This is a genomic window from Mycobacterium sp. URHB0021 (assembly GCF_054057895.1).
The window spans coordinates 7,261,162-7,316,604 of sequence record NZ_JBSRZT010000002.1 but is presented as its reverse complement, the minus strand read 5'-3'; the positions used below and the strand labels follow the sequence as shown (position 1 = coordinate 7,316,604).

Sequence of the window (55,443 nt, the reverse complement as noted above, 5' to 3'; positions counted from 1 at the left end):
CGCGCGGGGCCGCCGTGGAGTCCAGCGTCCGCGCGACATGTGAACGCAGTTCGTCCAGCGTGGGGGTCGCACGGCCGGGGGGCACCACCACGGCTGCGACCACCCGGTGCCCGAGTCGATCGTCGGGCACGCCGAACACCGCGCAGTCGGCGACCGCGGGGTGGGTCGCCAGCGCCGCCTCGACAAGTTGCGGCAACACCGTCAGCCCGCCGGTGCTGATCGCATCGTCGACACGTCCCAGAATCGTCAATATTCCCGAGTCATCCACGGCGCCAAGGTCGTCCGTGCGGAACCAGCCCGGCTCGGCGAACGGATCCGGGACTGCGGGGTTGCGGTAGCCCATGGCAAGAGTCGCGCCACCGAGCACCACCCTTCCATCGTCGATCCGGACCCGCACCCCATCCAGGGCGAGGCCGTCGTAGACGCAACCGCCGGCCGTCTCGCTCATGCCGTACGTACGGACAACCGAAATGCCTGCCGCCGCGGCCCTTTCGGAAAGGCCGGCAGGCATCGGGCCGCCTCCGATCAGCACCGCATCCAGTGACGCGAGGGCGGCCGTCGCGGCCGGATCGGTCAACGCCTTGACGAGCTGTACCGCGACGAGTGAGGCATAGCGGCGTCCGTGCCCCATCGACGCGATGGCCGAGGACAATTCGGCCGTGTCGAAGCCAGCCGGCACCGCGACCGGTGCGGTGCCTGCGACAACGCTGCGGACCAGAACCTGCAAACCCGCCACGTGATGTGCGGCGAGTGCCAGCAGCCACTGCCCGGGACCACCCAGCCGTCGGTGCGTTGCCTCTGCACTCGCCGTCAACGCCCGCCCGGTGAGCATGGCTCCCTTCGGAATGCCGGTGCTTCCGGATGTCGACACGACGACCGCAACCTCGGGCTCGATTTCTTCACCGGCGCGCAACGACGTTGTCAACACAGAGGTTTCGCCAGGGTCATCAACTGGGACCGGAAGAATCGAGGCGCGCCCGGCCAGCATGTCCTGCACAACGGGCAGCACCGTCGGTGCCGAAGCGCCGGACGGGACCGCGACGGCGCGCAGGACAGTTATTCGGTCTCCTCGCAGTCGCGCGGATCGTCGAGCGGCCAGCCGTTGGTGGCCAGATGGTTTCGCACCCGCTCGACGTCGTCAGGGTCCGGAAGTGCATCGGTGATCTGGGTGATCAGGACACCGATGTCGACCTCGTCGAACTCGCCGCGAGTGGTAAGTTCACCGACGACCTCCTTGACCTCGTCGTCGGTGAGCCGGCGCTTCAGGAGCGCGAACAGCGGGACCCTGTCGGGCCCCGGCACACCCTCGGGATAACCGTCCGTGATCCACGCGACGATTTTGGCCAAAAAGTTATTCACAATATGTCAGCTTCCCCGGCGTCCGCTGCCGAAACCTTTTGACCGATGTTACTTTGCCGTGGCGCCCAGGATGTACAGGCCGGTGTGCTGGCCGATGAAGTCGCGGGCGATGAACAGTACGCCGACGACGACGGCCACCAGCACGACAGCGAAGATGACCCAGCTGAGCGCGACCAGCGCCGGATTCTTGCCGCTGACCGTGCCACCGTGGTCGGCGACACCGACACCTTCGGCGTTGAGTCGCACGCCCAGTGAGAACAGGGCGGGCAGACCGGCGCCTACGATCAGGCCGGCGACGATGATCTGCAGTACGGCGGTGTAGTTGAACCAGCCATTCATGATGTGGTGCCTCTCGTCGTCAGGTCGGGACTCAGACCGTCGAGGTGGACTGGGGCCTCGCGGGGGCGGGTGCCTTCTCGCTCGTTCCCGCGGTCAGGTCGCCTTCCCATTCGGCGTTGACGTTGCTGTGGTCGATGGGCGCCTTGCGCGACTGCAGGTAGATGAGGCCCGAAACGACGACCAGCAGACCGAAACCTACTGCGGCACCGGCGAATCCACCGATGAGGTGGGTGATCCAGTAGGTGATCGCGCCGACGATCGCTGCGGACGGAAGCGTGATCAGCCAGGCGGCCGCCATCCGGCCCGCAACGCCCCAGCGCACCACGGCGCCGGGTTTTCCGACGCCACTGCCCAGGATCGAGCCGGTGGCCACATGCGTGGTCGACAACGAGTAGCCGAAGTGGCTGGAGAGCAGGATGACCGCCGCGGACGACGTCTCTGCCGCCATCCCCTGCGGCGACTTGATCTCGACCAAACCCTTGCCGAGCGTCCGGATCACGCGCCAGCCACCGAGGTAGGTGCCGAGCGCGATCGCCGCGGCGCAGGAGAAGATCACCCACAACGGCGGGAGGGCATCGGTCTTGTCGGCGGCCCCGTAGGAGATCAGGGCGAGGAAGATGACGCCCATGGTCTTCTGGGCATCGTTGGTTCCGTGCGCGAGTGAGACCAGCGACGCCGATCCGATCTGCCCGTAGCGGAAGCCCCTGTCGGTCCTGGCTTCCGGAACGCCGCGAACGAATCGGTACACGACCCAGGTGCCGACCACCGCCACGAAGCCGGCGACGAACGGGGCAATGGCGGCCGGGATGAGGACCGTGGACACCAGCCCCTTCCAAATGACTCCGTGGCCGCCGACGGCTGCCAGCACCGCCCCGACGATGCCCCCGATCAGCGCATGCGACGAACTGGACGGTATGCCGAGAAGCCAGGTGAGCAGGTTCCACACGATCCCGCCGACCAGTCCGGCGAAGACGATCTCGAGGGTGACGAGGCCGGACTGGACCAGCCCCTTGGCGATGGTCGCGGCGACGGCGGTCGACAGGAAAGCGCCGACGAGATTCAGCGACGCCGAGAGGGCAACGGCGACTTTCGGTTTCAGTGCACCACTGGCAATCGAGGTGGCCATCGCGTTACCGGTGTCGTGGAAGCCATTCGTGAAATCGAAGGCGAGTGCAGTGACCACGACGATGATCAGGAGGAACAACTGAAGGTTCACGGCAGAATTCTCGCTTTCGGAGCCGCACTATGTCGAACGGCATGGTTACGAACGCCCTGATTAACGCCATTTGTCCGGCAAATATTCGCCTGTCGTTCACCAATTCCGATGGCGGTGCCATCCGAACGGCTCACCCGCGGGTGTCGTGGCGCAGCGGATGGTCCTCGGGCACCTGCACGAAGATGAGTAGTACGCCGTCGGGATCGGTCACGTGCATCTCGTGAAGCCCCCACGGCTCCTGGCGCGCTTCCCGATTGATCACCACGCCGCGCTGCGCCAGTTCCTGTTCGGTGGCATAAATATCGCGCACCTGGAGCCACATCGTGCCGCCGGCGTTGGGAGTGCCGTGTCCCGCGACCTCGATCAGCGACTGGCCGGCATAGAAAACCGTGCCCGCGCCGTAATCGCGGGCAATGGCGAGACCGAGGTCGTCACGGTAGAACGCCAGCGATCGTTGATAGTCCTCCGGCCGGATGAGCATCCGGCTGGCGAGGATCTCCATGGACTGTGTCTATCACGCCTGGAGCCGGATACGGGCGCAACACGGTGGCGGGAACCGATCAGCCGATCCGTCGGCCGATGCCTGCCCGATACGGCTCGCGCAGCGCACGCGGAGCAACTTCCCGCTCGGGGTCCGGGGCAGCGCCTCGGCGAAGTCCACCGACTTGGGCAGCTTGAACCCGCCGAGCCGGGCGCGGGCGTACGCGATCAGCTCGTCCTCGCGTGGCGTAGCGACCGAGGCGGTAGGACGACCGCCTTCAGCGCTTCGCCCCAGCATTCGTCGGGGACGCCGATGACGGCGACATCGGAAACCGCGGGATGGGTCATCAGGACCGCGGCGAGCGCGTCCACACCTCGCCGACCGATCCGATGGGGACATCGGCGCCGCCGTCGTCGGTGATCCGCAAATCCACCCAGGGGTAGGGCTTGCCGCAGGACCTCAGCAACTGGGGCCGGTGCTGCCGGTCGTGCTCGTCGAGTTGGGTGATGGATCCGGTGGTTTCGGTCAGGCCGTATACCTGCTGGAACTCGCAGCCGAACCGCTCGAGCCCCTTGACCAGCACGTCGTCGGTGATGGGGGAGGCGCGGTACACGATGGCCCCCGCGCACGAGAAGCCGGTGTCGTCGACACCGGGCCCGGTGAGCAATGACTGGATCACCGCGGGGACCAGAAGGATGTTGGTAATGCGATGTCGCGCAACGGCATTGAGAATCGTCGACGGGTCGACGTCGCGCAGCACGATGGTGGTGGTGCCCTCGGACAGGCCGACCAGCGCCCAACCCGAACCGGCCATGTGGAACATCGGCATCACGGCGCGCCGACGACGACCACTCGCGCCTGTGCGTCATCGATGATGTGCTGCATCTCGGGTGCGGCCAGCCGCCAATTCACCGGGACCCCGACCGCGCCCAAACGTGCCTAGGCTGCAGACGGTTTCGAAGAACTCGGCGCCGTTCTTCTCGACGAAGGCCACCCGGTCGCCGAAGCCGACGCCGACCGCCCCCAACGCTTGAGCGACCCGACTGGAGCGGGCGTCGAGTTCGGCACAGGTGATGGCGCGCTCACCGGCCACCAACGCGATGGCGTCGGACCGCTCCGCCCGTGCACCCGCATGATGTCGGCGATCGTGGCGATATCGGGATGCGGCATCTTCGGGGGTCAGTCTTTCGGCTGGACGCGCTGTCGTTTCATCACCGCGTCCACCGCGGCCGGCGCGATGCTGTTGAGCGCGTGGGCCGTCAGTGCCATCCGGGGGGCGATGCGGACCGGTCGGACGCGCGCCGCGGTGATCATCCAGTCGGCCGCTTCGCCGGCGTCCAGCCCGGGCAGACCGTCGTACGCCCGCGTCGGCGCGATCATCGGTGTCCTCACCAGTGGGTAGAACAGCGTGGTGGAGTGCACACCGTCGGCGGCCCATTCCGTTTCGATGACCCGGCTGACCGCGCTGAGCGCCGCCTTGGACGCGTTGTAGACCGCGAACAGCGGCGATGATTCGCTCAGTACACCCCAGGTGGACACGTTGATGATGTGGCCGTCGCCGCGCTCGCGCATGCCGGGGGCGAGGCCGCGGATGAGCCGCAGCGGTGAGTAGTAGTTGAGTGCCATGGTCCGTTCGACGTCGTGCCAGCGTTCCAGCGATTCGGCCAGCGGGCGGCGGATCGACCGGCCGGCGTTGTTGATCAGGATGTCGATGCCGCCGAGTTCGGTTTCCACCGTGGCGACCAGGTCGTCGATGGCATCGAGGTCGGACAGGTCGCAGGCGTGCGCGTGCGCGGTGCCGCCCGCCGCGGTGACCCGGTCGACGAGCTTGCCGAGCAATTCCCCGCGGCGCGCAGCCACCACCACGGTGGCTCCGCGGCGGGCGAACTTCTCGGCGGCGGCCTCCCCGATACCGGAGGAGGCTCCGGTGAGCAGAATCCGCTTCCCGGCCAGGTCAACGTGATCGCGGCCGGGCCCGAGAACCATCAGTTGCGGGGTCACCGGCGGCCGCATGCTGGCCAGCAACACCTGATCGGCCAGCCGGCGAAGCGGATTCTTCCTCACGAGCCATGAGTTTAGGTTGCCTAGTTTTGTTTCGTGGTCAGCCGCTCGCTCAGCTCCCACAGACGCTGTGCCGATTCAGCGTCGACGGCATACGGGGTGACACCCCCGGTGGTGCGCAGCGGGCCCGCCACGATGTCCATGTCGATCGGGGTAGCCCCCGCTTCGAGGGGAGCGATGTCATTGTTCTGCAGGTAGACGCCGCCGATCTCGGCCAGCAGTGGGCTGGTGGCGGCGAACACGCTCGTCGACGCCCCCTGATGGGGTGTCTTCATATCGTTGTCCGGGTCGATGATCGGCTGCCCTCCGTCGTCGATGAGACCCATCGCCCGCCTGTCGTCCGGTGTCAGCCACGGCGCGAGGCTGGTGCTGGCGATGCCGCCGGGATGCAGCGAGTATCCGCGAATGCCGTCGTCGACCCAGCGCCGGTCGAGCTCGACGGCGAACAACACGTTGGCGGTCTTCGACTGGCCGTAGCCGACCATCCCGTCGTATTCACGTTCGAAATGTGGGTCATCCCAGCGGATATCGGAAAGGTGGTGGCCCCAGGACGACACCTCGACGACCCGCGCCCCGGCGGCCTTGCGCAATGACGGCAGCAGGGCGTTGGTCAGCTGGAAGTGGCAGAGGTGGTTGGTCGCGAATTGCCGCTCGTAGCCACGCGCGTCGCGGACCAGTTCACCGCCCATGATGCCCGCGTTGTTGATCAGGATGTGCAGCGCACGTCCCGAGTTCCGATATCCGGCGGCAAAGGCATCAACCGACGCCGGGTCGACGAGATCGAGCCGGCCGACCTCGACACGGTCAATGCCCGCCAGCGCGGCCGACGCGCGGTCGGGATCACGGCTGCCGACCACGACGGAGGCGCCCGCGCTGCTCAATGCCCGCGTGGTTTCCCGGCCGAGTCCGACGTGTCCAGCGGTGACGACAACGTTGCGGCCACGCAGGTCGATGTCTTTGAGGACCTCTTCGGCGGTCGATGCGGCGGTGAATCCTGTTCCGAGTGGTTGCTGTTTCTGTGTCATGCCTTCAACAACAACGCGAAGGCGGACTCGGCATGGTTGTGCATCCGGATTTCTTGCGTGATAGTCCAGATATGCCGACCGATCAGCTTTCTGAGGTGTTGGAGCTCGTCGAGGCGCGTAGTGCGATCTCCGGCGGGTTCGCGGTCGGCGGGAACTGGACGACGCGGTTCGAACTGGAGATGCCACTGAAGTTCATGGCGATGGTGCGGGGCGGCGCTGTGCTGCACACCAACGGCATTGTCGGCCCGATCGAGGTGGGCATCGGCGATGTGGTGGTCCTGAACAGCCGGCGATGGGTGACGTTGTCGGGCGGCAATGGGGAGGGACTGGCCACGGAATTCGCGATGACCGATCCGAATACGTTCCTGACCGTCGACGACAGGGACACCGACGTTCTCATCGGTGGCCACATCGATGTCAACGGGGCCGGCGCGGAGTTGCTGGTCGCCGTGCTGCCGGCGGTGGTGCACGTCCGCGGCGTAGCGCAGGATGCGGCCGAACTGCACGGGCTCATCGATCGGCTGTATCACGAGGTCATCGGAGATCGGATCGGCGCCGGCTTTGCAATCAACCAGTATTCGCAGCTCCTGGTGCTTGCCGTGCTGCGCGCCTATATCGCAGAGGCCGACGAACTGCCCGTGGGCTGGCTCCGGGTGCTGGCCGACGAACGACTGCGCCCCGCGGTGCGGCTCATGCACGCCGAGCCCGGAAAGCCCTGGCGGCTCAAGGAGTTGGCGCGTGCCGCGGCGATGTCGCGCACATCGTTCGCCGAACGGTTCCGCGTCGTCGCCGGCGTTCCGCCGTTGGCATACCTGAACACGTGGCGCATGCAGCTGGGCGCAGCGCGCCCTTCGCAATGGTGAGACCAGAGTGGGCCCGCTGGCCTACGAGCTGGGCTATACCTCCGAGAGCGCGTTTTCCAACGCCTTCAAGCGCGAAGTCGGCATGTCGCCGCTGCGGTACCGTGCCAGCATCCGCGATGACTCGACGTCGGCGGCGCGGGCGATATCGTGATGACTGTCAACGGCATGTGCGAGCGGCGCCGAGCGGCTGACCGGTCCTGAGCAGCTGGCCCCGTTGGCCGATGCCATCCTCGAAAAAGCCTGCTAAACCGGGCTTTCAGCACAAACGATGACAGATTCGTCGCAGCGACGACGGCAGGGACAGCCACATCGCGCATGTGTTGGCGTTCAGTGGGCGCAGGTCTCATAGGTGTTGATCAGAGCCTGTTCCGCCGGAATCGGCAGGTAGACCAACGGGTCGTGCTTCGTACAGCCGCCGACGGTCACCGACACCGGACCCCTGGCATTGCCCTGCCCGCCGATGTGCCCGGAGATCTGATCACTCGCGCTGTACAGGACGGGCCCGGGCAGGACGGCGGCGATCGGCAGGTGGCGCTGCGCGAGCGCGAGTGCGACGGCGACGTCTCTGGATTGCGTGGTCTCCTCGGAGATCCACACCGGGGGCGTCACCGGCCCGTTGATCCGCAGCCTGTCGATGTGTGGGATGGTCTGGTCGGCGTTGAGCTTGTCCCATACGTCGATCTCCGCGGTGGTGGGCAGCCGCCGCGAGGTTGCGATCTGTGCGGGGTGGTCCTTGCCGGCGCTGATGCTCCAGTCGACGCCGGCGAGCTCCGGATACCCCGCGGCGAGGCGGCGAGCGGTGGCGGCGACGCCGGCGTAGTCGGCGCCGCCGGCCAGGGTAATCGTCGCGGCGTTCGAGTGACCCCACTCCTGGATCGGCATCCGGTTGTCGGGATGGGCGACGGTGGCCTTCAATCTGATTGTGGCTCCCGGGAATTCGTCCCGTAGCGCCACCCAGTCCCTGGCCTGCACCACGATCTGATCGCCGTTGGTCAGCGGCAGCGTCCCGCTGTCGACGGTGAAGACGTTCCACGCGTGGCGCACGTCCAGTTCGGCTCGGTAGCCCGCGTAGTTCCCGGTGCGGAGTTCGCGCAGATACCGGCCGGTGATCGCCGCGAGCTGGTCGGCGGTGACATCGTCGGCGACGTCCACGTAGGCCCTGAAGTACACCCTGGCCTGGGCTCGGTTGTCGGCGTAGTCGTCGGTCGCGGCGGTCACGCCGGGCATGGTGCGGAGCTGGTTCGTGAAGGCCTGGGCGTCGGCCCGCCGATCGGGCGGGTTGGCGTCGCACGAGGCCGACATCAGCACGACCAACGTCAGGAAGCCGGCGACGACTCCATCGATCAACCGTCGCGGCGAGCGTTTACCCACGAATCCAGAGTTTAGGTGTCCTACTTCTCGGGGCCCGGCGCGACCGGTTCTGCAAAGCGGACTATAGTTCTGCGAGTACGTGGAGGGGAGTATTCCTCGCGCGGCACCGTCGTCATCACGGAAGGCCCCATGGCCGGCCCGGCGGTGTCGGTCCCGGCCAAGGCCGCGGGCGGAAGAGACCTCCGGACCGTTGCGTCATGCCGTCCGGAGGTCGACCGTGGTTTCTGTTGTCTCGCCCCTCGTGTGGATCATCACCGTCGCGGCGTTGCTGGCCATCATGGTCCTCGACCTGACGGTGATCGCCCGCCGGCAACGCACCGTGACCACCAAAGACGCGGTCCGCTGGGTGCTGATCTACGTGGCGCTCGCCGCCGCCTTCGCGGCCGGCCTGTTCATCTTCATGCCCGGGTCGGGCGGCCAGGAGTTCGTCGCAGGTTACATCACCGAATACAGCCTGAGCGTGGACAACCTGTTCGTGTTCATGATCATCATGACCCGCTTCTCGGTGCCCGCGCTGGCCCAGGACAAGGTGCTCTACATCGGCATCGTGCTGTCGCTGGTGTTCCGCGCCGTGTTCATCTTCGCCGGCGCCGCCGCCATCGCCGCGGCGAGCTGGGTCTTCTACATCCTGGGCGGATTCCTGGTCTACACCGCGATCCAGCTGGCCCTCGAGGACGCCGACGACGAGCCCGACTTCCACAACAACGCCGCGCTGCGGTTCCTTCACCGGATCCTGCCGATCAGCACCGACTACGACGGGCGCCGGCTGGTCACCCGCACCGGCAAGCGCCGTATGCTCACCCCGCTGGTCATCGTCATCGCCGCGATCAGCATGGCCAACGTCGTGTTCGCCCTCGATTCGATCCCGGCGATCTTCGGCCTCACCAACGACGCCTACATCATCTTCACCGCCAACGCGCTGGCGCTGATGGGCCTGCGGCAGCTCTACTTCCTCATCGAGGGTCTGCTCGAAAAGGTCGTCTACCTCAACAAGGGACTGGCCGTGATCCTGGGCTTCATCGGCGTGAAGCTGATCATCGAGGCGCTGCACGGCTCCCACATCGACGGTGTCGGCTCATTCCACCTACCCGAGATCGGCACCGTGACATCGCTGCTGTTCATCGTCGCCACGCTGTCCATCACGACGGTGCTCAGCCTCGTCAAGACCAGCCGCGACTCGCGCCGCGCCGCCGAATCGGAGTGACCGCTAGAAGTATCGCGGGAAAGGCGTCCAGTCCGGTTCGCGCTTCTCCAGAAACGCGTCGCGGCCCTCGACCGCCTCATCGGTCATGTATGCCAGTCGCGTCGCCTCGCCGGCGAAAAGCTGCTGGCCCACCAGCCCGTCGTCACTGAGGTTGAACGCGTACTTCAGCATCCGGACTGCCTGCGGCGACTTGCCGTTGATCGTCGTCGCCCAGTCCAGTGCGACGGCCTCCAGTTCAGCGTGGTCGACAACCTCGTTGACCGCGCCCATCGCGTGCATCTGCTCGGCGGTGTAGGGCCTGCCGAGGAAGAAGATCTCCCGGGCGAACTTCTGCCCGACCTGCTTGGCCAGATACGCGCTGCCGTAACCGCCGTCGAAGCTGCCGACGTCGGCATCCGTCTGCTTGAAGCGGGCGTGCTCGCGGCTGGCCAACGTGAGGTCGCACACCACGTGCAGGCTGTGCCCGCCACCGGCCGCCCATCCGTTCACCAGGCAGATGACGACCTTCGGCATGAACCGGATCAGGCGCTGCACCTCGAGGATGTGCAGCCGTCCCGCCCGGGCGGCATCGACGGTGTCGCCGGTCTCGCCAGATGCGTACTGATAGCCGGTGCGGCCGCGGATGCGCTGGTCACCACCCGAACAGAACGCCCATCCGCCGTCCTTGGGCGATGGCCCGTTGCCGGTCAGCAGCACCACGCCGACGTCCGGCGACATCCGCGCATGGTCGAGCACCCGGTACAGCTCGTCGACGGTGTGCGGCCGGAACGCGTTGCGCACCTCGGGCCGGTCGAACGCCACCCGCACCGTCGGCTGCGGCTTCCCGTCGATCACGTGCCGGTGATAGGTGATGTCGGTCAGGCCGTGAGAACCAGCCGAGAACCCGCCGACGGGCTGCCAGTGCTCGGGGTGAAACGGGTTGCCGCTCATGCGGTGGCCTGATCGAGCCGAAACACCGGGCAGCGTCCGGCGAGCGCCTCGAACTGGTCGGGATCCGGCCCGGTGACCAGGCCGGCGTTCTTGATGAAGCCGACCCCGGTCGGCACCTCGACGGGGAACACCCGCAGCAGCGGGCGCGCCTCCTCGACCGACATCTCCACCATCCGGACGCGCTCGGCGCAGCGCCCCTGACGCAGGGTGGCCTCGCCAGCGGCCCGGGCGTTGGCTGCCCAGTCCGAGCCGGGCACTCCGCCGACGATGTAGCGCTTACCGTCGACGGTCATCGGGGTGACCGGTGTGGAACGCGGCTTGCCGGTTTTGCGGCCGGGAACAGTCAGCACCACGGGGCCCTTGCCGCCGAAACCGACACCGAGCTTCTGCAGTCCGATCATCAACCTGTTCACGTACTTCAGCCACCACGGCAGCCGGATCCGCTCGTCGTTGGACATACGGCGACGCTACGTGACCGTGTCGATCCGGAAGACGGGGAGGCGACCCGCCACACTCTCGAGTTCGTCGGGGGACCCGTCGGCGAGGACCCCGACCCGCTTCATCAGGTCGACACCGGTCGGCACCTTCGTCGCGAACTCCCGTAGCACCGGCCGGGCCTCGTCCGGCGCCAGTTCGACCATTCGCACCCGCTCGGAGCGTCTCCCCTGCCTCAGCGCGGCATCGTCGGCGGCCCGGACGTTGCGGGCCCAGTCCGCGCCCGGATAGCAGCTGACGACGTAGCGGTTGCCGTCGATGTGCATCGGTGTGATCGGGGTGGACCGCGGCTTGCCCGACCTGCGGCCCGTGACGGTGAGAATCACCGGCGCCTCCGCCCCGGGAACGGGCAGGCCGAGCCGCAACATGATCATCAGCACTCTGTTCAACGGCTTGAGCAATCGCGGCGGAGGGACCCTCTCGTCGGTCATGGCCTTGACAGTAATGTTCAGAGCGCGAAACCGTACTGGCTTAGCGCTTTTCGCAGACCGTCGGTGCGCTGCGCCGTGGGGAGCGGGTCGACGAGGACGAATCCGCAGCCGACGGCGCGGGCGCCACCGTCGGCCTCGTCGCTGTCGCCGACCATCACCGCGTCCGCGGCGTCGACGCCCAGCCGTGACAGCGCGGTCTCGAAGATCGCCGCATTGGGTTTGATCGCACCGACTTCGTAGGAGAGCACGAATTCGTCGACGTCGCCGGCGGCCTCCAGAGCCGCGAATGCCGGCCGCACATCGAAGGCGATGTTGGAGACGACCGCGGTCTTGATGCCCTGCCCGTGCAAACCCTTCAGTACCCCGGCGGTATCCGGATAGGCCGTCCAGCTGGCCGGGTTGATCACCCGGTCATACAGCGACTCGGCGTGGTGCTCGGCCAGCCCCGATTCCCGCAACACATGCAGATACGCCTCACGGTGCAGGTGCGGTGCGAGGTCGCGGTTGACCCACGCGTGGTAGGCCTCCTCGGTCATCTCGACGGACCGGCCGGTGGGGGCGGTAAGCCTGCGCATCAGCTCGGCCTGGACATGCCCGTCGACCTGACGTTCGTCGACCTCGATGCCGTGGAACCAGCTTTCGTCCTCCTCGAGGCGGAACAACGTGCCGGAGTAGTCGAACATCACGGCCTGTACCTGCGGCATACGCCCATGTTGCCAGGTGTGACAGGTGTGAAATAGCGCTGTTCGGGCTAAATAACTGCCATGCCAAACCTCGAGCAGGTCGTCGTGGTGGTTCCCGCACACAACGAAGCGAAGGATCTGCCGCGTTGCCTGCGCGCGCTGGCCACCGCCGGCCTCTGCACGCCCATGCCGGTGCTGACGGTTGTGGTGCTGGATTCCTGCGACGACGGCAGTGACCGGCTTGTCGGACAGTTCGGTCCCGATGTGCATTTCGTGTCGATCGATTCCGGCAATGTCGGCGCGGCCCGCGCGGCCGGGTTCGAGTACGCGAAATCCGTATGCGCGACGGTGGCGCCGGAGGGCACCTGGTATGCGACCACCGACGCCGACAGTGTGGTCAACGCGCAGTGGTTGATCCAGATGACCGCGGCCGACGCCGACATGGTGCTCGGTGTGGTGCGGATCCCGGTGTGGCGGCATTTCCCCGTCGAGGTGGCCCGGCGCCACCTCCGGGCATATCAGTCGAAAGGGCCGGGGCACAACCACATTCACCGCGCGAACATGGGGTTCCGCGCCGACGCGTACTGGAGTGTCGGCGGCTTCCGTGCGCTGGAGACGGGTGAGGACGTCGAATTGGTCGACCGTTTCGAGGCCGCGGGCATGCGCATTCACCGGGCTGCGGAGCTGTCCGTGGCGACCTCGGACCGCCGCGACGGACGTGCGCCCGGCGGCTTCGCCAAGCACTTGCGCAGACTGTCGGGGTCGGCGCGGTGTCGAAAGGCCGGCACCGGGGCATGAACGCAGGACTTATCGGCCGGTGGCTCGCATCGGGAGCACTGGACCTGCCGATGCCGGGCTCGGGTGACACCGCCCAGCGGTGGCTGCGGTTGGCCGAACTCACGGCAACAGACGTCGTTGCGGGTCGGCTCGCCGAGGCGCACACCGACGCCGTCGCCATCCTCGCCGAACTCGGCGGGCCTCGGCCGGGACCCGGCCAGTTATGGGGCGTGTGGGCCGCCGAGTCGCACGACGCCGCCTTGTCCGCCCGCGACGACCGCGACGCCGTGACCCTCGACGGCACCAAGGTGTGGTGTTCCGGCGCGACACTCTGCACGCACGCCCTGATCACCGCGCGGCTCGGCTCCGGTGACCGGGGTCTGTTCGCGATGACGCTCGACCAGCCGGCCGTCCGGCCGCTTCGGCGTACCTGGTGCAATCCGGGGATGGCCGAATCCGATACGCGCTCCGTGCAATTCAGCGGTGCGACGGCTTCCGCCGTCGGCAAGGCCGGCGAATACCTGTCGCGGCCCGGCTTCTGGCACGGCGGCATCGGTGTCAGCGCCTGCTGGCTCGGCGGAGCCCGAGCGGTGGCGGCGCCCTTGTACGCCAGCGCCGCCAAGGGTTCTGCCGACCCTCATACGTTGGCTCACCTGGGCGCGGTGGACGCAGCGCTGGCCGCCGGGCAGGCCCTGCTGATGGCGGCGGCCGCCGACGTCGATGCGGATCCGTTGAACCGCAAGGGCGAGGCCGAACTGATCGCCCGACGGACCAGGGCCGTCGTCGAGACCGCCGTTGAGGAGTCGATCCATCGCACGGCCCGGGCGCTCGGTCCCGCGCCGTTGAGTCAGGACGCCCAGCACGCGCGACGGGTCGCGGACCTGACGATCTATGTCCGGCAGAGCCATGCGGAGCGCGACCTCGAGCAGCTGGGCCGGCTGGCCGGGGGGCGACGATGACTGCCGTGCCGATCCATGCGTCGGTCGGCAACGGTGCCCGGTTCGCCGCGCGCCCGCTGTCCGGCGGTGGCACGCCACCCCAGGTCTGGCTGGCCGCCGACCGCAGCCTCCCGGACCTCGACCTGACCCCGTGCCGGGAGATCGTCGTGGTGGGTGCCCACCCCGACGACGAGACGCTCGGTTTCGGCGCGACGACGGCGCTGCTCGCCGGACTCGGTGTCCGGGTTCAGGTCGTCTCGGCGACCGACGGGGGAGCATCATATCCAGGCCTCAGCTTGCTGCAGCGGTATCGCCTGGAGCAGGTGCGCCGGGCGGAATTGCACCGGGCGGCAGGCATATTGGGGACCGCCACACCGATCTGTCTGGGCCTGCCGGACGGTGAGATCGCCGATCACCAGGAGCGGTTGGCCGACCTGCTCGGCGAGATGCTCGCGGCCCGACCCCCCGGAAGCTGGTGCGCCGCCACCTGGCGGGGTGACGGACACCCCGACCACGAGGCCGTCGGGCGTGCTGCAGCGACCGCGGTGGAGCGCACCGGCGCCGTGCTGGTGGAGTACCCCGTCTGGATGTGGCACTGGGCCGTGCCGGGTGACCCCGACGTGCCGTGGTCCCTGGCGTACGCGGTGCCCTTGACGCGCGCCGCCATCGAACGCAAAAACCTTGCGGCGCAGTGCTTTCGAAGTCAGATAGAGCCAGTCGGTCCGGACGGGGCGCCAGTCCTGCCGCCGCCCGTCGTTCGCCGCCTGCTCGTGGTCGGAGAGGTGGTGTTCCGCTGACCCCGCGACTGTCGGACGGCTACTTCGAGCGCATCTACGCCGAGGCGGCCGATCCCTGGCAGCTCCAGTCGCGCTGGTACGAGCGGCGAAAATATGCGATCACGCTGGCGCTTCTGCCGTATCCGCGGTACCGGCACGCGTTCGAGCCGGGGTGTTCGATTGGTGTGTTGACCGAGCAGCTCGCCGGACGATGCGATCACGTGACGGCGACCGACATCTCCACCGCCGCCTTGGACGCGACACATCGCCGCCTGATCGATGCCGGTTGTCGGGAGCGGGTGACGTTGTTGCGCAGTTCACTCGACGCGCCATGGCCGGCAGCCGGCTTCGATCTGGTGGTGTTGTCGGAGATCTGCTACTACCTGCAGCCCGCGACGCTGCGGACCGTGCTGGATCGCGAGGTTCCCCGGCTGTCGCGGAGCGCGACGGTGGTCGCGGCCCACTGGCGCCACGAGGTGCCCGACTATCCGATGACGGGTGATCGCGCCAACGACGTCATCGGTGCCACCCCGGGACTCCACCACATCGGGGGTTACGTCGACTCCGACGTGGTGATCGAGGTGTTCGACACCGGATCGCCGACGTCGGTGGCGGCCCGCACCGGAGTGCCCGGCGCCTAAGCCCGACGGGCGCGAGCAGCTTTGTCCGCCAGTACTTCTCGCTCGCGCTCGTTATCGGTCATCGACAGCGCGCGGTCGAACTCCTCAGCGGCCTCCTGCCCGCGGCCCAGCCGGGCGAGCAGTTCGCCGCGCACGCTGGGCATCAGATACGAACCGTCGAGGCCGCCGATGCCGTCGACGATCCGCAGACCCTCCGCCGGTCCCGAGTCCATCGCCACCGCGACCGCCCGGTTGAGTTCGACCACCGGCGAGGGCGCCACCTGGAGCAGCCCGTCGTAGAGCAACACGATGCGCGCCCAGTCAGTGTCGGCCGCCGTCGGCGCGACCGCGTGGCATTCGGCCAGCGCCGCCTGTAGCGCGTATGGGCCCCAGCCGGTGCCCTTGTGCTGCACCGCTTTCGCGGCGCGTTCCAGGGATGCGACGCCGCGCCTGATCTGCGCGCGGTCCCACGTCGTCCTGTTCTGGTCCTCGAGCAGTATCGGCCTGCCGTCGGCGCCGGTGCGGGCGGCGAACCGCGACGACTGGAACTCCATCAACGCCACCAGACCGTGCACCTCGGGTTCGTCGGGTACCAGGGCCGCGAGCACCCGGCCGAGCCGCAGCGCCTCGTGGCACAGCTCGTCCCGGATCCACTTCTGCCCGAACGACGCCGAGTAACCCTCGTTGTAGATCAGGTAGATCACGCTGAGGACCGCCGAGAGCCGCTGCGGAAACTCCGTGCGGTCCGGCACGTCGAACGGCACATCGGCGTCGGCCAGCGTCTTCTTGGCCCGGGTGATCCGCGCCGCGACCGTCGGCGTCGACGTCAGGAACGCCCGCGCGATCTCGTCGGTGGTCAGGCCGCCGACCACGCGCAGCGTCAACGCGATCTGGCCCTCGCGCGACAGCACCGGGTGTGCCGCGATGAACACCAGCCGCAGCACGTCGTCGTCGATGCGGTCGGGATCCCACGCCTCGTCAACCTTGTGCTCGAGGTCGCGGGCCAACGCTGCGTATTTGGTGTCGAGGTTGTCCTGCCTGCGCCAATGGTCGATGGCCTTGCGTTTGGCGACGGTCGTCAACCAGGCGCCGGCGTTGCGCGGGATCCCCGACGACGGCCATTGCGTCAGCGCGTCGACCAACGCCTCCTGCGCCAGGTCCTCGGCCAGCCCGATATCACCGACCGCGCGGCTCAGGGTGGCGATGATCTTCGCGGCCTCCATTCGCCACACCGCATCGACGGTCTGCTGGATATCGACGGCCGGTGCCACGCCACCCATTGTCCCCAACCTGTCCCCAAACCCCGCGAGCGTGCGTGTCTGTAGGCGACACGCCGACGTTCTCGCGACACTGCGCACGCTCGCGCCAAGGGTCGGCTCAGCCGACCCAGGCCGGATTGTCGGCTCAGCCGACCCAGGCCGGATTGTCGGCTCAGCCGACCCAGGCCGGATTGTCGGCTCAGCCGACGGATCGGCCCGTGCCGTCCCAGAACTGCGCCCGCACCGACTTCTTGTCCGGCTTGCCCAGTGCGGTCACCCGCAGCGAGTCGACGACGATGACCTGCTTGGGCGACTGCACCGAACCCTTGCGTTCCTTGACCGCGGCCTGGATCTCGGCGGTCATCGTGGCGACGGACTGCGCGTCGGATTGGGCGTCGGGCCGCAGCACCACCACGGCGGTGACGGCCTCACCCCACTTCTCGTCGGGGATCCCGATGACGCACACCTGCGCGATCGAAGGGTGCTCGGCCACAACGTCTTCCACCTCGCGAGGGAAGACGTTGAAACCGCCCGTCACGATCATGTCCTTGGTCCGGTCGACGATGTACCAGAAGCCGTCCTCGTCTTCACGGGCCAGATCGCCGGTGTGCATCCAGCCGTCATGGAAGGTCTTGCACGTCTCCTCCGGCAGGTTCCAGTAGCCGCCACACAGCAGCGGCCCCGACACGCAGACCTCACCCACCTCGCCCTGCGGCACCGGTTTGCCGTCCTCACCGAGTAGCGCGGTGCGGGCGAACAGCGTCGGCCGTCCGCACGACGTCAGCCGCTTCTCGTCGTGGTCACCCTTGGCGAGGTATGTGATCACCATCGGCGCCTCGGACTGCCCGTAGTACTGCGCGAAGATCGGACCGAACCGATTGATCGCCTCCTTCAGTCGCACCGGGTTCATCGCGGACGCGCCGTAGTACACGGTCTCCAGCGACGACAGGTCTCGGGTGTGTGAATCGGGATGGTCCATCAACGCGTAGATCATCGACGGCACCAGCATGGTCGCCGAGATCTTCTGCTCCTCGATCACGCGCAGCACCTCGGCGGGATCGAATTTCGTCAGCACGATGAGCTCGCCACCCTTGACGATGACCGGCGTGAAGAACGCCGCGCCCGCGTGCGAGAGCGGCGTGCACATCAGGAAGCGCGGATTCTGCGGCCACTCCCACTCAGCGAGCTGAACAGTCGTCATGGTGGTGATCGACTGCGTCGTGCCCATCACACCCTTGGGCCGTCCGGTGGTGCCGCCGGTGTAGGTCATGCCGCCGATGTGATCCGGCGGGAGGTCGGCGGCCACCAGCGGCGTCGGCGAGTACTTCGCCGCCTCGGCGGTGAGGTCGACGGCCGCGTGCCCGGCCAGCGCCTCGGGCACTGGGCCGATGGTCAGGATCTGCTTGAGCGACGGCACCTTCGCGAGCAGGCCCAGCGCCCGTTCGACGAACATCGGGTTCGGGTCGATGATCAACGACGTCACCTCGGCGTCGGTGAGGACGAAGGCGTGGTCGTCCAGCGAGCCGAGAGGGTGTAGTGCGGTGCGGCGGTAGCCCTGCGTCTGGCTGGCGCCGATGATCATCAGCACCTCGGGCCGGTTGAGCGACAGCAGGCCGCAGATGCTGCCGGTGCCCGCGCCGAGCGCCTCGAACGCCTGAATGTACTGGCTGATGCGCTCGGCCAGCTGCCCCCCGGTCAGCGTGGTGTTGCCGAGGAACAGCACGGGCTTGTCCCTGTGCCGCTTCAACGCGGTGACGGTGATGTGCCCGGAGTGGATGGGATGGCGCAGCAGTTCGCCCGATGAGAGCTCGCGCGAAGAGGCGACGGCAGAGGTCATGGCTTCAGATTAGAACGTGTTACAGAATTCGTGGCAAGGGCGGTCGGATTCGGCTTCACTCGATGAGGTGAGCGAGCAGCGACTGCGCGACGCCATCCTGGTGTTGGCGCGCGAGCGCGGACCATCGAAGACCATCTGCCCATCCGACGCCGCCCGCGCAGTGGGCGGCGAGCGGTGGCGCGACCTGATGGACGACGCCCGTGACATTGCGCGGAAACTCGCCAGGGAGGGCGAGGTCGAGATCAGCCAGAAGGGCGAGGTCGTCGACCCGGACGCCACCTGGCGCGGACCCATTCGGATCCGCGCCAAGTAGCCGGGGTCAGCGACCCGCGAACTTCTCCGCATCGGCCCGCGCTTGCGCCGCGATCTTCTCGGCGAGCTCGGCCCGCCACTGGATCTCCTTCTCGATCCACGGATTGTCCTGGGGGAATTCCTCGGTCTCGGACACCCGGCGCACCTCGAGCTTGACGCCCCTGCCCAGCGGCACCTTCCTGGCCCACTGCTTGGCCTCTTCCTTCGACGACACGTCGAGGATCCAGAACCCGTTGAACAGCTCCTTGGCTTCGGTGTACGGACCGTCGGTGACCACGGGCGGATCCGCGTTGAAGTCGACGACGAAGCCCTCCTCCGGACCGGTCAGGCCCTCGCCGGCGAGCATGACACCGGCCTTGATGAGTTCCTCGTTGAATCGGCCCATCGACTCGATGATTTCGTTGAAGTCGATGTTCGCCTCTTGCATGGCGATCTCGGCCTCGGGGGTGGAACGCATGATCAGCATGTAGCGCGACATTGTTGTCTCCTTCTGTGTGTGGTGAAGGGGCTCGTCCATTCTTGTTCAGGACTGCCCTCGCAATGACGTCGAACGGCAACCTCTCGAAATCGACACGGTCGGAGGAATTTCTCGAAGAACTTTTCCCGAGCTGACACCATGGCCGCATGCCCGCCGCTGACCTGGTCGTTTCCGGAACCGTCCTCACTGTCGATGAGCTCCAGCCCACCGCCGAGGCACTTGCCGTGTCCGGCGGCCGCATCGTCGCGGTGGGCACACGCTCCGAGATCGAAAATTGGATCGGCCCGCAGACCCAGACACTCGACGTCGGCGACGGCTGCGTGATGCCCGGCTTCGTCGAGGCGCACGGTCATCCGCTGATGGAGGCGATCGTGTTGTCCGACCGGATGGTCGACATCCGGCCCGTCACGTTGCCCGACGCCGACGACGTGCTTGCCGCGATCCGCAGCGAGGTGGCCGAGCGGGGCGCCGACGGCGCCTACCTGAACGGCTGGGACCCGCTGTTGCAGAAGGGTCTTCCCGATCCGACCCTCGATTGGCTGAACGGCCTCGCTCCCGCGACACCGTTGGTGATCATCCACAACTCCGGGCACAAGGCCTACTTCAACTCGGCGGCGGCCTCGCGCAGCGGCCTGACGCGGGACACCCCCGACCCGAAGGGATCCAGCTACGGCCGAGACGCCGACGGCGACCTCGACGGCACCGCCGAGGAGATCGGCACGGTGTTCTCGGTGCTCGGCGCTGCCATTCAGCCCAGCGCCTATCCGGAGATGCTGCGCGCCGAACTCGCGCGGCTGAACCGGGGCGGGCTGACGATGTGCTCCGAGATGGCGTTCGATCCGATCTTCCGCCCGGTCGTCGAGCAGATGCACGACGAGCTCACCGTGCGGCTGCGTCCGTACGAGATCTCCAATGCCTCGATGAGCACTGACATGGCGCCCGACAACGGCGACGACCTGCTCCGGCAGCCGGGCATCAAGATCTGGGTCGACGGGTCACCCTGGATCGGCAACATCGACCTGTCGTTTCCCTACCTGGACACCGACGCCACCCGCACGATCGGAATTCCACCGGGGTCGTGCGGCTGCGCGAACTACACCCGTGAGCAGCTCACCGAGATCGTCGAGGCCTACTTCCCCCGAGGCTGGCAGATGGCCTGCCACGTTCAGGGCGACGCCGGCGTCGACACGATCCTCGACGTCTACCAGGAAACGCTGCGCAAGCACCCGAGGTCCGATCACCGGCTGCGGCTCGAGCACGTCGGTGCCATCCGCCCCGAGCAGCTGCAGCGCGCCCACGACCTCGGCGTCACCTGCAGCATCTTCGTCGACCAGATCCACTACTGGGGCGACGTGATCGTCGACGGCCTGTTCGGGCCCGAGCGCGGCGCGCGGTGGATGCCATGCGGATCGGCCGTCGCGACCGGCATGCGCATCTCGCTGCACAACGACCCGCCCGTCACACCGGAGGAGCCGCTGCGCAACATCAGCGTCGCGGTCACCCGCACGGCACCGAGCGGGCGGGTGCTGGCGCCCGAGGAGCGGCTGACGGTCGAGCAGGCCATCCGGGCGCAGACCATCGACGCGGCGTGGCAGCTGTTCGCCGACGACGTGACCGGCTCGCTCGAGGTGGGCAAGTACGCCGACATGGTGGTTCTGTCGGCCGATCCGCGCGCCGTGCCGCCCGAGGCGATCGCCGATCTGGAGGTGCGCGCGACGTTCCTGGCGGGGCGGCAGGTTTACCCGAACGACGTCTGATGCGCCCGCGGCCATGGCACGCTTCTGATCATGCCTGCGCTGGCTGACCCCCAATTTCTCGACGAACGTCTGGCCTACTGGGCCGAAACCAAGCCCGACGGCGAGGCGATGACCTATCTCGACCGGACCTGGACATGGTCGCAGTGGAACGACCGGGTCCGGCGGCTGGCCGGCGCGCTCACCGAACGCGGCATCAAGCGCGGCGACGTCATCGCGTTCCTCGACAAGAACCACCCGGCGTGCCTGGAGTCGACGTTTGCCGCCGCATCGCTGGGGGCGGCCAACGCGATCATCAACTTCCGGCTCGCCGCCGACGAACTCGACTATGTGCTCAACGATTCCGGCGCCAAGGTGCTGATCGTCGGGGCCGACCTCAAGCCGTCGGTCGACAAGATCCGCGACAAGCTGCCGAAGGTCGAGAAGGTCATCGAGGTCACTCCCGGCGGCCAGGATGGTGACGAATACGAGGGGATGCTCGCGTCCGCCACGCCGGTGGACCGCTCGGCCGCCGTCGAACCGGACGACGTCTGCATCATCATGTACTCGTCGGGCACCACCGGCCGTCCGAAGGGCGTGGCGCTGACCCAGGCCAACCTGATCGCGCACACCGTAAACGGCCAAGAGGGATTCGAGTTCGACGACGGCGACAAGAACATGGTGGCGATGCCCCTGTTCCACGTCGGCGGCACGTCCTACGCCCAGCTCGGCATTCACAACGGCATCCCGAGCGTGATGACGCGGGACGTCGACGGGGCCGCGCTCGCCGGCGCGATCCTTCACGGCGCCAACCGCACCTTCCTGGTGCCCGCCGTGCTGGCGAAGGTGCTGCAGTCGGGCGAGGACGCGGTGAAGTTGTTCAGCGCCCTCAAGACCTATTCCTACGGTGCGTCCCCGATGCCGCTGCCGCTGCTGCGCGCCGCCCTCAAGGCCTGGCCGAATACGGATTTCATCCAGGCGTACGGGCTCACCGAATTGTGCGGTGTGATCAGCCACCTGATGCCGGACGATCATCGCTCCGACAACGTGGAGCGGCTGTCCAGCGCGGGAACGCTGGTGCCCAACGCCGAGGTGAAGGTCGTCGACCCGGACAGCCTGGCAGAGGTGCCGGCCGGCACCCAGGGGGAATTATGGTTCCGGTCAAAGCAATTGATGAAGGGCTACCACAACAAGCCCGATGCGACGGCCGAGGCGATCACCGAGGACGGGTGGTTCCGCACCGGCGACATCGGCCGCGTCGACGACGACGGCTACATCTTCGTCGAGGACCGGCTCAAGGACATGATCATCTCCGGCGGGGAGAACATCTACTCGATCGAGGTCGAGCGGGTACTGGCCGAACATCCCGCGATCGCCGAGGTCGCCGTGATCGGCGTGCCCGACGAGAAGTGGGGCGAATCGGTGAAAGCGGTTGTCGCCCTGGAAGGTGAAGCCACCGAGAAGGAGATCATCGCGTTCGCCCGCGAGCGGCTGGCCGCATACAAGTGCCCGAAGACGGTCGACGTGATGGACGCCTTGCCCCGCAACCCCGCCGGCAAGATCCTCAAGAAGGATCTCCGCAAGCCGCACTGGGAGAGTGCCGGCCGGTCGGTCTAGGTCGGATCCACGACGGGTATCGCGATCTCGTTACGGCGCCGGAACGGCACCGTCCACGGCGGGTCGTAGAACCATGCCACGGCGTCGCCGACCGGCTCGATGCCGTTGTCGAGCAACGTCCTGATCAGTTCGTCGGTGCGTGCGGCCACGGCCTTCGGACCACGGTCGCCGCTGAACCGCAGCACCGCGACGGTTTCGCCCGGAGCCGTCACCAGCGTCACATCCTCGCTGTCAGGTGCGGGCAGGGTGTCCATGGTCCACTTCGACGGCATGAAGAACCGAATCGTCCACCGGCCGTCGCTACCTCGGGCCTGGGCGACCGGCGCGGTCATGGATATGGTGTCGTCACGCTCGTTGGCGCCGAAGATGTAGTCGGCCAGCCGGCGGAACCCGACGCCGCGGGCACGGTCCTCGTTGTCGTTCACCGTGGTTTCGGCGGCGATCCTGGGCCCGTACCGACGGATCTCCACGCTGTCCGTCAGCGGCCGGCGGAGGCAGTGCGGTTCTTCGGTGCCGATGCGGATGCCGGCGATGGACAGCGCCGACTCGAGGATCTGTCCCGGAATCTTGATGATTTGCATGGGTATTCCTCAGGGGCGGTTGAGCGCCCAGATGTGGGTGGACAGGGCCGTCGCGAACGCGCACCACGCCGGATAGGCGGCCAGGGGCGCCGCCTTGCTGCCCCGCACAGCGACGGCCCGCCGGGTCAGATCCGCGCTGCTGGCGGTCAGCACACCGGCGGCAACCGCGGATACCCCGAGCTGGCGTCGACTGAAGAACAGCCACGACCAACTGGCGTTGAGAACCAGATTCGTGGCGAGCGCGACGAGGTAGACGCGACGCTCCCGGAGCTGCCCGTGCCGCTCGAGGTCATCTAGCGTGGACGCGGAGACGGCCGCGATATCCGCGTACAGGATCGGCCAGACGATCGGAAAGGCTTGCCGCGGTGGCTGATACGGCGGCTTCTTCAGCTTCAGGTACCACGACGACTGCGCCGGCCGGCTGGCCAGTCCGCCGACGACCGCAGTGGCGGTGACGGCCAGCGCGGCAGGAACCAAGGTACGAATCTGCACATCTTGCTCCTACCCGATTGATAGTTAAGATTCTTAAACAATAGCCCGTTCGGCACGAACCTAAACACCGCAGGGAAAAGTGCGCGTCGTGACGACGAAGGTCACCACCCCATCGACCCCGGAACTCCCTTGAACGGTCCGGCGATCCAGCTGGTCACCCACCCGCCGTAGAAGCCGCCGGGCTGTGGCAGCACTTCCTCGCCGTTGACCGTGCACCGGTCGACCAGCGCCGCCATCACGGCGACGGCACCGGCGATCTGGGTGAACCCCGGAGTCGGCGTCCGATACGTCCACGCCGCGTGACGGGCGACCTTGGCCCGGCTCACCGCGTCGTAGTAACTGGCCTGCCCCTTCCACTCGCACCACGACGAACCCGAGGCCGGGCGCAGGCTGCCGTCGGTGAAGCTGGTCAGCGGCAGGTAGTAGGTGGGCGGGTGGCTGGTTTCGAGCACTCGCCAGCCGTGCCTGCTCGAGGCGATGGTCTCGCCGCCGAGTTCGACGGTGATGGAGCCGCTGAACTCTTCCAGCCGCGGCGGCCGCGGGTAGTCCCACACCGATTCCTGCCCCGGGCCCGGGGTCTGGGGAGTCGGTCGGGCAGCCATGAACGACACTCTAGGTGTGCCGCGGCTGACCGACATTCTGAATCGCCTGCACGTCGTGGCATTGCCGATGCGGGTTCGGTTCCGCGGCATCACGGTTCGCGAGGTGGCGCTCATCGACGGCCCCGTTGGCTGGGGCGAGTTCGGAGCCTTCCTCGAATACGGGCCGGCGGAGGCCGCGCATTGGCTGGCCTCGGCCGTCGAAGCCGCCTATGAACCGCCGCCGGAGGTTGGTCGCGACCGCATCCCGATCAACGCCACCGTCCCCGCCGTGACGGCCGACGAGGTTCCCGAGGTGCTTGCCCGCTTCCCTGGAGCGCGCACCGCGAAGGTCAAGGTCGCCGAGCCGGGGCAGTCGCTGCGCGATGACGTCGCGCGGGTCAACGCCGTTCGCGCACTTGTGCCGACGGTGCGGGTGGACGCCAACGGCGGCTGGACCGTTGACGACGCCGTTGTGGCCGCCGGGGCGCTGACCGCCGACGGTGCGCTGGAGTACCTCGAGCAGCCCTGCGCCACGGTGCCCGAACTGGCCGAGCTTCGGCGCCGGGTCGACGTGCCGGTCGCCGCCGACGAGAGTATCCGCAAGGCCGGCGATCCGCTGCGCGTCGTTCGCGAGGGCGCCGCCGATATCGCCGTGCTCAAGGTCGCCCCGTTGGGCGGCGTGGGCAAGTTGCTGGACATCGCCGAGCAGATCGACATCCCGATCGTGGTGTCGAGCGCCTTGGATTCGGCCGTGGGCATCGGGCGGGGGCTGCTCGCCGCCGCGGCGCTGCCGCACCTACAGCACGCGTGCGGCCTCGGAACGGGCCGGTTGTTCGTCGAGGACGTCGCCGAGGGCGTGGCGCCGGTCGACGGCTATCTGCCCGTCGGACAGGTGACGCCGGACCCGGCCCGTCTGGCGGCCCTGGCCGCGCCGCCCGAGCGGCGGCAGTGGTGGATCGAGCGTGTCACCGCCTGCTACCGGCTGCGATTCGAGTAGACCCTTACTCTAAGCCGCCGCGAAGGGCGCCCAGTGACTGAACCCACCGACGACGGTTGGAGTTCAGCGATGTCCGGTATCCGCGCCGGTCGCGGCGTGGGCCGACTCCTCCTGGGTACCGACCATCTCCATGCCGTCTTCGATTTGCCGCCGTTGCAGCGCAGCTTGCGCATCGCGATCGGCGCCCTGCGGCCGTTCACCAAGGTCGTGCGGCCTGAAGAAGCTGGGACGGCCCATGTCCTGATGTGTGGGGACCACGGCGTAGACGCCACGGCCGCGGGCGCGAACACTGAGCCCATGGCGCGATCGGTGCTGATCTTCGGCTATCCCGGCATCCAGGCTCTCGACCTGGTCGGGCCGTTCGAGGTGTTCACCGGCGCGACCGTCTACCTGGCCGCACAGCAACGCGGCGGCGAGGGCTACGGCGTCGGCATCGTCTCCCGCAACGGCGAACCGGCGAACACCGGCACGGGACTCGAGCTCGTCGCCCGACCACTGCCCGATCCGCGGGAGCCCATCGACACGCTGGTGTTGCCCGGCGGCGCCGGGGTGGACGCCGTGCGTCGGCAGCCGGATGTCATCGGCTGGATTCAGATCGCCGCCGAGCACACCCGCCGTGTGGTCAGCGTCTGCACGGGTGCGTTCCTCGCCGCGCAGGCCGGTCTGCTCGACGGCTGCACCGCCACCACCCACTGGGCGTTCGCCGGACAACTCGCGCGCGAATTCCCCACGGTCGAGGTCGATCCCGAACCGATCTTCGTCCGCGGCTCCGAAAAGGTCTGGACCGCGGCGGGTGTCACCGCCGGCATCGACCTGGCGTTGTCTCTCGTCGAGGACGACTACGGCATCGACGTAGCGCAGACGGTGGCCCGCTGGCTGGTGATGTACCTGCGGCGGCCCGGCGGTCAGACCCAGTTCGCCGCGCCGGTGTGGATGCCGCGGGCGAAGCGCGCGCCGATCCGCGACGTGCAGGAGGCCATCGAGTCCGAACCCGGTGGCGCACACAGCGTCCCGGAGCTGGCGCGGCGCGCCGCGATGAGCCCGCGCCATTTCACCCGCGTCTTCACCGACGAGGTCGGCGAGGCGCCCGGCGCCTATGTCGAGCGGATCCGCACGGAGGCAGCCCGCAGGCAACTCGAGGAGACCGACGACACGGTCACCGTGATCGCCGCGCGCTGCGGGTTCGGCACCGCCGAGACGCTGCGCCGCAATTTCGTTCGACGGCTGGGCATCCCGCCCGACCATTACCGCAAGACGTTCGCCTGACCTGGAAACGAGAAGGAGATGACAATGACCCAGATCGCAATCGTCGTGTATCCGGGCTTCACCGCCCTGGACTTCATCGGGCCCTATGAGGTGCTGCGCAATCTGCCCGACGCCGAGGTCCGGTTCGTCTGGCATGAACCGGGACCGATCACCGCTGATTCCGGCGTGCTGCTCGTCGGTGCCACGCATTCGTTTGACGAGACGCCCTCACCCGACATCGTTCTGGTGCCCGGCGGCATGACGACATTCCAGCATGCCCGTGACGAGAAACTGCTCGACTGGGTGCGGCGCGCCGACAAGACCTCGACCTGGACGACGTCGGTGTGCTCGGGTTCGGTCATCCTCGCCGCGGCCGGACTGTTGGAGGGCCGTCGCGCCACCTCGCACTGGATGGCGCTGCCCATGCTGAAGCCGTTCGGCGTCGAGGCCGTCGGCGACCAGCGGATCGTCCATGAGGACAAGTTCGTCACCGCGGCGGGGGTCTCCGCGGGTATCGACCTCGCGATGTGGCTCTACGGCCAGATCTGTGGCGAGGCCAAGGCCAAGGCGGTGCAGCTGGTCATCGAATACGACCCGCAACCGCCGTTCGACTCCGGTCACATGTCGAAGGCGTCCGTTGCCACCAAGGCGACCGCCACGGCGCTGCTGAGTCTGGACGCTGTCAAGCACCGCCAGCTGAGCCCGTCGGTGCAGCTGCTGTGGAACGCCGCGATCCAGCGCGTTCGGTCGCAGCGTGGTCGCAAGGCGGAAATCGGCCTCAAGTAGCGTCGGCGGGGTGAATCTGGCCTACGACGATCGAGGATCGGGCGATCCGGTGCTGTTCATCGCCGGTCGTGGCGGCGCCGGCCGCACCTGGCACCTGCACCAGGTGCCCGAGTTCCAGCGGGCCGGGTATCGATGCATCACCTTCGACAATCGGGGGGTGGGTGCCACCGAGAGCGCCGGCGGCTTCACCACCGAGACGATGGTGGGCGACACTGCTGCGCTCATCGAAAAGCTCGACATTGCGCCGGTGCGCGTCGTCGGGGTGTCGATGGGCTCATACATCGCGCAGGAAATGATGGTCGCGCGCCCGGAGCTCGTCAGCCAGGCGGTGCTGATGGCCACCCGCGGCAGGCACGATCGGGCGCGGGAGTTCTTTCGCATCGCCGAATGGGAGTTCGGCGAGTCCGGTGCCCGCACACCGCCGAACTATGACGCGAAAGTGCGCCTCCTTGAGAGTTTTTCGCCTAAGACGCTCAATGACGACATCGCCGTGCGCGACTGGATCGACATGTTCACCATGTGGCCGGTCAAACAGACACCGGGTTACCGGTGCCAGCTCGGCATCGGCCCCCAGGACAATCGGCTGGCGGCTTACCGAAGTATTACGACGCCCACGCTGGTGATCGGGTTCGCCGACGATGTCGTGCTGCCGCCGCACCTCGCCAAGGAGGTTGCCGACGCCATCCCCAACGCGTCCTACCTGGAGATTCCCGATACCGGGCACCTTGGATTCCTCGAGGCGCCGGAGGCGGTCAACGCGGCGGTGCTGAAATTCTTCGCCGATAGTCTGTAATGGTGAATCCCTCGACCGCGCAAGCCCGCGTCGTCGTCGACGAGCTTATTCGCGGCGGCGTCAAAGACGTCGTGCTGTGCCCGGGTTCACGCAACGCACCGCTGGCGTTCGCGCTGCATGACGCCGATCGGGCCGGGCGGCTGCGCCTGCACGTACGCATCGACGAACGAACGGCGGGCTACCTGGCGATCGGGCTGGCGGTCGCCGAGTGCGCGCCGGTCTGCGTCGCCATGACGTCGGGCACCGCGGTGGCCAACCTCGGGCCCGCGGTGGTGGAGGCCAACTACGCGCGGGTGCCGCTGATCGTGTTGTCGGCGAACCGTCCGTACGAGCTGCTCGGTACCGGCGCCAACCAGACGATGGAGCAGCTGGGTTACTTCGGGACGCAGGTCCGTGAGGCGATCAGCCTGGGCCTGGCCGAGGGCGGTACGGACCGCATGAATGCCCTCAACGCGCAGTGGCGTTCTGCGACGTGCCGAGTCCTGGTGGCCGCCACCGGCTCTCGATCGGGCAATGCGGGCCCGGTGCAGTTCGACATCCCGCTGCGCGAACCGCTGGTTCCCGACGCCGAACCCGATCCGGTGACGGTCTACGCGCCCGAGGGTCGCCCCGGCGGCAAGCCGTGGACCAACACGCCACCGGTGTCCTTCGACCAACCGCTCGACATCGACCTGACACCCGACACGGTGGTCATCGCGGGTCATGGCGCGGGCGTCCACCCGAATCTCGCCGCGCTGCCGACGGTCGCCGAGCCGACCGCGCCGCCCGCGCACAATCCGCTGCATCCGTTCGCGCTGCGGCTGCTGCGGCCGCAGCAGGTCATCATGCTGGGCCGCCCGACACTGCATCGCCCGGTCTCGTCGCTGCTCGCCGATCCCGCCGTTCCGGTGTACGCACTGACCACGGGCCCCCGTTGGCCCGACGTCTCGGGAAACTCGCTGGCCACCGGCACCCGCGCGGTCACCAGCGGCGAGCCGAACCCGGCGTGGCTGCGTCGGTGCGCCGAGGTCAACCAGCACGCGATCGAGGCGGTTCGCACGCAACTCGCGGCCCACCCGCTGACCACCGGTCTGCATGTGGCCGCCGCAGTGGCCGCGGCGGTTCGGCCCGGCGACCAATTGGTGCTCGGCGCGTCCAACCCGGTGCGCGACGCGGCGCTGGTCGGGCTGAACACCCAAGATGTCAAGGTGCGGTCGAACCGGGGCGTGGCCGGTATCGACGGAACGGTGTCGACGGCGGTCGGCGCGGCCCTGGCGCACGACCGGAGCCGCTCGGCCGGCGGCACCGCGCGTGCGCGCACGATCGCACTCATCGGGGACCTGACGTTTGTGCACGACAGTTCCGGATTGCTGATCGGGCCGACGGAGCCGACGCCGCGCGACCTCACGATCGTCGTCTCCAACGACAACGGCGGTGGCATCTTCGAACTACTCGAGCAGGGCGACCCGCGGTTCTCCGATGTGTCGTCGCGAATCTTCGGCACGCCGCACGATGTGGACGTCGGCGCGCTGTGCCGCGCCTATCACGTCGAGAGCAGGCAGATCGAGGCCGACGGTCTCGTCGATGCGCTGGCCGAGCCGTTCGAGGGGATGCGGGTGCTGGAGGTGAAGGCCGACCGGTCGTCGCTGCGCGCGCTGCACGCATCGATCAAGGCCGCACTGTGAGCCGAGCGAACGATGAGGCACTGTGAGCCGAGCGAACGATGAGGCACTGTGAGCCGAGCGAACGACGAGGCACTGTGAGTGCTCTGCGGCGACGTTTGGTTGCGTTGTGGCTCATCGTGGTTCCGCATTTGAGCGGTGAGCCGAACGAGACGCGACCGGCATGCATCCTGCGGCGCATTCGAATCGGCATCGTGATAGTGGCATGCCTGGTCACGCTGCAATCGGTGCTGCTGGTCTTCGGCGCGTGGCGCAACGACCGGCAGATCGAACGCCACATGGGCGTCGCGGAGGCCAGCGTGCTGAATGCCGGTCCGCGCCGTTCGACCATCGAGTTCGTCACGCCCGACCGGGTCACCTACCGCCCGGAGCTCGGCGTGCTGTACCCGTCCGAGCTCGACACCGGGATGCGGATCTACGTCGAGTACGACAAGAACGACCCCGATATCGTGCGGGTTCAGCACCGCAACGCGGCGCTGGCGATCATTCCGGCCGGTTCGATCGCGGTGGTCGGCTGGTTGGTCGCCGGTGCTGCGCTGTTCGGGCTGGCCCTGATCGAGCGACGTTTCCGCCGAACCGACATGTCGATGCCGGACGGCCTCAGGTCTGCATGAGCTTGCTCAGCCAGTCGTTGTCGAAGATGTCGAGCTTCTCGCCCTTGTCGAGGTCGTAGACCGTTGGCGTGCCCGTCTCCAGGTTGTCGATCTCGTAGAGGAACCCGAAGTTGGAATCGTCCATGTCCTTGGTGTCGACCGCCGACTTGCCGCCCTTGACGTTGTCGGCGACGGGCTCGGGCATGCCGGCTTTCGTTGCCATCTCCTGCAGTTCGTCTTCGGTGGGTGGTTCCCCGCCGGGACGCTGATGCGCCCACACCTCCGCGACGAACCGCTGGAACTCGGTGCCGGTCGCCTTCACCTCGGGTGAACCGGCGCCTTCGGTGGCCAGGAACAGCGCATTGCTGACTTTCGCGGAGTAGCCGCCGGATGTGTCGTCGAGGAATGTCAGCGGGCGGTAGGTGACCTCGAGTTGGCCGACCGCGATGTAGTAGGCGAGTTGATCGCCGAAATCGGCCTGCAGATCCGCGCAGTGGTTGCACTGCGGCTCGGTGTAGATCTCGATCCTGGCCGGGGCGTTGTCGAAGCCGGCGACGATGCCGAAGCCGTCCTCGCTGACGCTCAGTGGCGGTTTCGCGGGATCCGGCCCCGCCGTGCCTGCGACCTGTTTGGTGCAGCCGACGGCGGTGAGCAGAAGGCCTATCATCAGCACCACAGTGCCTCGGGACATCCGCATGTCAACCGCCCTCCGTTGTCCGCACGATACTTGACCAGCGGGCCGCGGATCGGACGATCATCGGCACGAGATCTTCGCGTGTCGTATAACCAAAGGCAACCTTTGAGTCAGTCGCTGATGTCATCCTTTGGATGTGCGCGTTGCGATCGTCGCAGAGAGTTTCCTCCCGAATGTCAACGGCGTCACCAACTCGGTGCTTCGGGTGATCGAGCACCTCCGGCGTTCGGGCCACGAAGTCCTCGTCATCGCCCCGGACACGCCGAACGGCGAACCGCCCGCCGATAAGGTCTACGACGGTATCCGGGTGCATCGGGTGCCGTCGCGGATGTTCCCGAAGGTCACGTCGCTGCCCCTCGGCGTGCCCCGGCCACGGATGGTGGGGGTGCTGCGCGGATTCGATCCGGACGTGGTGCATCTGGCATCGCCGGCGCTTCTGGGCTACGGCGGTTTGCATGCCGCCCGCTTTCTGGGGATCCCGACCGTCGCCGTCTTCCAGACCGACGTCGCAGGTTTTGCGCAGAGTTACGGTATCGGCGTGGCGGCGCGGGTGGCATGGGCGTGGACCCGACACCTGCACAAACGCGCTGACCGAACCCTGGCCCCGTCGACGTCCGCCATGGAAAACCTTGCCGCGCACCGTATCCCACGGATCTACAAATGGGGCCGCGGTGTGGACATCACCGGGTTCGCCCCGTCGTCCCGTGACGACACGCTGAGAAGGCAGTGGTCTCCGGACGGCAAGCCGATCGTGGGCTTCGTCGGTCGGCTGGCACCTGAAAAGCATGTCGAACGCCTCGCGACGCTGGCTCACCGCGACGACCTGCAGCTCGTCATCGTCGGAGATGGTGTCGACGCGACAAAGCTCCAAACCGCGCTTCCCACTGCGGTTTTCACGGGCGCGTTGTACGGCAGGGAACTCGCGGCGGCCTACGCCAGCATGGACGTGTTCGTGCACCCCGGAGAGCACGAGACATTCTGCCAGGCCGTCCAGGAGGCAATGGCGTCGGGCCTGCCGGTCATCGCGCCGGACGCCGGCGGCCCGCGCGATCTCGTCGCGCCGTACCGGACGGGCCTGCTGCTGCCGGTCAGCGAATTCGAGACCAAGCTGACCGAGTCGGTCGACCACCTGGTCGCCGAAAGACACCGGTATTCGATCGCCGCGCGCCGCAGCGTGCTCGGCCGGACCTGGCCGGCGATCTGTGATGAACTGATCGGCCACTACGAGGCCGTGCAGGGCAAGCGCGCGCTCAGGGCCGCCTGACCAAGCCGCTGCCGCCTTATGTGGCGACCCGTGCGTCGCCGTTGACCGCCGGTGCGTCGGTGATGGGCGCCGGTACCTCGGTACTGGTGACCAGAATGTCGGTCTTGGTTACCGGTGGCTCGGCTCTGGCGAACGGAACGTCGGATCTGATCACCGGAACGTCGGTTTCGCCGTAGTTGGCCGGCTTGTGATTGCGCGTGCGCCGGATCGGCATCACCGAAACGACGGCGCCGAGCACGATCATCCAGATGAGCATCGGCAGCACGTCCCAGATCGCCCAATCCCGGGACGCCGAAGCGCGGTCGTCCAGCCCCCATTGGGCCAATCCGGCCACCGCCGCGCCGACGATCGTGCACGCGACCGCCCAGCGATTGTCCGCCCATCCCCACAGGGAGATCAGGATCAACAGTGCGACCGCAACGGCAGCGGTGGCCCAGGTGATCGGTGGCTGATCCCACCACCACGGAGTTTGACCCGGCCAGAACATCTTGGCGGGGATGTGCCCCTCGAGTCCCAGGGTGGCCCCCGGCAGCGATGGCCACCACCAGTACAACGCGTCGCCATGACGCAGTGCGGCGCCCTGAAAGTTGTTGGCCGCTTGATAGTTGGCCATCACGTTCGAGAGCCGCAGGACGAAGAGCCCCACGAGCACTGCCAGCACCGCCAGTACCCGACGACGCCAATTGCGCCGGAAATCGTCGAGCGCCGAACGGAATGTGGTCGGCTCCGGGCTGACGTGGTAGGCGCGCTTGTTGAGCCAATGTTGCAGGCCGAGGATGAGCCCGGTGGTCGCGATCATGGATTCGGCAGGCATCGCGACGTGAGGGTCGGCCCCGGTCGCCTGATCATGGATGACGTAGAACAGATGGTGCGCCGCCCAGGCACAGGTGATGAGGGCGAGCAGAAGCGAACCGGCGATGTACCACCGCTTGGTTTTGGCGGCTCTGGCCAGAATGGACTGCCATTCCCAGACATCCAGGTCCTGGGGTTCGGCAATTGAGCGCAACTGTTCGATGAGATTGCGCCATCGCGCGCGCGCCACCTGAGCGCGTATCGCGATCAGCACTCCCACAATGAGGTAGGTCGCCAGGAACGTGATCTGCCAATACGGCTGACTTCGTGCTGCGCCGAGGAAGCTCGCCGCGACAAGGATGACGCCAAGCGCCAGTACAGCCCGCAGGGGATCGGCGATCAGCGTCAACGGCACGGCAAGGGGCCGGATGATGAACTGGCCGAACCGCGTCGCGATACCGCCGATCGACCAACGCGCATCCTTGGCCGGCATCAGTGCCCGGTACACGAGCGGGACGATGCGAGACGCGAGCGCGAACCGATAGTGCGGGGAGAGCGCTCCGAGATCCTCCGCGCCGACGGTCTCGACGATGGACTCACCACGGCGGCCGGTCGACTTCGCCGATGACTCGACGGATTCCGCGGCCTCGAAGACGATCGAGGCCTGTAACTCTGCGACGTGGTTGCGCAGGACGTCGCTGTCCTCCGGCAGCGGCTTCGGGCGACCCTTGTTGAGGATTCTGACGATCCCGGCTGCGGCGTCGAGTCGCCCCCATTGCCAGTCATTTTCGCGCCAGCGAGCCCGGAAGAACCCGCCGAATCTCGACATGACGTTTCCGGCCAGTTTGGCGTCGGCGGTCAAGATATCCCGGCGAGGCTGTTCCAGGACACGACGCATCGGCGCCTCTTTGGGCAGGTGGTTGAGCCATGCCCGCAGCTGCTTGGCCCGCGCCCCGTTCTCGAGTCGGCGCACATCGAACTCGGGACGTTCATTGCCGGTGATCGCGTCGAACGCGATCATCGAACTGCTGTCCGGAATTCCCGCGGTGGCAAAGAGTCTCGATATCTCGTCGAGAGACAACCCGCTCAGCGGCGGCCGATAAAAGCGGGAGTACACAGACTCGCTCCACTGCCGCCACCATTTCTTCAGCGGCTGATGGCCGAGCGCGGCGACAATCGGCTCGGAGTGTGTTTCGATCACCTCGCGGAGGACATTCAGCTCCGCGGAAAGGGTTTCGGCAAGACTCTCGTTGACCGCCCCGCTGTTCGCGGCCTCGGCGAGTTTGGCCAGGCATCTGCGGCAGCTCTCGTCGCTGGAAACCGCTTCTCGCAGTGCCTTCGCGGCCACTGGGTCGGCGGTGAGCCGCTGCAGGAACATCTGGCTGGACTCGGGGCCCAGACTGCCGTCGAACGGCTCGGTCAACACGAGAGCGGGGGAGAACCGCCCCGCACCGAACAGCGCGATGAGGCAGCGGTGGGTCTCGAAGTGAGATTCCGACCAGCCCTTCAGGACTTCGAAGAACCTGGCCTCGTCGACGTCGTCCTGCCGCAGTTGCTGCGCCAAGTCGGTCGGCATCGTGAAGTTGCGCTGGAGGTTACGCGCCAGCTCCAGGCGGAGAGGCAATTCGGTGAGGTCGTAGTTGCGGGCCGCTGTGGCGTCATCCCTGAGCGGCTCGGCCAGCACCAGGTCAGTGGTGAGGCGCTTCGCCTCGACAAGCACGGTGACACAGCGGTAGAGGCGGCTCTTGCTTTTCTCCAGCTGCGACGACAACGCGGTGCGAGCCTCCGGGACCGCCGCCGAATCCTGTGCCAGTTCCTCCAGGAGCTTCTCCAGCGCATGCACCCAAGCGATGAGGATGCGAACCCAATCGATCATCGCGTAGACGTCGCATGGGAGTTCCCAATCGACAGTCGGGTCGTTGTACGCCGTCTGCACCCACCACTTGATCGACAGGGACTTCTCCGGCGCGAGGCTCGCATAGTCGATGGCTTCACGCGGCGGCTGACACAATTCCGACCACGGCTCGGCAAGCAGGGTGGCGATTTTGGCTGTGTCGGTGGCGATCCGGCACTGGTTGTACGACTGGTCGTTGACGATCTTCTTCGCCGACGCCGTCGCATGGTCGGATTCGCGGAGATTGTCGAGGAAGGCGGCCAGTGCCTCCAGCCGGCCGCGTCCCGCCAGCACGGCCTGGTTGTGGCCCTGCAGCGCCCGGAGCTCGTCCGACGCCGTTTCCGTGCGCTGCTGCAGCGCCATCGATCTGCGAATGACCGGAACCCAGCTGGCGGCACTCGACTTGTGCTTCTTCGACTCGGTCACCGGTTCGCTGGCGGTGGGTGGTTCCGGATCGAGGTAGATCAGCCATCGTTCGGAGGGCTGTGACGTGGGGGCGCGACGGATCGCCCGGATGGCGCGGTCGATGGGAATGTTGTCGAAAATGCCGCCGTCGACCACATTGAACGGTTCGGAGCCCGTCTTGTCATTGGGTCGGGCATAGAGGAAGGCCCGAGCCATGTTGACGTACAGACCGTCATCGGTGCCGTCGCCGGACTGGGGTGCCGGATGTCTGATGTGGCCGCGATTGAAATCCTCGCTGTGGCCCGGAGACGAGTAGATGCCCGCGGGCTCGAAGGCCCCGGGGAACGACGATGTCGACCGCGCGGCCAGCGCCATCCGGTTCAGTGCGACGACCCCGATCGGATGTCGTGCCTCGTCGGTGCCGGGAATCGTCGTGAAGTGGGAATCCAGATCACCGGGTGTCTTGGTGAACGAGAAGCTGGCGCGGTTTCCCCGCTCCTCGTTGTAGGGGTCGTCCAGCAGCGTCGCGGCGAGTTCGACGTCGAGCCGCTCCGCCCGGGTTTCCCGATGCACCAACACCTTTGACTTGCTATCGGTGTTCGCCGGATTGGCGATGATTGTCAGGGCATCTCGCACCACCGAGAAGAGTCTTTCGTCCCCCTTCAGGATGGACGGAACTCGTCCGAATCCGGGTTCTCGCAACAGATCCCAGATTCCACCGGAGTCGATCCAAGTGCTTCGGACCGGCTCGTCCATCACGGTGCCGCACGTCTGGGCCAGCCCGAACAACACCGCATTCAGTCCGCCGGCACTCGCCCCCGCCAGGATGTCGACCTCGACCCGGTCGTACTTGGTCGTCATCAACAACTCGACGTACTTCTCGGCGCGATCCCGGCGCCGGCCATTCTCATTCTCCGCGACGAGGTTCGATCGCGATGCCGCCGCCTGCCGGCAGGCCCGGCGGAACAAGTCGATCTCGGCGACGGCGCCGCCGATCCACACCGCGAGGCTGACACCGCCACGCATCGCCAGCGCGAGTCGCAACGTTCGATTCCGGTATCCGGGTGACTCTGGGCGAGCGTTATCCCCCATGATGTCTGCTCTTCCGCTCATGACGTTTGCTGTCGCCATCGTAGAAGGTCAGAGCAATTGTGCTACGGCATTTCCCTCGATAAGCGCGAAAACGGCAATAGTTTCGCAAAAGTCTGCACCGCGGGTACTACACGCATGGCGTATTCAAAAGAAGCGCCGGTCAAAAGCAGCCTGCGCGTCATTCGAAATTCGTTGCCATTGTCGGCATTCTTCGAGTCATGCCACGTAGCCGGCGCCGACGTAATCCGTGGCCGGAACGACAGACGCCTGGCGCGTCGGTGCGTCGCCGTCGACGATCGTCATCATCGCCGCGGCCGCGGCTTGATCGTCGGCGCCCGGGTAGGCGCGGCGGGGACCGTCGGGCAGCCTGTGGTTCGTCCGATATGCGGGCAGAACAGCGGAGTGTTCGGCGGCCACCTCGATCCAGTCGGCGCCGGTGCGGGCGGGCTGCAGGAAGGTCACCTTGATTCCGAACTGCGCCACCTCGGCGGCGAGCGAATCCGACAACGCCCGCAACGCCGCCGTCGAGGCGGTGTAGACGCCGCGCTCCGGTTGGGCGGCGCTGCCGGTGTCCGACGAGACCGCAATGATGTGGCCACTGCGTTGTCCGCGCAGGATGGGCATGGCGGCCTGGGCGATCCACAGCGGGCCGAAGAAGTTTGCGTCCATCTGTGACCGCGCCTCTTTCTCGGACAGTTCCTCGACCATGCCGAACTGTCCGTACGCCGCGTTGGCCACCACCACGTCCAGCCGGCCGAAGTGACGGTGGGCCGCCTTGACCGCGGCGACGTCCGCGTCGCGATCGCGGACGTCGAGCTCGATCGGCAGGAACGAATCTCCGAAAGCCGCCGCGAGGTCCGAGAGCATCCCGACATCGCGGGCCGTTCCCGCAACCAGGTCACCTCGTTCGAGAGCAATGCGCGCCCAGGCACGCCCGTACCCGCTCGATGCCCCGGCGATGAACCAGACCTTGCGCATGACGTCGCCTCTCCAGCAGATGTGATCTGCTGTTAACAACGCCGAAACATATCCAAAAGTTTCAAACGGTCAGCCCTGGGCCTCGACGGCGACGGGCTGCCACTCCTCCCACGTCTTGAGGCGGTTCTCGTAGTCGGCTTTGGCCAGGCCGAAGGGCTGGGCACCGAGGAAGACCCGCAGCGGCGGCACGGGAGCATCGACGATCTTCAGCACCGCCGCAGACGACGCCTTCGGATCTCCTGACTTCGACGCTCGTTGGCTGCGCTTCCGGTCGGCGTCCTCGTGGACCTCTTTGTAGTCCGGCAGCGCAGCGGAGCGCTTGGCCGACGAACCGCCCCAGTCGGTCGAAAAGCTGGCCGGTTCGATCAGCGTGACATGGATGCCGAAGGACTCGACCTCCTGCGCCAGCGACTGGGACAGCCCCTCGAGCGCCCACTTCGACGCGTGGTAGATGCCGACATTCTGAAACGCGGTGATCCCGCCGATCGACGACACCTGGAGGATGTGCCCGCTGCGCTGGGCGCGCAGGTACGGCAGCGCCGCCTGGGTGACCCAGAGCGCGCCGAACAGGTTGGTCTCGATCTGGTCGCGGGCTTCCTGCTCGGTCAGCTCCTCGACGAAGCCGAACTGCCCGTAGCCCGCGTTGTTGACGACGACGTCCAGCCGCCCGAAGTGGTCGTGAGCCTGCTTGACGGCGGCGAAGTCCGCGTCACGATCGTTGACGTCGAGCCGGATGGGTAGTACAGCGTCCCCGTACTTCTCCGACAGATCGGCCAGCGTCGTGGTGTCGCGTGCCGTGGCGGCCACCTTGTCGCCGCGCTCCAGGGCGGCGATGGACCATTCGCGGCCGAACCCGCGTGATGTCCCGGTGATGAACCAAATCTTTTCGGTCATAGTCGAACCTTCCCTTTACTGGTCACAGCGGTTCAAGGCCGCGATCGGTTTCCTCATTCCCGATTTGCCCAAACCCCCGGCTGGGAATCGGCTGGCAAAAGCTTCAATCTGGGCGGCTGTAGTAGACGCGAGTGCGAAACACGATGTCCTGCAATGATCGTCGATTCCGGTCGACGGCGACCCAGAGCAGGCCGACGGGGAACAGCACGCAGGTGATCGCGCGGATCAATCCGACGACCGGACCGACCCGTTGAGAGCGACGGCCGACGACGCGTAGCCCCATCGCCACCGCTCCCGCTGTGCATCCCGACACCGCCCAACAGCCGGCGAGATAAAGCACCGCGACCGCGAACGCGACCATGGAGGAAAACACCGCGTTGAGCGAAGGCAGGCTGAACGCGGTGGGCGAGAAGACCAGATGGGCCAGCACCAAACCGATGTACATCGCACCCATGACGACCAGCACGACCACGAGATCGATCACCGCAGCGAGTCCCCGGCTCACGATTCCGGCAGGGCGTGCATCCCCGGAGCTGAGGGTCGGCTGCGTCACCGCGGCGCCCGGCTCCGCCCCAGGACCCTGTCGACGATTCCGGCGACGACGTCGTCGGCCCGTTCCCCTTGAGTCCGGACGTCGGTCATCACCTCCGCGGTGACCGAGTTCGTCGATTCGCGGATGATCGCGGGCAGGTCGACGCCGTCGATCACCCTGTTGGCCAGACCGATCAGGTCGATGCGGTCCACGATCGCGTCGATGTCGAATTCGGCGGCGATGGCGTTCACGTCCACCTGCTCGCGAACCAGTGCCGTCAGATCGAGCTGGGCCAGGATCTGCTCGACCATCCGGACCGCGAGTGCGGTGACAAGCGTCCGCACCGGGTCGAGCCCGTGGGCGATCACCTGCTCGCCCTGGGCCGAAAGAGCGGCGGCGCCGCGACGGACCAAGGGGCCGACCACCGGCAGCCGGGTCACCAATCCGTATGTCGTGGCGGCCCCGCCGACGGCCAGCGCCGCGGCGCCCGCGGCCGTGGACACCACCGGGTTCCTCAGCACATCGACGCGGTCGGTCACGTCCGCATCGTAGTTGCGTATCAGCGTGAAACGGCCCCGACTGGCCAACCGGGTACCGTCGGCTCCGTGAACCGCGCGTCGCTGGACAAAGACCCACGTGAAGTGGCGTCGATGTTCGATGCCGTCGCGCGTAGGTACGACCTGACGAACACCGTGCTGTCGCTCGGCCAGGACCGGTTCTGGCGGCGGGCGACCCGCTCGGCGCTGCGGATCGGGCCCACAGACAAGGTGCTCGACCTGGCTGCGGGTACGGCCGTGTCGACGGTGGAGCTCTCGGCGTCCGGTGCGTGGTGTGTGGCCGCCGACTTCTCGGTCGGCATGCTGGCCGCGGGGACGGGGCGGCGGGTGCCGAAGGTCGCGGGTGATGCGACGCGGCTGCCGTTCGCCGACGGGGTGTTCGATGCGGTGACGATCAGTTTCGGGTTGCGCAACGTGGTCGACCACACCGCCGGGCTGCGCGAGATGGCGCGGGTGACGCGGCCGGGCGGCCGGTTGGTGGTGTGCGAATTCTCTACACCGACCAACCCGCTGTTCGCGACCGTCTACAAGGAGTATCTGATGCGGGCGCTACCCCGGGTGGCCCGCGCGGTGTCGTCGAATCCGGACGCGTACGTGTATCTGGCCGAGTCGATCCGGGCCTGGCCCCCTCAGGTGGAGCTGGCGCACCGGATCGCCGATGCGGGATGGTCTGCGGTGCGCTGGCGCAATCTGACGGGCGGCATCGTCGCGCTACACGCCGCGACGAAACCTACTCGCTGATAGCGACTTTCGCCCTCCCGCGTACGCTCTCGGCGCGGGTTCGCGTCAGCGGGCAAAGAGGGCATGAACGCCATGTTCGACGCGCTTGCCGGACATCTTCCCGCCGTGGCGGGAGTGTCGACGAGCGTCGTGCATCTTCACGGCGGCGGCATGGCGACGAGCGGCGCCGCCGACGTCGGTTACCGGGTGATGCCGGAGGTGTTCGAGGCGAGCATTCGCGATGTCAGCGGGTTCGCGAAGTCTCTCGGTCAGTTGACGGTCTGAATGCCGACGCCGCCGCCGGGAGCGGGTGCGACTACGACATCGCCGAAGGTGTGTTGTGTTGACGGAGAGGGCTGTTCGCTCACCGGAACACAGACGCCGACATAAGGGACTTCCGCGCACGGCCCGACGGGGGTGGCCGCGGCCGTCGCGGACGCACTCACGATCGCCACCGCACAGCCCGCGGCGGCCACGCATAAGCGTCGGTCTCTTCGGGGCATCGTGGATCCTTCCGTCGATCCCGTAGCTGACCCGTACCGATCGAGCGTACGCCGGACAACCTGTGAAAACGACGGGGTAAGCGGGTCAAACCAGGCGCGCTGCATCGTCGCCCGGGGTCCGTGCGGATTTACCCAGTTTGCGAGGCCACTCCAGCAGCAAACTCACAGCGCCGCAATTGCTTTGCCGCAGCGGACAGGGGCAGATTGGTTCCGGCGCCGATGGGTATCCGGTCCGTTGCCTGGAGGCTTCGAACAGGTGAATACGGCATGGATTGGGCGGAAGAGTGAATGTGATCCAGGGCGCGACGCGCGTCATAACACAGTCAGCGGAGGCGACCGTCGCTGCGGCGGGAGCAATCGGTGGTGCGGCAATCAGCGGTGTGATCGGTGGCGTGCAGGGCACCGTCGCCGGAATGAAGAACGGCGTCAGCAGTGGCAGCCACTCGACCCCGGCGGCCGCGTTGGCGCTCGCGGCGATCGGCGCGGCCGGACTTGTCGAATGGCCGGTTCTGCTCGGCGTCGGCGGGACCGCCATCGTCGTCCGGCAACTCACGCAGCGATCCGATGGGCGGGAGAGGCCGATCCTCGCCGCCGTTGCGGATACGCCACAGCGCGCATCCGCTGCCAAACGTTCCTCCGCGGCAAAGCGTCCCGCCGCCAAGCGCAGTTCCGTGCGCAAGGCGGCCAAGTCCACCGGCTCGACGACACGTAAGTCGTCGTCCGGCAACCGTCGCGCCGCGGCGAACCGGTAGCGCGGTGGGTGTGAACAAACTGGTGCCGGCCGTGGTATCGGCGCCTTTCCGTGCCGTTGGTCTGGGCGTGAAGATGGCGTCGGTGGTCACCGCCGTTGGTGTCGACCTCGTGGCCAAGCCCGTGCAGACCGTCTCGCAGCTGCCGGGCGGCCAGGTCCTGGGATCGTTGGCCGCGGTGGCATCCGAGCTGCTCGGTGGCGACCGTTCCCGGCGCCACTGGAGCGGTGGCGACCGGTGCTGGATCGAAGTGCGCGGCCTGAGCGGTTCCGCGCCCGACGGTCGCCTGGGCGAACTCGTCACCAACAAGCTGCGCGCACAGCGCGGCGTCCGCACAGTGAAGCTGAACTATCCGCTCTCGCGCGCGGTCGTCGAGATCGACAGCGATGCGACGTCGGCGCTCCAGCTGTGCGACATCGTTGCGATCGCCGAGGACGAGGCGTCACAGGAGACCGACGACGGAGCCGACCGTCCAGTCGACCTGCCCGTCGACGCCGTGGTGCTTGCCGCGAGCACCGCCGCGGCAGCGGCGAGCGCCGCAGGCCTGGCGCTGACCCTGGCCGGCCGGGCGCTGTGCTGGCCGCGCCTGCCCGCGGGCGTGGCCGCGGCCGTGACGGTCATCGACTATCAGCCACGGCTGCGCAGACTGCTCGAAGAGCGACTCGGAACGAACGCGGCCGACACTGCGCTGGCCTTCGCCGCGAGCCTTTCGTACACGCTGACGCAGGCACCGGCCTCGCTGGCGGTGGACCTCGTCATGCATCTTGCCCGCGCCGCCGAGACCCAATCGGCGGCGGCCGTCTGGGAACGGCGCGAGCCGGCCCTGGCCGAGCACGCCGACTGTCGTGACGGGATCCATGCCTCCGAGCGGCCACGGGACCGTCCGCCCGGCCCCGTGGAGCGTCACGGTGACCGCGGCGGGTTGGCACAGGTGCTGGGTTCGGCCGCGGTCGGATTGGCCACCGCGAACCTTGACGCTGCCGCCACCGCGTCGCTGGTCGCGGCACCCAAGGCCGCCCGCACCAGTCGTGAGGCATTCGCGGCCACGCTCGGTCGTGGCCTGGCCGGCAACCACGGCGTGCTGCCGATGACGTCCGAAGCGTTACGTCGGCTGGACCGTGTCGACGCGATCGTCATCGATCCCCGCGCGCTGTGCACCGCCGAACTCTCGGTGGGGCGGATCCGAAACGTGGACGACTCCGACCGTGCGGCGGCATGGCAGTGGACGCAGGACCAGATCGACCAGGGCGCAACGAGATTGGGATGGCATCGAGTGCCGGGTGGCAACGGCCGTAGACCGGCGGGGGAAGTCCTCGTGCGGGGCGCGGTTCATCCCTTGGCCTCGGCGGTGCTGCGCGAGGCACGGCGAGCCGGAGCCGAGGTGGTGTCCCTGGACGTCGACACACTGGACGACCTGCGCTCGGCCTTCGACGACCTGGATCCCTGCGACGGAACCGTGGACGAGGCACTCGCCGAGTCGGTTAAGCGACTGCAGCAGGACGGACGTACCGTGCTCGTGGTGTCGGGACTCGCGCCGCAGGCGCTCGCTGATGCCGATGTGGCGATCGGCGTCGGTGATCAGCCTCCGACCTGGCGTGCCGACCTGATCGTCGAGGATCTCGACGGCGCCTGGCGTGTCGTGCACGCGTTGCCGGCGGCCCGGCGGGCGAGCGAACGTGGCGTGGAAATCGCCACCGGCGCCTCGCTTTTGGGTGCGCTGCTGATGGTTCCCGGCGTTCGGGGCCGCGGACCTGGGCCGGTTACCGCCGGTGCGGGCGCGGGGGCCTGGACGGGGTTCTGGCTCGCACGCGGCGTACTCGCCGCCGCGTCGCCGCCACGCGAGACACACCGCGACTGGCACGCGTTGTCCATCGAGCAGGTGCGTCGCCTGTTGCCGCCGCCCGAAGCCGCCGAACCGGTCACGGAAAGATCACGGCTGACGGCGCCGGCGACGATGCTGAGGTCGGCAAACCGGTCTGTGGTCGACCCGGCGCGCCGAAATGTGCGCGAGTTCGCCAACGCGCTGCGCGGAGAGCTGTCCGATCCGTTGACGCCGGTGCTCGCGATCGGTTCGGCCGCCAGCGCGATAATGGGTTCACCGGCCGATGCGGTGCTCGTCGGTTCGGTGTTGACCGGCAACGCCGTGCTCGCCGCGACCCAGAAGCTGCGCGCCGAGCGGCTCCTGGGACGACTGCTCGCCGTACAGGATCCACCGGCGCGCCGCCGGATCGCCGACGGAAAGTGCGAATCGGTCGACGCCGCGGGCCTGCGGCCCGGCGACATCATCGAGGTTTGGCCCGGCGAGGTGGTGCCGGCGGACGCCCGGCTGATCGAAGCCGTCGATCTCGAGGTCGACGAATCGGCGCTCACGGGGGAGTCGTTGCCGGTGCCCAAGCAGACCGCGGCCACACCCGCGGTACCGGTGGCCGAGCGTGCCTGCCTCATACACGCGGCCACCACGGTGGTCGCCGGCACCGCCGTGGCGATCGTCACCGCTGTCGGCGCCCAAACCCAGGCCCGACGGGCGGCGCAGGCCCCCCACTCGCAAGAAGCCTCGGTCGGGCTGCAGGCCCAGCTGCGTGATCTCACGGATCGGGCCTGGCCCGTCAGTCTCGCCGGCGGCGGCCTGGTGACGGCCCTGGCCGCGCTACGCCGTGCACCGCTGCGGCGGGCGGTCAGCAGCGGTATTGCCGTGAGCGTCGCGGCCGTGCCGGAAGGTCTGCCTCTGGTCGCGACCCTGGCCCAGCAGGCTTCGGCGCGGCGGCTGACCAGGTCCGGTGCGCTCGTCCGCAGTCCACGCTCGGTCGAGGCGCTCGGGCGCGTCGACGTGGTGTGCTTCGACAAGACCGGAACCCTCAGCGAAAACCGGCTGCGGGTGACCCGGATCGAGACGGCGGGTGGCGCATCGGAAGCCGACGTGCTCGCCCACGCCAGTTCCGCCACACCGCCGCCCAACGGAGACCGACACGAGCACTCGACGGATGTCGCCGTGGTCGAGGCTGCCCAAAAATCAGGCGCCACAACACAATCGGCGGATGCGCATCTGCCGTTCCGTTCGGGTCGCCCATACTCGGCGACGATCGCCGGGTTGGAGCTGTCCATCAAGGGCGCGCCGGAGGTGGTTCTGCCCGCCAGCGGCGATTCGGGCGGTGCGATGTCACGGCGCGTGCAGAAGATGGCGGCAGACGGGCTGCGCGTACTCGCTGTCGCCCGGCGCGAGCTGACCGAGGCCCAGGCGCGGGCGGCCGGGGAAGATTCCGATGTGTTCACCGAACTGTGCAGTGGGGGTTTGCAATTCGCCGGTCTGCTGGGACTTTCCGATACGCCTCGCCCCGATGCGGCAGACGTATTGGCCGGGCTGCAGGCGGCCGGCATCGAGTCGCGCCTCATCACCGGCGACCATCCGGTGACGGCCAAGGCGATAGCCGCGGAACTCGGCATGCCCGTCGGCGATGATCAGGTGCTCAGTGGCGCGCAGTGGGAGGAGATGGCGCGTCGCCAGCAGGAGCAGGCGGTCCAGAAGTGTGTCGTGTTCGCGCGGATGTCACCGGAACACAAGGTGCAGATCGTCGAGACATTGGAACGGGTGGGCCGAGTGTGTGCGATGGTCGGTGACGGCGCGAACGACGCGGCGGCCATCCGTGCGGCAACGGTCGGCATCGGTGTCGCCGCCCGCGGCAGCGATCCGGCTCGGACGGCCGCAGACGTGATGCTGGTCGACGGGCGGATCAGCTCGCTTCTCGAGGCCCTCGAGGAGGGCAGCCAACTGTGGCGGCGTGTGCAGGCCGCAGTCGCGGTGCTGCTCGGCGGCAATGCGGGCGAGGTGGCGTTCTCGATCGTGGGCACCGCGCTGACCGGGCGGTCGCCGCTGAACACCCGGCAGCTGCTCCTGATGAACATGCTCACCGACGCGCTGCCCGCCGCCGCCCTCGCGGTCAGCCGGCCGACATCAAGTCCCTCGCCCGAACGGCGCGGACCTGATCAGGCCGAACTGTGGCGGACGGTCGGCGTCCGGGGGGCCACCACCGCCGCAGCGGCGACGGCGGCTTGGGGTCTGGCGAGTATCACCGGACGTCAGCGCCGGGCCTCGACGGTCGCGCTGGTCGCGCTGGTGGCGACGCAGCTGGGGCAGACGCTCATCGATTCACACAGTCCGCTGGTGGTGGGTACCGCCGCGGGGACGATGCTGGCGATGGGAACGGTGATCAGTACCCCGGTGGTGAGCCAGCTGCTGGGCAGTACCTGGTTGGGACCGGTGGGCTGGGCGCAGGCGTTGACGACGGCCGGAGCGGCGACAGCAGTGGCGGCCGTCGTCCCGAAGCTGCTCGGGCGCGCCGATCCCCAGCCGGACGATCAGTCGTCGACCTGGACCACTCCGACCCGCAACAACACGGCGTACAGCTCTCGCAACGGGAACGCCAGCAACCCGGCAACGGCATCCGTCAATGGATCGGCGCCGACTGACACAGACAGACCTGACACGTCTGCAACCGTCCGGGTTCCGGGCGTACAGCGGGCGAACTCGACATGACTGGAGCGCAACGAATGACCGAAAAATCACGCGCCACCACCCGCCGGGAGGCCGTCGACCGCATTCGCGAAGCGCGAAGTCTCGCGATCGACCTTCCCGTCGTCGGCCGGGTGCGCATACCGCACCCGGAACAGGTGGCGTATTTCGGCGCGCTCGGCGTGCTGGCGGCAGTCGAGATCATCGACTGGCCCATCGCGCTGGCGATCGCCGCGGGCCATGTGCTGGTGCAGAACCAGCACAACAAGGTGGCCGAAGAGGTGGGTGAGGCACTCGAGGACGCGTGACGGAGGTCAGCTGAGTGCGCGTGTGACGAGTTCCGCGATGTGACCGTACGTCCCGACGCGGGGCACCTCGTTGTACTCGCCGCATCCAGCTCCACCAACGCCGGCGCGATACCCGCGATGTCGTCGGCGTTTCGACCCCCAGACCGGGCGACACCAACGGGTCGCGGCGCCGCGCACGATCGGGCACATACGCGGCGTCGAACACCTAACCCATCCACGGTTTGAGGACGCGTATGAATCGTCACCTCGTTGATGCGCCGTCGCGAGCGTGCGTGTCTGCGGCCGACACGCGGTGGAATTTCGTGACTCTACGCACGCTCGTGGCCGACCTACACCGGACCAATGAGCATCGGCGGTCATCGCGATAATCTCTGTCGAGCACCATGACGTGACGGGGGTTTCGGCGATGGCCACGTTCTGGCGGTACGTCCGCATTCAGCTGATGATGTTCGTGTTCGGCATCGTCGGCCCGATCTTCCTGATCATTTACTTTGCGACGCAACCGGATCCGGCAGCCAAATGGGCGTACTGGGCGGGGCTGTTCATCACCGCGGCCGACGTGCTCATCGCCCTGGCGCTCACCAGCGCTACCGGCGATAGCCGCGCGAACGTGCGCGAAGTCGTGTCTCGCCGCGGCGTGTCGCCCGCAGACACGCGCGCTCGCGAAATGGGGAGCTAGCTGAAGGGTGGGCGGCCGTCGAGTCGGTGGGACCCCGCACCGGCGTGCCGCCACAGCCGGGCCACCCAGTCGGCGTCCTCGTCGGTCACGAAGTTCCCCATCACCCGTACCGCGATGTTCATCAGAAACGCCGAGCGCATCGCGATGGGCCCCGTCGAGGGGAGGAACCGTGGAAGGGTCAGCAGCAGTGCCAGGCGCCGCGCGACCGAGAACCCGTGCGCGTAGTGCTCACGCAGCAGCGCCGGCCACACCGTCGAATAATCGGACAGACGGGGCGTGTCCAGCAGTTCCGCGGCCAGCCGGCCGGTCTCCATTCCGTAGTCGATGCCCTCGCCGTTGAGTGGGTTCACGCAGGCCGCCGCGTCGCCGATCAGCATCCAGTTCGGTCCGGCGATGCCCGACACCGCGCCGCCCATCGGCAACAACGCCGACAGCCCGGCCCGGGGCTCACCCTCGAAACCCCACTCGTCGCGGCGCAGCCCGGCGTAGTAGCTCATCAGCGGGCGCAGCGCGGAGTCCGCGGGCCGTTTCGAGGTGGCCAGCGCGCCGACACCGATGTTCGCCTCGCCATTGCCCAGCGGGAAGATCCAGCCGTACCCGGGTAGCACGTTGCCCTCGGGCGAGCGCAACTCCAGGTGGGACGTGATCCACGGCTCGTTGGCCCGCGGCGTCGCGATGTATCCGCGGATCGCCACGCCGTACACGGTCTCCCGATGCCACTGTCGGCCAAGGCTGCGACCCAGCGTCGACCGGGCCCCGTCGGCGACGATCAGGTCGGCGCAGCCGATCTCCGCGCCGGAGTCGACCCGAACCGAGGACACCCGCCCCGACGAATCATGTCGCACGTCAACAACTTTGACGCCGAGCATCATCTTTGCGCCGTCATCGACGGCCACCATCCGGATGCGGTCGTCGAGCTCGGTGCGGGGCACGGCGCTGCTCGTCGACGGGAACGATGGGCCCGGCCACTCCACCTCGACGTCGGCGCCGAACCCCGACAGCCGCAGCCCACGGTGGGTGATGCGGCCGTCGAGCCACGGGCCGAGGCCCAGGAGGCGCATCTCGGCGACGGCACGGGGGGTGAGCCCGTCGCCGCACGCCTTGTCGCGGGGGAACTGGGCGGAGTCGATCACCAGCACGTCGCGGCCGCTGCGGGCCGCCCAGGCGGCCGCCGCCGAGCCCGCGGGCCCGGCTCCGACGACGACCACGTCAGCCTGCGTGTCCATGGTTCCCAGTATGTTGGCAGAGTGAGGACACCAGCGAGTGTGGTGGCGGGGGTGGACTTCGGCGACCCTGCATTTGCGCAGGATGTGCGCGACGGAGTGGCCCGCGTCGAGGACCTGATGGCCACTGAACTGGGCAAAGCCGATGAGTTGATGGCCGAGGCGGTCCAGCACCTGTTTCAGGCCGGCGGCAAGCGCTTCCGCCCGCTGTTCACCGTGCTCTCGGCGCAACTGGGCCCCGAGCCCGACGCGTGGCAGGTCACCGTGGCCGGCGCCGTGATCGAGCTGGTGCACCTCGCGACCCTGTACCACGACGACGTGATGGACGAGGCCCAGGTGCGGCGGGGTGCGGACAGCGCCAACGCCCGCTGGGGCAACAACATCGCGATCCTGGCAGGCGACTATCTGTTCGCGACCGCCTCACGGCTGGTGTCCCGGCTGGGCCCCGAGGCGGTGCGGGTGATCGCGGATACGTTCGCCCAGCTGGTCACCGGCCAGATGCGGGAGACCCGCGGCGCGGCCGACCACGTCGATTCCGTCGAGCATTACCTGAAGGTGGTCTACGAGAAGACCGCGTGCCTCATCGCGGCGTCCGGCCGGTTCGGGGCGACGTTCTCGGGTGCGGACAAAGACCAGATCGAGCGGCTGAGCCGGCTCGGCGGCATCGTCGGCACCGCCTTTCAGATTTCCGACGACATCATCGACATCGACAGCGATCCCGACGAATCCGGCAAGGTGCCCGGCACCGACCTGCGCGAAGGCGTGCATACGCTGCCGGTGCTCTACGCCCTGCGCGAGATCGGCCCGGACGCCGACCGGTTGCGCGCGCTGCTGGCGGGCCCGGTCGAGAACGACGAGGACCTCGCCGAGGCGCTGCGGCTGCTCCGCACGTCGCCGGGCATGGCGCACGCCAAGGACACCGTGGCGCGGTACGCCGTCCAGGCCCGCGACGAGCTCGCCGGCCTGCCGGAAAGTCCTGGTCGCCAGGCGCTGGCGACGCTGGTCGACTACACGGTGAACCGCCACGGCTGACTGTTCGGAACCTGAACTGGCCCTCGGCGCGTTGAATCAGCGATGAGCTCCCTAGTTTCCGTCAGGAGGAAGCCGCGATGACCTGGCATCCGCACGCCAACACGGCCAAGACGTTCGTGTTGCTGGTGGGGTTCTCCACGCTGATCGTGTTCATCGCCGCACTGTTCCGCAATACCGCGATCTTGGGCCTGGCGGTGCTGTTCGCCGTCGGCTTCAACGTGTACATCTACTACAACAGCGACAAGATGGCGCTGAAGGCGATGCACGCCCAGCCGGTCAACGAGATGCAGGCACCGGCGATGTACCGGATCGTGCGTGAGCTGGCGACCACGGCGCGCCAGCCGATGCCGCGGCTCTACATCAGCGACACGGCCGCGCCGAACGCCTTCGCGACCGGTCGCAACCCGCGCAACGCGGCGGTGTGCTGCACGACAGGCATCCTGCATCTCCTCAACGAACGCGAGCTGCGCGCCGTGCTCGGCCACGAGCTGTCCCACGTGTACAACCGCGACATCCTCATCTCGAGCGTCGCCGGTGCGATGGCGGCGGTCATCACCATGCTGGCCAACCTGGCCTACTTCGCGAGCATGTTCGGCGGAAACCGCGAAGGTGGCACGAATCCCTTTGCCATCCTTCTGGTTTCGCTTCTGGGTCCGATCGCGGCGACGGTCATCAAGCTGGCCGTGTCGCGGTCGCGCGAGTACCAGGCGGACCAGTCGGGTGCGGAGCTGACCGGAGATCCGCTGGCGTTGGCGAGCGCGCTGCGCAAGATCAGCGCGGGTGTGCAGCAGGCGCCGCTGCCGCCGGAACCGCAGCTGGCGGATCAGGCGCACCTGATGATCGCCAACCCGTTCCGCTCGGGCGAGAAGATCGGCAAATTGTTCTCGACGCACCCGCCGGTGCAGGACCGGATCCGTCGCCTCGAGGAGATGGCCGGCCGCGGTCCGGGCCAGTACTAGCCCCTCCTACGTTTGGACCCGTAACGCGCCATCTGGCGCCGCCGATGTAGCAAGCATGCTGCAAGTCGGATGGGCACCATCTAAGGTGTTGAGCGTGCTGAGCAGACTGCTGATCGGTCTTGTCGGGGCCGTAGGGGCCGCCATCGTCGGTGTCCCCGGCATCGCGGTGGCCGAGCCGCCACCGGATCCGGTGCCGCAGCCGCCCCCGCCACCGCTGAACGTCAACGCGTTCGCCCCGGTGAAGTTGTCCGAGTACGCGGTGATGGACAACAACTGGTACGCCTTCAGCACCCCCGGTGGCGATACCTGCGTGGTGCAGAAGACCGGCAGCTACGGCTGCAGCGGCGCGCTGCCCGGAGCACCCGAGGGCGCGAATCTCGTCAGCGGCTCGCTGGGCGCCGTGCCGGGCTTCGCGAACACGAACGGCCCGGTGTTCGGAAATATCGGCGCCGTCAAGCCGCTTCCCCCGAACCAGCGGATCAGCTACCAGACAGTGAGCTGTGGGACCGACGGCGTGATGACGTCGTGCCTCGATGCCCGCAACCAGTCGGGCTTCGTGATCAGCCCGGGTGGCAGCTTCATCCTCAACGAGTCGAACCCCCTGCTGGACCGGCCCGAGGGAACGAACCCGTTCACCAACTGAGGACGGGTCAGAGGTAGTTGCCCTCGGGCAGCTGGGCCCTGAAGCGACCGGTGTTCACCGTCGCGATCAGATCCGCCGTACCGACCGAGCCCGAGCCGGACAGCACCGTGCGGCGCACCACCTCGCGGATGTCGGCACCGCTCATGTCCGCGCCGAATTGCGCTGCCACCGAACCCACCTCGATGTCGGAGGCGCCGGCGATGCCCTCCAGGTAGCGGGCCAGGATGGCGGCGGCGGCCTCCCGGTTGGGGTAGCCGATCTCGATGACCGAATCGAAGCGCGCCGACCTCACCGCCGCCGCGTCGAGCGTGCTCACATCGTTGGTCGACGCCAGGGTCAGCAGCGGCGCCATGGGATGTGCATCCATCGCGGCCAGGAACTCCGACAGCGCCGCCGGCGCGCCGTGCCGGTTGCGCCTGCTGTCGACGATCAGATCGATGTCCTCGATCACGATCAACGCCGGCCCCATGCTGCGGGCCTCCTTGTACACCGCGGACAGCGCCGACTGACCCGCGCGGGCGTCGACCACGAACACGGTGAATTGGCCGAGAAGTTCGCGGGCGATCACCTGCGAGATAACGGTCTTGCCGACGCCGGGCGGACCGGCGAGCAGGACCCCGCGCCGCACACCGAGACCGAGGTTCTCCATCAACTGGCGGTGGACGGTGACCGAGGCGACGTTCAAGTCGATCTCGGCCCACACGTCGTCGGGCACGACGACATCTGCGCGGCTGAGGGCCGGAAGCTCGATCGGTTCGAGGGTGAGCCCGTTCTCGTCCGAGGCCGCCAGCACCCGGCCACGGAAGAGGCTTTTCGCGCCGTCGGCGTCGTCCATGATGGCGTCGAGGACGTCGGCCGCATGGGGACGGTCGGCGGGGGACACGTACACCTGGATCCGCGATTTCTCCGAGAACCCGCTCGAATCGCAGATCCGCACCACCACCGCGGCCGGCGCCAACTGGCCGGCTTCGAAGAACGCCGCCAGCACAGACGGCGGAGCCAACCGCTCGTCGCCGATGGTGACGGATCCCCATGTCGCGGGTTCGTCTTCGGCGCCGGGTCCGATGGGAGGATCGAACTTGTCGATGAGGGCGGCCAATGCGAGGCCGGCGGTCACATGCCCAACCGATGTCAGCAAGCGGGATTCGCAGACGACTTCGGAGCTGTAGCGACCGAGCGACGCATGCAGGAAGCCGTCGAATGTGGCGCGGGTGGTCACCGAGTCGGTCAGGATCTGGCCGAGGACCTCGACGGCGCGACGCACATAGAACGGCTCACCGGCGAGCGCGGCGGCCAGCGACAAAGAAGCCGACGATTGCTCCTCCTTTTCGGACACGATCACCGAGTATGCACCGTGGCGCCGCCAAACAGCCAACGAGTTTGAGCTGCGGCACGTGCCGTCGCTGACTGGCCGCCCGGCGGCGGCCGTGCCTGATATTCAGAACCCCGAGCCGTGCACCTCGTGGCCGGGCTTCTCGGCGGCCAGCCCGCGGTAGGCGTCCTCGACGGTCGAGCCGTGGTTGACGACGCCGTCGACCTCGCGCGCGATCGGCATGTTGAGGCCGTACTCGTTGGCGAACTCCATGATCACGCTCGCCGCCTTGACGCCTTCGGCAACCTGATTCATCGCCGCGATGATCTCGTCGATCGGCTTACCCGCCCCCAGCTGTTCACCGACGTGACGGTTGCGGCTGCGCTGGCTCGTGCACGTGACGATGAGATCGCCCATGCCGGCCAAGCCCGCGAACGTGTCACGGTGTCCGCCCATCGCCTCGCCGAGCTTGGACATCTCACGCAGCGCGCGGGCGATCACCATCGCGCGGGTGTTCTCGCCGATGCCCAGCGAGTAGCCCATACCGACCGCGATGGCGTATACGTTCTTCAAGGCGCCCGCCATCTCGACGCCGACCACATCGTCGGTGGTGTACGTCCGAAAACGCTTGGTGCGGAACAATTCTGCGAGCCGGGCAGCGAGATGCTGATCGGGCATCGCCAGCACCGCGGCGGCCGCATACCCGTCGGCGACCTCACGGGCGATGTTCGGGCCGGCGAGGATCCCGGCCGGATGTCCCGGCAGCACCTCGTCGACGATCTGACTCATCCGATAGTTCGTGCCCTGCTCCAGACCCTTGACGAGCGACACCACGGGCACCCATGGCCGAAGCTCCTTGGCGAGCTCGTTCAGCACGCCGCGAAAGCCGTGCGACGGCACGCCCATGACGACGACATCCGCGCAGTTGGCCGCTTCGGAGAAGTCGGTGGTGGCGGTCAAAGTCGGTGACAGCATCACGTCGTTGCCGAGGTACTTGGAGTTGCGGTGCTTCTCGTTGATGTCGTCGGCGGTTTCCTCGGAGCGAACCCACTGCAGCGTCGGACCGCGCCGCGCGCAGATGGAGGCCACGGTGGTGCCCCAGGAGCCTCCACCGAGGACGACGACTTTGGGATCGCGTTGCGCTGGTGCCATGGCGATCAGCGTAGGTTCCCTGCGCGCGGCGCAGGCATAATTAGACGGACTTTGCTGAGGGGGGTGGCGTGTCGGTGTCGGTGTCGACCGTGGAGGCGTCGAACCCTGACGCACTGACCGCCGCCGCCGGCCGACTGACTCCCAAGATCGCCGCAGTCGACGCCACCATCGCCACCCAGCGGGCCGCTCTGGTCCGGCTCAAGGCCGCCTGGCAGGGCACCGGGTCGGATGCCGCCGTCGCCATGGCCGAGAAGAATCTCGGGCAGCAGGAAGCGCTGCGGGGGCGGCTTCACGGCCTGCAGTCCGTCCTGCAAAACGGCGGCACGCAACTGTCCTCGGCCCGTGATGGGCTTCTTCGGATCGTGAAGACGTTGCGCGCCATGGGATGGACGGTCTCCGACGACGGCCCTGCGAGCGCGCCCCGGTTCCCGCCGATCCTCAAGCTGTTCGAACCCGGGTTCACCGCGGTCATCCAACGGCTGCTGCAGCTGTACTCCGACATCGACGAGGCCACCGCCGGCGCCGTCAGGACCGCGTGGGGCGCCGCGCCGCCTGCGGTGCCGCCCGGCGCACCCGCGCTGCCGCGGCCACCCGAGGGCGCCAGTGCCGAGGAGGTCGATCGCTGGTGGAACAGCCTGAGTGACGAGGACAGGAAGCGTCTCCTCGCGGCGGCGCCGCGCGGGTTGGGCAATCTCGACGGGTTGCCGGTCGAAGTGCGCAACGCGCTCAACACGGCGGTGATGGACCGCGATATCGCCCGTGTCGACAAGGCTGCCACCGCCAACGGTGCCCGATCAGAAGACGTCGCGGCCCAGCCGGAGAAGTACGGTCTGACGGCCGCCGACGCCATCGCCTACCGCAACGGCCTGAAGACCAGGGGCGGCCTGAAGCACCAGGCCGAGGCCGACAACCCTGGCCGGCCCCGGCCGGTGTACCTGTTCGGCTACGACCCGCTGGCCCACCACGGCCAGGGCAAGGCCGCCGTCGCGATCGGCAATCCCGACACCGCCGACAACATCGGCGTGATCGTCCCGGGCACCGGCAGCAGCGTGTCGCAGGACTGGCTGATGAGCGGACGCAACGACGGGGTCAACTTGCTCGACCAGATGACCAATGCCGACCCGACGAAGCAGAACGCCGTCATCTTGTGGATGGGCTACGAAACTCCTGACGGCTTCAGCGACGCGCGGATCGCCAACCCGCTACTGGCCCGCGACGGTGGCCGATTGCTGGCCGGCGACGTCAACAGCCTCGGCGTCACGCATGCCAGGGCAGGCGCACCGAACATCACCGTGCTGGGCCACTCGTACGGATCGACGACCGTCGCCGACGCGTTCGCAGGCAGCGGCATGAAGGCCTCCAACGCCGTGCTGATCGGTTGTCCCGGAACGGATTTGGCACGCGATGCCGGAGACTTCGATCTGCAGGGTGGGCAGGTGTACGTCGCAAACGCCTCGACGGACCCCGTCGGCTGGATCGGGGCGTCCGACATCGAGCAGGCGTTCATCAACGGGCCGATGCGCACCGACCTCGGATGGTCGGTCGGCCTCGGAAACGACCCGTCCGCGGAATCCTTCGGCGCCACCCGGTTTCACGCCGAGGTGCCGGGCTCGGGGTTCCTCGACACGGACGACCACTCGTACTACTACACGATCGGCAGCGAGTCGCTGTACAGCATGGCGGCCATCTCGTCGGGCCACGGCGACGCGCTGGCGGAACTGGGCATGCTCGCCGAGGAACGGGGTCCGCTGACCGTCAGCACGCCGGACAAGATCGATACCCCGTTGGGGGAGATCGACCTGCCGAAGATCGAGATGCCGGTGTCGCCCTGGGAGCTCGTCGACCCCGAGTCGGCACGCGACCCCGGCTCGATCACATCCGAGAACAAGTTCGACGGAACCAACCCGGTATAGGACTGCTTGATGACGTTTCGACTGCGATGGCTGGCCGCGCTGCTGGCGGCGCTCGTGATGGGAGGGTGTGGCATGGTCGGATCCCGCTCGGAGTCGGATCACCCGTG

56 protein-coding genes and 2 pseudogenes (2 of these 58 cut by a window edge) are annotated in these 55,443 nt (G+C 67.7%); 28 read left to right on the top strand and 30 right to left on the bottom strand.

The features are described from left to right. The 8 genes and pseudogenes from menE to ACVWWN_RS37865 form a co-directional block, all read right to left on the bottom strand. On the bottom strand, positions 1 to 1,009 hold the 5' portion of the coding sequence (gene menE, locus ACVWWN_RS37900) for an o-succinylbenzoate--CoA ligase (RefSeq protein WP_457148451.1). It extends 83 nt beyond the left edge of the window; only the first 1,009 of its 1,092 coding nucleotides appear in the window; it begins with the start codon at positions 1,007 to 1,009; its stop codon lies off the left edge, out of view. Positions 1,010 to 1,056: 47 nt separating this feature from the next. Then, positions 1,057 to 1,359, bottom strand: a complete 303-nt coding sequence (locus ACVWWN_RS37895; protein WP_457148450.1) for a DUF3349 domain-containing protein — start codon at positions 1,357 to 1,359, stop codon at positions 1,057 to 1,059. A 48-nt stretch (positions 1,360 to 1,407) separates the two neighbouring features. After that, positions 1,408 to 1,698, bottom strand: a complete 291-nt coding sequence (locus ACVWWN_RS37890) for a hypothetical protein (protein ID WP_457148449.1) — start codon at positions 1,696 to 1,698, stop codon at positions 1,408 to 1,410. A 31-nt stretch (positions 1,699 to 1,729) separates the two neighbouring features. Next, positions 1,730 to 2,914: an anion permease gene (locus tag ACVWWN_RS37885; protein ID WP_457148448.1), complete on the bottom strand. Its 1,185-nt coding sequence runs from the start codon at positions 2,912 to 2,914 to the stop codon at positions 1,730 to 1,732. Between the two features lie 130 nt (positions 2,915 to 3,044). Continuing rightward, positions 3,045 to 3,416 carry a VOC family protein gene (locus ACVWWN_RS37880; RefSeq protein ID WP_457148447.1) on the bottom strand — a complete coding sequence of 124 codons (372 nt, stop codon included), beginning with the start codon at positions 3,414 to 3,416 and terminating at the stop codon, positions 3,045 to 3,047. A 58-nt stretch (positions 3,417 to 3,474) separates the two neighbouring features. Then, a pseudogene (locus tag ACVWWN_RS37875) lies at positions 3,475 to 4,565 on the bottom strand (AMP-binding protein). A gap of 9 nt (positions 4,566 to 4,574) precedes the next feature. Continuing rightward, complete coding sequence (locus tag ACVWWN_RS37870; RefSeq protein ID WP_457148446.1) at positions 4,575 to 5,459, bottom strand: SDR family oxidoreductase; 885 nt, start codon at positions 5,457 to 5,459, stop codon at positions 4,575 to 4,577. Positions 5,460 to 5,479: 20 nt separating this feature from the next. Continuing rightward, positions 5,480 to 6,481, bottom strand: a complete 1,002-nt coding sequence (locus tag ACVWWN_RS37865; protein WP_457148445.1) for an SDR family NAD(P)-dependent oxidoreductase — start codon at positions 6,479 to 6,481, stop codon at positions 5,480 to 5,482. 71 nt (positions 6,482 to 6,552) lie between these two features. Between ACVWWN_RS37865 and ACVWWN_RS37860 the strand changes: the two genes are divergently transcribed. Together ACVWWN_RS37860 and ACVWWN_RS37855 are read left to right on the top strand one after the other, a co-directional pair. Further along, entirely contained in the window at positions 6,553 to 7,344 is a 792-nt protein-coding gene (locus ACVWWN_RS37860; protein WP_457148444.1) for a cupin domain-containing protein, read from the top strand. Between the two features lie 7 nt (positions 7,345 to 7,351). Further along, the gene (locus ACVWWN_RS37855) at positions 7,352 to 7,495 is read left to right on the top strand and encodes a helix-turn-helix domain-containing protein (protein WP_457148443.1); all 144 of its coding nucleotides are present in this window, start codon (positions 7,352 to 7,354) and stop codon (positions 7,493 to 7,495) included. Positions 7,496 to 7,671: 176 nt separating this feature from the next. Here ACVWWN_RS37855 and ACVWWN_RS37850 read toward each other — a convergent pair whose 3' ends face one another. After that, the gene (locus tag ACVWWN_RS37850; RefSeq protein ID WP_457148442.1) at positions 7,672 to 8,715 is read right to left on the bottom strand and encodes a hypothetical protein; all 1,044 of its coding nucleotides are present in this window, start codon (positions 8,713 to 8,715) and stop codon (positions 7,672 to 7,674) included. A gap of 217 nt (positions 8,716 to 8,932) precedes the next feature. On the opposite strand from ACVWWN_RS37850, the gene ACVWWN_RS37845 reads away from it, so the two are divergent. Further along, entirely contained in the window at positions 8,933 to 9,919 is a 987-nt protein-coding gene (locus tag ACVWWN_RS37845; protein ID WP_457148441.1) for a TerC/Alx family metal homeostasis membrane protein, read from the top strand. A gap of 3 nt (positions 9,920 to 9,922) precedes the next feature. On the opposite strand, the gene ACVWWN_RS37840 is transcribed toward ACVWWN_RS37845, so the two are convergent. The 4 genes from ACVWWN_RS37840 to ACVWWN_RS37825 are packed head-to-tail and all read right to left on the bottom strand — an operon-like array spanning position 9,923 to position 12,479. Next, entirely contained in the window at positions 9,923 to 10,849 is a 927-nt protein-coding gene (locus ACVWWN_RS37840; protein WP_457148440.1) for a 1,4-dihydroxy-2-naphthoyl-CoA synthase, read from the bottom strand. Further along, positions 10,846 to 11,307, bottom strand: coding sequence for a nitroreductase/quinone reductase family protein (locus tag ACVWWN_RS37835; RefSeq protein WP_457148439.1), 462 nt, complete (start codon positions 11,305 to 11,307; stop codon positions 10,846 to 10,848). The genes ACVWWN_RS37840 and ACVWWN_RS37835 overlap by 4 nt, the downstream gene beginning before the upstream one ends. Positions 11,308 to 11,316: 9 nt before the next feature. After that, positions 11,317 to 11,775 carry a nitroreductase family deazaflavin-dependent oxidoreductase gene (locus ACVWWN_RS37830; RefSeq protein ID WP_457148438.1) on the bottom strand — a complete coding sequence of 153 codons (459 nt, stop codon included), beginning with the start codon at positions 11,773 to 11,775 and terminating at the stop codon, positions 11,317 to 11,319. Between the two features lie 17 nt (positions 11,776 to 11,792). Then, positions 11,793 to 12,479 (bottom strand): HAD family hydrolase, encoded by a 687-nt coding sequence (locus tag ACVWWN_RS37825; RefSeq protein ID WP_457148437.1) that lies wholly within the window; start codon positions 12,477 to 12,479, stop codon positions 11,793 to 11,795. A gap of 60 nt (positions 12,480 to 12,539) precedes the next feature. On the opposite strand from ACVWWN_RS37825, the gene ACVWWN_RS37820 reads away from it, so the two are divergent. From ACVWWN_RS37820 to ACVWWN_RS37805, 4 genes are read left to right on the top strand one after another with little or no spacing between them, the layout of a single operon-like run. Further along, a complete protein-coding gene (locus tag ACVWWN_RS37820) occupies positions 12,540 to 13,256 on the top strand; it encodes a glycosyltransferase (protein WP_457148436.1) in 717 nt (238 codons plus the stop codon). Then, the gene (locus ACVWWN_RS37815) at positions 13,253 to 14,194 is read left to right on the top strand and encodes an acyl-CoA dehydrogenase (RefSeq protein ID WP_457148435.1); all 942 of its coding nucleotides are present in this window, start codon (positions 13,253 to 13,255) and stop codon (positions 14,192 to 14,194) included. Before ACVWWN_RS37820 ends, ACVWWN_RS37815 begins: the two co-directional genes overlap by 4 nt. Beyond that, complete coding sequence (locus ACVWWN_RS37810; RefSeq protein WP_457148434.1) at positions 14,191 to 14,970, top strand: PIG-L deacetylase family protein; 780 nt, start codon at positions 14,191 to 14,193, stop codon at positions 14,968 to 14,970. Before ACVWWN_RS37815 ends, ACVWWN_RS37810 begins: the two co-directional genes overlap by 4 nt. Further along, the gene (locus ACVWWN_RS37805; protein ID WP_457149433.1) at positions 14,967 to 15,590 is read left to right on the top strand and encodes an SAM-dependent methyltransferase; all 624 of its coding nucleotides are present in this window, start codon (positions 14,967 to 14,969) and stop codon (positions 15,588 to 15,590) included. Before ACVWWN_RS37810 ends, ACVWWN_RS37805 begins: the two co-directional genes overlap by 4 nt. On the opposite strand, the gene ACVWWN_RS37800 is transcribed toward ACVWWN_RS37805, so the two are convergent. Further along, the gene (locus ACVWWN_RS37800; RefSeq protein ID WP_457148433.1) at positions 15,587 to 16,849 is read right to left on the bottom strand and encodes an RNA polymerase sigma factor; all 1,263 of its coding nucleotides are present in this window, start codon (positions 16,847 to 16,849) and stop codon (positions 15,587 to 15,589) included. The two genes, ACVWWN_RS37805 and ACVWWN_RS37800, sit on opposite strands and share 4 nt — an antisense overlap. A 178-nt stretch (positions 16,850 to 17,027) precedes the next feature. After that, positions 17,028 to 18,665, bottom strand: a complete 1,638-nt coding sequence (gene fadD8 / locus ACVWWN_RS37795; RefSeq protein ID WP_457148432.1) for a fatty-acid--CoA ligase FadD8 — start codon at positions 18,663 to 18,665, stop codon at positions 17,028 to 17,030. 67 nt (positions 18,666 to 18,732) lie between these two features. Here fadD8 and ACVWWN_RS37790 point away from each other — a divergent pair, with 67 nt between their 5' ends. Then, on the top strand, positions 18,733 to 18,978 hold the full coding sequence (locus tag ACVWWN_RS37790) for a DUF3253 domain-containing protein (protein ID WP_457148431.1): 246 nt from the start codon (positions 18,733 to 18,735) through the stop codon (positions 18,976 to 18,978). Between the two features lie 6 nt (positions 18,979 to 18,984). Here ACVWWN_RS37790 and ACVWWN_RS37785 read toward each other — a convergent pair whose 3' ends face one another. Next, the gene (locus tag ACVWWN_RS37785) at positions 18,985 to 19,455 is read right to left on the bottom strand and encodes a YciI family protein (RefSeq protein ID WP_457148430.1); all 471 of its coding nucleotides are present in this window, start codon (positions 19,453 to 19,455) and stop codon (positions 18,985 to 18,987) included. A 146-nt stretch (positions 19,456 to 19,601) separates the two neighbouring features. Here ACVWWN_RS37785 and ACVWWN_RS37780 point away from each other — a divergent pair, with 146 nt between their 5' ends. Both ACVWWN_RS37780 and ACVWWN_RS37775 read left to right on the top strand, forming a co-directional pair. Further along, on the top strand, positions 19,602 to 21,212 hold the full coding sequence (locus ACVWWN_RS37780; protein ID WP_457148429.1) for an amidohydrolase: 1,611 nt from the start codon (positions 19,602 to 19,604) through the stop codon (positions 21,210 to 21,212). Positions 21,213 to 21,242: 30 nt separating this feature from the next. Beyond that, positions 21,243 to 22,805 carry a long-chain-fatty-acid--CoA ligase gene (locus tag ACVWWN_RS37775; RefSeq protein ID WP_457148428.1) on the top strand — a complete coding sequence of 521 codons (1,563 nt, stop codon included), beginning with the start codon at positions 21,243 to 21,245 and terminating at the stop codon, positions 22,803 to 22,805. On the opposite strand, the gene ACVWWN_RS37770 is transcribed toward ACVWWN_RS37775, so the two are convergent. The 3 genes from ACVWWN_RS37770 to ACVWWN_RS37760 all read right to left on the bottom strand — a co-directional run bounded on the left by ACVWWN_RS37770 (position 22,802) and on the right by ACVWWN_RS37760 (position 24,480). Beyond that, positions 22,802 to 23,386, bottom strand: a complete 585-nt coding sequence (locus ACVWWN_RS37770) for an SOUL family heme-binding protein (protein ID WP_457148427.1) — start codon at positions 23,384 to 23,386, stop codon at positions 22,802 to 22,804. The genes ACVWWN_RS37775 and ACVWWN_RS37770 overlap by 4 nt on opposite strands. Before the next feature lie 9 nt (positions 23,387 to 23,395). Continuing rightward, positions 23,396 to 23,878, bottom strand: coding sequence for a TspO/MBR family protein (locus ACVWWN_RS37765; protein ID WP_457148426.1), 483 nt, complete (start codon positions 23,876 to 23,878; stop codon positions 23,396 to 23,398). 101 nt (positions 23,879 to 23,979) lie between these two features. After that, positions 23,980 to 24,480: a DUF427 domain-containing protein gene (locus ACVWWN_RS37760; RefSeq protein WP_457148425.1), complete on the bottom strand. Its 501-nt coding sequence runs from the start codon at positions 24,478 to 24,480 to the stop codon at positions 23,980 to 23,982. Between ACVWWN_RS37760 and ACVWWN_RS37755 the strand changes: the two genes are divergently transcribed. The 6 genes from ACVWWN_RS37755 (at position 24,479) to ACVWWN_RS37730 (ending at position 30,555) form a co-directional block, all read left to right on the top strand. Then, on the top strand, positions 24,479 to 25,456 hold the full coding sequence (locus ACVWWN_RS37755; RefSeq protein WP_457148424.1) for an o-succinylbenzoate synthase: 978 nt from the start codon (positions 24,479 to 24,481) through the stop codon (positions 25,454 to 25,456). The genes ACVWWN_RS37760 and ACVWWN_RS37755 overlap by 2 nt on opposite strands. A gap of 297 nt (positions 25,457 to 25,753) precedes the next feature. Next, positions 25,754 to 26,722, top strand: a complete 969-nt coding sequence (locus ACVWWN_RS37750; protein WP_457149432.1) for a GlxA family transcriptional regulator — start codon at positions 25,754 to 25,756, stop codon at positions 26,720 to 26,722. Positions 26,723 to 26,746: 24 nt separating this feature from the next. Next, positions 26,747 to 27,487: a DJ-1/PfpI family protein gene (locus ACVWWN_RS37745; RefSeq protein ID WP_457148423.1), complete on the top strand. Its 741-nt coding sequence runs from the start codon at positions 26,747 to 26,749 to the stop codon at positions 27,485 to 27,487. 10 nt (positions 27,488 to 27,497) lie between these two features. Further along, on the top strand, positions 27,498 to 28,280 hold the full coding sequence (locus ACVWWN_RS37740; RefSeq protein WP_457148422.1) for an alpha/beta fold hydrolase: 783 nt from the start codon (positions 27,498 to 27,500) through the stop codon (positions 28,278 to 28,280). Positions 28,281 to 28,282: 2 nt separating this feature from the next. Continuing rightward, on the top strand, positions 28,283 to 29,944 hold the full coding sequence (gene menD / locus ACVWWN_RS37735; RefSeq protein ID WP_457148421.1) for a 2-succinyl-5-enolpyruvyl-6-hydroxy-3-cyclohexene-1-carboxylic-acid synthase: 1,662 nt from the start codon (positions 28,283 to 28,285) through the stop codon (positions 29,942 to 29,944). A 38-nt stretch (positions 29,945 to 29,982) separates the two neighbouring features. Continuing rightward, positions 29,983 to 30,555: a DUF3592 domain-containing protein gene (locus ACVWWN_RS37730; RefSeq protein WP_457148420.1), complete on the top strand. Its 573-nt coding sequence runs from the start codon at positions 29,983 to 29,985 to the stop codon at positions 30,553 to 30,555. Here the strand turns inward: ACVWWN_RS37730 and ACVWWN_RS37725 are convergent. Beyond that, positions 30,542 to 31,231 (bottom strand): DsbA family protein, encoded by a 690-nt coding sequence (locus ACVWWN_RS37725; RefSeq protein WP_457148419.1) that lies wholly within the window; start codon positions 31,229 to 31,231, stop codon positions 30,542 to 30,544. The two genes, ACVWWN_RS37730 and ACVWWN_RS37725, sit on opposite strands and share 14 nt — an antisense overlap. 133 nt (positions 31,232 to 31,364) lie before the next feature. On the opposite strand from ACVWWN_RS37725, the gene ACVWWN_RS37720 reads away from it, so the two are divergent. Continuing rightward, positions 31,365 to 32,492: a glycosyltransferase family 4 protein gene (locus ACVWWN_RS37720; RefSeq protein ID WP_457148418.1), complete on the top strand. Its 1,128-nt coding sequence runs from the start codon at positions 31,365 to 31,367 to the stop codon at positions 32,490 to 32,492. A 16-nt stretch (positions 32,493 to 32,508) separates the two neighbouring features. On the opposite strand, the gene ACVWWN_RS37715 is transcribed toward ACVWWN_RS37720, so the two are convergent. From ACVWWN_RS37715 to ACVWWN_RS37695, 5 genes are all read right to left on the bottom strand, one after another. Further along, entirely contained in the window at positions 32,509 to 36,696 is a 4,188-nt protein-coding gene (locus ACVWWN_RS37715; RefSeq protein WP_457148417.1) for a patatin-like protein, read from the bottom strand. Between the two features lie 195 nt (positions 36,697 to 36,891). Continuing rightward, on the bottom strand, positions 36,892 to 37,653 hold the full coding sequence (locus ACVWWN_RS37710; RefSeq protein ID WP_457148416.1) for an SDR family NAD(P)-dependent oxidoreductase: 762 nt from the start codon (positions 37,651 to 37,653) through the stop codon (positions 36,892 to 36,894). A gap of 69 nt (positions 37,654 to 37,722) precedes the next feature. Continuing rightward, a complete protein-coding gene (locus tag ACVWWN_RS37705; RefSeq protein WP_457148415.1) occupies positions 37,723 to 38,547 on the bottom strand; it encodes an SDR family oxidoreductase in 825 nt (274 codons plus the stop codon). Positions 38,548 to 38,650: 103 nt separating this feature from the next. After that, on the bottom strand, positions 38,651 to 39,100 hold the full coding sequence (locus ACVWWN_RS37700) for an RDD family protein (protein WP_457148414.1): 450 nt from the start codon (positions 39,098 to 39,100) through the stop codon (positions 38,651 to 38,653). Beyond that, on the bottom strand, positions 39,097 to 39,618 hold the full coding sequence (locus tag ACVWWN_RS37695) for a hypothetical protein (RefSeq protein ID WP_457148413.1): 522 nt from the start codon (positions 39,616 to 39,618) through the stop codon (positions 39,097 to 39,099). Before ACVWWN_RS37695 ends, ACVWWN_RS37700 begins: the two co-directional genes overlap by 4 nt. Positions 39,619 to 39,684: 66 nt before the next feature. Here ACVWWN_RS37695 and ACVWWN_RS37690 point away from each other — a divergent pair, with 66 nt between their 5' ends. Both ACVWWN_RS37690 and ACVWWN_RS37685 read left to right on the top strand, forming a co-directional pair. Further along, the gene (locus ACVWWN_RS37690; protein WP_457148412.1) at positions 39,685 to 40,377 is read left to right on the top strand and encodes a demethylmenaquinone methyltransferase; all 693 of its coding nucleotides are present in this window, start codon (positions 39,685 to 39,687) and stop codon (positions 40,375 to 40,377) included. A 63-nt stretch (positions 40,378 to 40,440) separates the two neighbouring features. After that, complete coding sequence (locus ACVWWN_RS37685) at positions 40,441 to 40,641, top strand: hypothetical protein (protein WP_457148411.1); 201 nt, start codon at positions 40,441 to 40,443, stop codon at positions 40,639 to 40,641. Here the strand turns inward: ACVWWN_RS37685 and ACVWWN_RS37680 are convergent. Next, complete coding sequence (locus ACVWWN_RS37680; protein WP_457148410.1) at positions 40,626 to 40,859, bottom strand: hypothetical protein; 234 nt, start codon at positions 40,857 to 40,859, stop codon at positions 40,626 to 40,628. The two genes, ACVWWN_RS37685 and ACVWWN_RS37680, sit on opposite strands and share 16 nt — an antisense overlap. A gap of 284 nt (positions 40,860 to 41,143) precedes the next feature. Here ACVWWN_RS37680 and ACVWWN_RS37675 point away from each other — a divergent pair, with 284 nt between their 5' ends. Further along, positions 41,144 to 41,611, top strand: a complete 468-nt coding sequence (locus tag ACVWWN_RS37675; RefSeq protein WP_457148409.1) for a hypothetical protein — start codon at positions 41,144 to 41,146, stop codon at positions 41,609 to 41,611. A gap of 73 nt (positions 41,612 to 41,684) precedes the next feature. Further along, a pseudogene (locus tag ACVWWN_RS37670) lies at positions 41,685 to 45,911 on the top strand (HAD-IC family P-type ATPase); the annotation flags it as partial. Between the two features lie 50 nt (positions 45,912 to 45,961). Here ACVWWN_RS37670 and ACVWWN_RS37665 read toward each other — a convergent pair. Next, positions 45,962 to 46,075 (bottom strand): Rv1535 domain-containing protein, encoded by a 114-nt coding sequence (locus ACVWWN_RS37665; protein WP_457149431.1) that lies wholly within the window; start codon positions 46,073 to 46,075, stop codon positions 45,962 to 45,964. 78 nt (positions 46,076 to 46,153) lie between these two features. On the opposite strand from ACVWWN_RS37665, the gene ACVWWN_RS37660 reads away from it, so the two are divergent. Both ACVWWN_RS37660 and ACVWWN_RS37655 read left to right on the top strand, forming a co-directional pair. Next, positions 46,154 to 46,423 carry a hypothetical protein gene (locus ACVWWN_RS37660; RefSeq protein WP_457148408.1) on the top strand — a complete coding sequence of 90 codons (270 nt, stop codon included), beginning with the start codon at positions 46,154 to 46,156 and terminating at the stop codon, positions 46,421 to 46,423. A gap of 406 nt (positions 46,424 to 46,829) precedes the next feature. Continuing rightward, on the top strand, positions 46,830 to 47,102 hold the full coding sequence (locus tag ACVWWN_RS37655) for a hypothetical protein (RefSeq protein ID WP_457148407.1): 273 nt from the start codon (positions 46,830 to 46,832) through the stop codon (positions 47,100 to 47,102). Here the strand turns inward: ACVWWN_RS37655 and menJ are convergent. Further along, on the bottom strand, positions 47,099 to 48,328 hold the full coding sequence (menJ, locus tag ACVWWN_RS37650) for a menaquinone reductase (protein WP_457148406.1): 1,230 nt from the start codon (positions 48,326 to 48,328) through the stop codon (positions 47,099 to 47,101). The two genes, ACVWWN_RS37655 and menJ, sit on opposite strands and share 4 nt — an antisense overlap. Before the next feature lie 21 nt (positions 48,329 to 48,349). On the opposite strand from menJ, the gene grcC1 reads away from it, so the two are divergent. From grcC1 to ACVWWN_RS37635, 3 genes are all read left to right on the top strand, one after another. Further along, a complete protein-coding gene (gene grcC1 / locus ACVWWN_RS37645) occupies positions 48,350 to 49,357 on the top strand; it encodes a nonaprenyl/(2E,6E)-farnesyl/geranylgeranyl diphosphat synthase (RefSeq protein WP_457148405.1) in 1,008 nt (335 codons plus the stop codon). 77 nt (positions 49,358 to 49,434) lie between these two features. Continuing rightward, on the top strand, positions 49,435 to 50,316 hold the full coding sequence (gene htpX / locus ACVWWN_RS37640; protein WP_457148404.1) for a zinc metalloprotease HtpX: 882 nt from the start codon (positions 49,435 to 49,437) through the stop codon (positions 50,314 to 50,316). Positions 50,317 to 50,404: 88 nt separating this feature from the next. Then, positions 50,405 to 50,959, top strand: a complete 555-nt coding sequence (locus ACVWWN_RS37635; protein WP_457149430.1) for a hypothetical protein — start codon at positions 50,405 to 50,407, stop codon at positions 50,957 to 50,959. A gap of 7 nt (positions 50,960 to 50,966) precedes the next feature. Here ACVWWN_RS37635 and ACVWWN_RS37630 read toward each other — a convergent pair whose 3' ends face one another. Next, on the bottom strand, positions 50,967 to 52,295 hold the full coding sequence (locus ACVWWN_RS37630; protein ID WP_457148403.1) for an ATP-binding protein: 1,329 nt from the start codon (positions 52,293 to 52,295) through the stop codon (positions 50,967 to 50,969). 102 nt (positions 52,296 to 52,397) lie between these two features. After that, a complete protein-coding gene (locus tag ACVWWN_RS37625) occupies positions 52,398 to 53,423 on the bottom strand; it encodes an NAD(P)H-dependent glycerol-3-phosphate dehydrogenase (protein ID WP_457148402.1) in 1,026 nt (341 codons plus the stop codon). 68 nt (positions 53,424 to 53,491) lie between these two features. Here ACVWWN_RS37625 and ACVWWN_RS37620 point away from each other — a divergent pair, with 68 nt between their 5' ends. Both ACVWWN_RS37620 and ACVWWN_RS37615 read left to right on the top strand, forming a co-directional pair. Then, positions 53,492 to 55,336, top strand: coding sequence for an alpha/beta hydrolase (locus ACVWWN_RS37620; RefSeq protein WP_457148401.1), 1,845 nt, complete (start codon positions 53,492 to 53,494; stop codon positions 55,334 to 55,336). Between the two features lie 9 nt (positions 55,337 to 55,345). Then, a protein-coding gene (locus ACVWWN_RS37615; RefSeq protein WP_457148400.1) for a hypothetical protein crosses the window boundary here: on the top strand, positions 55,346 to 55,443 show its 5' end (the start). Its footprint extends 427 nt past the window's final position; only the first 98 of its 525 coding nucleotides appear in the window; its start codon is at positions 55,346 to 55,348; its stop codon lies beyond the right edge, outside the window.

Bases quoted from the DNA above. Each gene is read 5' to 3' on its own strand.
- ACVWWN_RS37890 (WP_457148449.1), bottom strand. From the start codon at position 1,698: ATGAATGGCTGGTTCAACTACACCGCCGTACTGCAGATCATCGTCGCC.
- ACVWWN_RS37880 (WP_457148447.1), bottom strand. From the start codon at position 3,416: ATGGAGATCCTCGCCAGCCGGATGCTCATCCGGCCGGAGGACTATCAA.
- ACVWWN_RS37865 (WP_457148445.1), bottom strand. From the start codon at position 6,481: ATGACACAGAAACAGCAACCACTCGGAACAGGATTCACCGCCGCATCG.
- ACVWWN_RS37860 (WP_457148444.1), top strand. From the start codon at position 6,553: ATGCCGACCGATCAGCTTTCTGAGGTGTTGGAGCTCGTCGAGGCGCGT.
- ACVWWN_RS37840 (WP_457148440.1), bottom strand. From the start codon at position 10,849: ATGAGCGGCAACCCGTTTCACCCCGAGCACTGGCAGCCCGTCGGCGGG.
- ACVWWN_RS37835 (WP_457148439.1), bottom strand. From the start codon at position 11,307: ATGTCCAACGACGAGCGGATCCGGCTGCCGTGGTGGCTGAAGTACGTG.
- ACVWWN_RS37830 (WP_457148438.1), bottom strand. From the start codon at position 11,775: ATGACCGACGAGAGGGTCCCTCCGCCGCGATTGCTCAAGCCGTTGAAC.
- ACVWWN_RS37825 (WP_457148437.1), bottom strand. From the start codon at position 12,479: ATGCCGCAGGTACAGGCCGTGATGTTCGACTACTCCGGCACGTTGTTC.
- ACVWWN_RS37820 (WP_457148436.1), top strand. From the start codon at position 12,540: ATGCCAAACCTCGAGCAGGTCGTCGTGGTGGTTCCCGCACACAACGAA.
- ACVWWN_RS37815 (WP_457148435.1), top strand. From the start codon at position 13,253: ATGAACGCAGGACTTATCGGCCGGTGGCTCGCATCGGGAGCACTGGAC.
- ACVWWN_RS37810 (WP_457148434.1), top strand. From the start codon at position 14,191: ATGACTGCCGTGCCGATCCATGCGTCGGTCGGCAACGGTGCCCGGTTC.
- ACVWWN_RS37800 (WP_457148433.1), bottom strand. From the start codon at position 16,849: ATGGGTGGCGTGGCACCGGCCGTCGATATCCAGCAGACCGTCGATGCG.
- fadD8 (WP_457148432.1), bottom strand. From the start codon at position 18,665: ATGACCTCTGCCGTCGCCTCTTCGCGCGAGCTCTCATCGGGCGAACTG.
- ACVWWN_RS37785 (WP_457148430.1), bottom strand. From the start codon at position 19,455: ATGTCGCGCTACATGCTGATCATGCGTTCCACCCCCGAGGCCGAGATC.
- ACVWWN_RS37780 (WP_457148429.1), top strand. From the start codon at position 19,602: ATGCCCGCCGCTGACCTGGTCGTTTCCGGAACCGTCCTCACTGTCGAT.
- ACVWWN_RS37775 (WP_457148428.1), top strand. From the start codon at position 21,243: ATGCCTGCGCTGGCTGACCCCCAATTTCTCGACGAACGTCTGGCCTAC.
- ACVWWN_RS37770 (WP_457148427.1), bottom strand. From the start codon at position 23,386: ATGCAAATCATCAAGATTCCGGGACAGATCCTCGAGTCGGCGCTGTCC.
- ACVWWN_RS37755 (WP_457148424.1), top strand. From the start codon at position 24,479: ATGAACGACACTCTAGGTGTGCCGCGGCTGACCGACATTCTGAATCGC.
- ACVWWN_RS37760 (WP_457148425.1), bottom strand. From the start codon at position 24,480: ATGGCTGCCCGACCGACTCCCCAGACCCCGGGCCCGGGGCAGGAATCG.
- ACVWWN_RS37750 (WP_457149432.1), top strand. From the start codon at position 25,754: ATGGCGCGATCGGTGCTGATCTTCGGCTATCCCGGCATCCAGGCTCTC.
- ACVWWN_RS37745 (WP_457148423.1), top strand. From the start codon at position 26,747: ATGACCCAGATCGCAATCGTCGTGTATCCGGGCTTCACCGCCCTGGAC.
- ACVWWN_RS37730 (WP_457148420.1), top strand. From the start codon at position 29,983: ATGAGGCACTGTGAGCCGAGCGAACGACGAGGCACTGTGAGTGCTCTG.
- ACVWWN_RS37725 (WP_457148419.1), bottom strand. From the start codon at position 31,231: ATGCGGATGTCCCGAGGCACTGTGGTGCTGATGATAGGCCTTCTGCTC.
- ACVWWN_RS37715 (WP_457148417.1), bottom strand. From the start codon at position 36,696: ATGAGCGGAAGAGCAGACATCATGGGGGATAACGCTCGCCCAGAGTCA.
- ACVWWN_RS37710 (WP_457148416.1), bottom strand. From the start codon at position 37,653: ATGCGCAAGGTCTGGTTCATCGCCGGGGCATCGAGCGGGTACGGGCGT.
- ACVWWN_RS37705 (WP_457148415.1), bottom strand. From the start codon at position 38,547: ATGACCGAAAAGATTTGGTTCATCACCGGGACATCACGCGGGTTCGGC.
- ACVWWN_RS37685 (WP_457148411.1), top strand. From the start codon at position 40,441: ATGAACGCCATGTTCGACGCGCTTGCCGGACATCTTCCCGCCGTGGCG.
- ACVWWN_RS37680 (WP_457148410.1), bottom strand. From the start codon at position 40,859: ATGCCCCGAAGAGACCGACGCTTATGCGTGGCCGCCGCGGGCTGTGCG.
- ACVWWN_RS37660 (WP_457148408.1), top strand. From the start codon at position 46,154: ATGACCGAAAAATCACGCGCCACCACCCGCCGGGAGGCCGTCGACCGC.
- ACVWWN_RS37655 (WP_457148407.1), top strand. From the start codon at position 46,830: ATGGCCACGTTCTGGCGGTACGTCCGCATTCAGCTGATGATGTTCGTG.
- menJ (WP_457148406.1), bottom strand. From the start codon at position 48,328: ATGGACACGCAGGCTGACGTGGTCGTCGTCGGAGCCGGGCCCGCGGGC.
- htpX (WP_457148404.1), top strand. From the start codon at position 49,435: ATGACCTGGCATCCGCACGCCAACACGGCCAAGACGTTCGTGTTGCTG.
- ACVWWN_RS37625 (WP_457148402.1), bottom strand. From the start codon at position 53,423: ATGGCACCAGCGCAACGCGATCCCAAAGTCGTCGTCCTCGGTGGAGGC.